We start from the raw sequence: 57,671 nt of genomic DNA, 5'->3' as shown, positions 1-57,671 counted from the left end.
CTTGTTCGCGAAGAGGCCAGTTAAGGCGCTACATAACTATCAGAAGAGCACTTTAGCCACATCCGCAAACCGCTTGGCAAAGTGCACTGTCATCCCTTCCTTGAGGTACTCCGGCAACTCCTCAAAACTGCCCCGATTCGGCTCCGGCAGGATCAGCTCATGGATCTTCTGGCGCCGCGCCGCGATCACTTTCTCGCGCACCCCGCCAATCGGCAGGACATGCCCGGTCAACGTCAGCTCACCGGTCATGGCCACGCCTTTTTTCGGCGGCTGGTTACGTGCCAGCGACAACAGCGCACTGGCCATGGTCACCCCCGCACTCGGGCCGTCTTTTGGCGTGGCGCCTTCCGGCACGTGCAGGTGCACGAAAGCTTCGTCAAAGAATTTCGGATCACCGCCAAACGACTTCAGGTTCGAGCTGATGTAGCTGTAGGCAATTTCGGCGGACTCCTTCATCACTTCACCCAACTGCCCGGTGAGCTTGAAGCCGCGATTGAGCGTATGGATACGTGTCGCCTCAATCGGCAGCGTCGCGCCGCCCATGCTGGTCCACGCCAGGCCGGTGATCACACCGGTGCCGGACAGCACCTGCTCATTGCGGAACACCGGTACACCCAGTGAGCTTTCCAGGTCTTTGTTGCCAATCTTGATCACCAGGTCCGGCTTATCCAGCAGCTTGACCACGGCCTTGCGCACCAGTTTGCCCAGCTGTTTTTCCAGCTGGCGCACACCGGCTTCGCGGGCATAGCCGTCGATCAATGCGCGCAACGCGCCGTCGCTGATGGTCAGGGTGTTTTTCGACACGCCGGCTTTTTCCAGCTGCTTGGGCCACAGGTGGCGCTTGGCAATCGCGACTTTTTCTTCGGTGATATAGCCCGACAGGCGAATCACTTCCATACGGTCCAGCAGCGGGCCGGGGATGGAGTCCAGGGTATTGGCGGTGCACACGAACAGCACTTTGGACAGGTCCAGGCGCAGGTCCAGGTAGTGGTCGAGGAATTCGACGTTTTGCTCGGGGTCGAGGGTTTCCAACAGTGCCGACGCCGGGTCGCCCTGGAAGCTCTGGCCCATCTTGTCGATCTCGTCGAGCATGATCACCGGGTTCATCACTTCCACATCTTTGAGCGCCTGCACCAGCTTGCCGGGCATGGCGCCGATGTAGGTGCGGCGATGGCCCTTGATCTCGGCCTCGTCGCGCATGCCGCCGACGCTGAAGCGGTAGAAGGGCCGTCCCAGCGACTCGGCGATGGATTTACCGACGCTGGTCTTGCCCACGCCCGGCGGACCGACCAGCAGCACGATGGAACCGGCGACTTCGCCTTTATAGGCACCCACCGCGAGGAATTCGAGGATGCGACTCTTGATGTCATCCAGGCCTGCGTGGTGCTTGTCCAGCACCTTGCGCGCATGTTTCAGGTCGAGTTTATCCTCGCCAAACACGCCCCACGGCACCGAGGTGGCCCAGTCCAGGTAGTTGCGCGTCACCGCGTATTCCGGCGAGCCGGTTTCGAGGATCGACAGTTTGTTCAGTTCTTCATCGATGCGTTTTTTCGCCTGGGCCGGCAGTACTTTGCTTTCCAGGCGTTGCTCGAATTGCTCGACATCCGCACTGCGGTCGTCCTTGGTCAAGCCCAGCTCCTGCTGGATGACCTTGAGCTGTTCCTTGAGGAAGAACTCGCGCTGATGCTCGCCGATCTTGCGGTTCACTTCAGCGGAGAGTTCTTTTTGCAGGCGCGCAACTTCGACTTCTTTGCGCAGCATCGGCAGCACTTTTTCCATGCGCTTGAGCATGGGCACGCAGTCCAGCACTTCCTGCAATTCGTTACCGGTGGCCGAGGTCAACGCGGCGGCGAAGTCGGTGAGCGGCGACGGGTCGTTGGGGCTGAAGCGGTTGAGGTAGTTCTTCAGCTCTTCGCTGTACAGCGGGTTGAGCGGTAGCAGTTCCTTGATCGCATTGATCAGCGCCATGCCGTAGGCCTTGACCTCGTCGGTCGGCTCCGAGGGCTGGTGCGGGTATTCGACTTCCACCAGGTACGGTGGGCGGTGGTGCTTGAGCCAGGTCTTGATGCGCACGCGGGTCAGGCCCTGGGCCACGAATTGCAGCTTGCCGTTTTCGCGGCTGGCGTGGTGCACCTTCACCAGCGTGCCGTACAGCGGCAGGCTGGAGGTATCGAAGTGGCGCGGGTCGTCCGGCGGGGTGTCCATGAAGAACAGGGCCAGGGAGTGGTGGTCGGATTTGCTCACCAGTTCCAGGGTCTCGGCCCACGGCTCTTCATTGACGATCACCGGCAGCACTTGCGCCGGGAAGAAGGGCCGGTTGTGGATCGGGATGATGTAGACCTTGTCCGGCAGGTTTTGCCCGGGTAGGGCCAGGCCGGTGTTGGAGGACGCTTCGTGCTCGGCGTTTTCGGGATCTGCGTAGTCGTTGAGGTCGTAATCAGGGAATTCTTGCTGGTCGCTCATGGGGCACCTGCATCAGGAAGTATGGTGCTTAGATGGGGCGGGGGGGCAGTGGTTTCAATGGCAGCGGCGAGATCGCAACATATTGCATGAAATTCTCGACAGCGCCGCCGCTCCCACCTCTATTCGCAACTGTGTGCGGTCAGCTGATTTTGTGCAGGTAGGCGGGCAGCGGTTGTTCTGGCAGGACTGAGAGCACTTTCAGCCGTTGCAACATGCGCTGGCGTGCTCGCTGAAGATGCTCACGCAGATTCAGCGCCGCCGCATCCACCGCGCCATGCAATAAGAGCTCAAGAATCAACCGATGTTCGGCCAACATCGCTGGATCGGCGCCGATCCCCAGCAACCGATAAAAAATCCGGCTGATGATCATCGGGCTCTGGCCCTGGCGGATCAGTGCAGCGATCTTGCGATTCTGCAGGCCGGCCAGGCAGTGCTGGTGCAAGTCTTCCTCGATCTGTTCGATGGCCTCAAGGCTGCAGTGAGGGCTGTCTTGGGCAGCCAGTACGCGTTGCAACATGGCTTCAAGCAGCTGGCGATCAAGGTGCGGTGCGCTCTGGCGCAAGGCTTCGGGTTCCAGGCAGGCGCGCAGTTCGTAGTCTTCGGTGACTTCCCGCGCCGTCAAAGGCCCCGCCAACCATTGGGAATAGGGTTCCTTTTCCACCAGGCCGCGATCGCGCAGGCGCATCAGTGCTTCACGCACCACTGCACGGCTGACGCCATAGTGGTCGGCGGCGGCTTGCTCATCCAGGCGGTAATGGCCGAAGGCAATGCAGGTGGACAGCGCCGCGCCGATTTCCTCGACGATACGTTCACCCAACGGCCGCGTATCCACCAGATCATCCTTACCATCAAGACCCAAATGTGTATGGCTCAAGGGCAGGCGTAGCGGCTCCATCGCCAGGCCTTCGGGGTTGATCAGGTAACCCCGGCCATTGAAGCGGCAGATCAGGCCTTCGGCGTGCAGCAGGTCCAAGGCCTTGCGCACCGGTACACGGCTGGTACCGAACAGTTCGGCCAACGGCGCTTCCAGCAAAACCAGGCCGTGGCGAGCGGTGCCGTTGACGATCGCGTCACGCAACACTTGGTGAATCATCGCGTAACGAGAGGCCGAAGCGGACACTGCTTTCATCGATTTCTCTAAAGGGGGGAGGACGGTGGCCGGGGATTCTCTCATAAGTTGCACCTGTCACTCTGGGCCACGTCGATGGCACTTTTTTGGGGCCCGAAAACTGGGAATGTTACCTTTCTGCACCAAAATGTACTTATTAATAAAAGATACATTATTTCGTTGGCGGCATTGCACATCCCTCAGTCACGGTTTTTTCCTGCCCATCAAAACCATCTATCCCGTTGCTCTCAGCGAAAAAACCTGACAGCGCAAAACCACCTCACAAGAGACTGGCACGAAAGCTGCCTTTGTAAAATGTACATTTTATTAATATGTACGTTTTTGAGGGTCATCTTGATGTCAGACGCCACTTCAATGGCCGAGGATTTTGCCTGCGGTCGCAGCGATCCGGTGCAAGCCCTCGAACAGGCACTCGAAAAAGCAAGCCAGGTGCCGTCGGTATTTATCAGCCTGACCACCGAGCGTGCCCGCCGTGAAGCCGAAGCCGCCGCTGCCCGTTGGCGCGCCGGCCAGCCCTTGAGCGTGTTCGATGGCGTGCCGTTGGCCTGGAAAGACCTGTTCGATGTGGCCGGCAGCACCACCACTGCTGGCGCCGCCTATCGCCGCAATGCGCCTGCCGCTTTGCTCGACGCGCCGACCGTGGGCCTGTTGTGTCGCGCCGGGATGGTCAGTGTGGGCAAGACCAACCTCAGCGAATTGGCCTACTCAGGCTTGGGTCTGAACCCGCATTTCGGCACGCCGCACAACCCCCATGGCACTGACCAACCACGCATCCCTGGCGGTTCGTCGTCCGGTTCTGCAGTGGCCGTTGCGGCCGGGATCGTTCCCATCGCCATGGGCACCGACACCGCCGGGTCGATCCGCATCCCGTCGGCGTTCAACGGCCTGGTCGGTTATCGCAGCAGCAGCCGACGCTACAGCCGCGATGGCGTATTTCCCCTTGCCCATACCCTCGACAGCCTCGGCCCGCTGACCCGCAGTGTGCGCGACGCCTTGGCCATCGACGATTTGCTGCATGGGCGCACCCAAACCCACCATGCCCGCAGCCTCAAGGGCCAACGCTTCGTATTGGCGCAACAGGATGTCGAGCCTGCTGTGCGCAACAACCTGCTGCGTGCAGTCGAGCAACTCAAGGCCCAAGGTGCGCTGATCGAAGAGCGCGAATGCCCGACCTTCCAGGCCACTCTGGACCTGATCAACCACCACGGCTGGCTCGGCTCGTTCGAGGCCTTCGCCTTGCACCAAGGGTTGCTCGACAGCCGCGACGCCGAACAACTCGACCCTCGCGTACGCCGCCGCCTCGAAGCCGCACGTTCGCTGCCAGCCAGCCAACTGATCCACCTGACCGACGCGCGCAGCCGCCTGCAACAGCAACTGATCGATGACCTCGACGGCGCCATTCTCATCACCCCAACCGTTGCCCACGTGGCGCCCGCATTGGCACCGCTGGAAGCCGACGACGACCTGTTCGTGAAAACCAACCTTGCCACCCTGCGCCTGACCATGCCCGGCAGTTTGCTCGACATGCCCGGCGTGACCCTGCCCAGCGGCTGCGATGCCCAGGGCCTGCCCACCGGGCTGCTGCTCAGCGCACCGGCGGGAGAAGACGCACGCCTGCTGCGCGCGGCGTTGTCCGTCGAAACCGTACTTAACGTTTAAGGAGATTCATCATGGCTAAAGACATTCTCTGTGCATTTGGCGTCGACGTTGACGCCGTCGCCGGTTGGCTCGGTTCCTATGGCGGTGAAGACTCGCCGGACGACATTTCCCGCGGCTTGTTTGCCGGTGAGATCGGTGCGCCGCGCCTGCTCAAATTGTTCGAACGTTACGGCCTGCGCACCACGTGGTTCATTCCCGGCCACTCGATGGAAACCTTCCCCGAGCAGATGAAGGCGGTGGCCGACGCCGGTCACGAAATCGGCGTGCACGGCTACAGCCACGAAAACCCCATCGCGATGACCGCGGAGCAGGAGGAAATCGTCCTCGATAAATCCATCGAGCTGATCACCCAAGTGACTGGCAAACGCCCGACGGGCTACGTTGCGCCATGGTGGGAATTCAGCAAAGTCACCAACGAACTGCTGCTGAAAAAAGGCATCAAGTACGACCACAGCCTGATGCACAACGACTTCCATCCCTACTACGTGCGCAAGGGCGACAGCTGGACCAAGATCGACTACAGCCAGCACCCCGACACCTGGATGAAACCCTTGGTACGCGGTGAAGAAACCGACCTGGTGGAGATCCCGGCCAACTGGTACCTGGACGACCTGCCGCCGATGATGTTCATCAAAAAGGCCCCCAACAGCCACGGCTTCGTCAACCCGCGTCACCTCGAAGAAATGTGGCGCGACCAGTTCGACTGGGTCTACCGCGAGCACGAACACGCCGTGTTCACCATGACCATCCATCCCGATGTCTCCGGCCGTCCGCAAGTGCTGTTGATGCTTGAGCGGCTGATCGAACACATCCAGAGCCATGCCGGCGTGCGCTTCGTCACCTTTGACGAAATCGCCGACGACTTTATCCGCCGCCAACCGCGTACCTGACACCCACCCTTGCTCACCCCCTGAGGCGCGATTATGTCCATCTATAACAAGCTTGACCTGACTGGCTGGAAACCCCGGCAACTGACGTCCAAGGAAGTACGTTTCGCCACCTGGATCGCGTTTTTCGCCTGGGTGTTCGCGGTGTATGACTTCATCCTGTTCGGCACTTTGCTGCCGGAGATTGGCCGGCATTTTGGCTGGGGTGAAGTGGAGCAAGCTGAAATCGCGACGTGGGTGGCGGTGGGCACGGCGGTGGTCGCCTTTGCCATCGGCCCCGTCGTCGATAAGTTGGGGCGGCGCAAAGGTATTATTTTCACCGTGGCGGGTTCCGCGCTCTGCTCGGCACTGACTGCAATCGGCGGCGCGTGGGGCAAGTCGCCGCTGATTCTGATCCGGTCGCTGGGCGGGCTGGGCTATGCCGAGGAAACCGTCAACGCGACTTATCTGAGCGAGCTGTATGGCGCCTCGCAAGACCCGCAGTTGACCAAACGTCGCGGCTTTATCTACAGCCTGGTGCAGGGCGGCTGGCCGGTCGGTGCGTTGATCGCCGCTGGGTTGACCGCGTTGCTGTTGCCGATCATTGGCTGGCAGGGCTGCTTCATCTTTGCCGCGATCCCAGCGGTGGTGATTGCGATCATGGCGCGCAAGCTCAAGGAGAGTCCGCAGTTCCAGATCCATGAACGCATCAGCCAGCTGCGTAAAAGCGGCGCGGTGACTGAAGCACAAAATGTCGCCGAGACCTACGGCGTGGACTATGACGAACACAGCAAGGCCGGTCTCAAAGCCGCCTTCCGTGGTCCGGCGCGGCGCGCCACCCTGGTGATCGGCGCTGCGCTGTTGCTTAACTGGGCAGCTATCCAAGTGTTCAGCGTGCTCGGGACATCGGTGATCGTCAGCGTGCACCACATCTCGTTCGAGAACTCGCTGATCATCCTTGTGCTGTCGAACCTGGTGGGCTATTGCGGCTACCTCAGCCACGGCTGGATGGGCGACAAGATCGGCCGTCGCAACGTGATCGGCCTGGGCTGGATGCTCGGCGGGCTGGCGTTCGCCGGGATGCTGTTTGGTCCGAGCAATATGCCGATGGTGGTCGGGCTTTACAGCCTGGGCCTGTTCTTCCTGATCGGGCCGTACTCGGCGGCGCTGTTCTTTATCAGCGAGAGTTTCCCTACCAGCATCCGCGCCACCGGCGGCGCGATCATCCATGCCATGGGCCCGATCGGGGCAGTGGTCGCAGGTTTTGGTGCGACCCAGGTGTTGTCCGCCGGCAGCGACTGGCAGACCGCCGCGCTGTGGTTTGGCGCATTGCCGTGCTTCCTGTCCGGCGTCCTGATGTTTGCCGCGCGCCATGTGCGCCCGGAAACCGTTCAGTAAGGAGTGAGTGATGAGCCGTAAAGTTGCCTTGATTACCGGTGCCGCCAGCGGCATCGGCCAAGCCCTCGCCGTGGCCTATGCCCGCCACGGTGTGGCGGTAGTGGGCGGGTACTACCCGGCTGATCCGCATGACCCGCAGACCACCCTAAGCCTGGTGCAACAAGCCGGCGGCGAGTGCCTCATGCTGCCGTTGGACGTGGGCGATACCGCCTCGGTCGACGCACTGGCCGCGCAAGCCATACAGCATTTCGGGCGGCTGGATTATGCGGTGGCCAATGCGGGCCTGTTGCGCCGCGCGCCGTTGCTCGAGATGACCGATGCGTTGTGGAACGAGATGCTCAATGTCGACCTCACAGGGGTGATGCGCACCTTCCGCGCGGCGACCCGGCATATGCACGAAGGCGGCGCGCTGGTCGCGATTTCGTCGATTGCCGGTGGCGTGTATGGCTGGCAGGAACACAGCCATTACGCGGCGGCCAAGGCCGGTGTGCCGGGGTTGTGCCGGTCCTTGGCGGTGGAATTGGCGCCGCTGGGCATTCGTTGTAATGCGGTGATTCCAGGGTTGATTGAAACGCCGCAGTCGCTGGACGCAAAGAACTCGCTGGGACCGGAAGGTTTGGCCAAGGCGGCGCGCGCGATTCCGCTGGGGCGGGTAGGGCGGGCGGATGAAGTGGCGTCGTTGGTGCAGTTTTTGACCAGTGAAGCGTCGAGCTACCTGACCGGGCAGAGCATCGTCATCGACGGCGGCCTGACCGTACGCTGGCCTGACTGAATGTGCTGGATCTAAATGTGGGAGCGAGCAAGCCCACATTGGATCTGTGTTTGCTTTAGGAGATTTGACATGCCCCAACTGACTAACCGCCGCGCCGTCATCACCGGTGCCGGCAGCGGCATCGGCGCCGCCATCGCCCGCGCTTACGCCGCCGAAGGCGCGCGCCTGGTGCTGGCCGACCGCAACGCCGCCAGCCTCGCCGAAACCGCGATCACCTGCCGCAACCTTGGCGCCGAGGTGTTCGAATGCCTGGCCGACGTCGGCACCGTCGGAGGCGCCCAGGCCAGTGTCGACCGTTGCGTCGAACAGTTCGGCGGTATCGATATCCTGGTCAACAATGCCGGCATGCTCACCCAGGCGCGCTGTGTCGACCTGACCATCGACATGTGGAACGACATGCTGCGCGTCGACCTCACCAGTGTGTTTATCGCCAGCCAGCGCGCCTTGCCGTACATGCTCGAGCAGCGTTGGGGCCGGATCATCAACGTCGCCTCGCAACTGGGCATCAAGGGCGGCGCCGAACTGACTCACTACGCCGCCGCCAAGGCTGGGGTGATCGGCTTTACCAAGTCCCTGGCGCTGGAAGTGGCCAAGGACAACGTGCTGGTCAACGCCATCGCACCGGGCCCGATTGAAACGCCGTTGGTGGGCGGTATCAGTGAGCAATGGAAACGCGCCAAGGCCAAGGAGTTGCCGCTGGGCCGTTTCGGCCTGGCCGATGAAGTGGCGCCGGTGGCGGTGCTGCTGGCCAGCGAGCCCGGCGGCAACTTGTTCGTTGGCCAGACACTGGGCCCGAACTCCGGCGATGTCATGCCATGAAAGAGGTGTAGCCATGTGCGGACTCTGCGGACTGCTTGGCGAAGACCTGCACTGGAGCGATCCCCTGGGCGATGAGTTACCCCGGCGCCGTGAACGCTTGCGCCGGATCGCGGCGATCAACCAGGTGCTGGCGGTGTTCCGGCTCAAGGTCGAAGACTTCCAGGGCGCGTCGTATCTGCTGCTCGGCGCCACTGGCAAGCAGGCGCTGGCCAGCGGTCTGGATCAACTGTGGCAAGCCGCCGAAAACATGCTCGGCCGGCCGCTGGATCCCCTCGATCCGCGTTTGTTGGACCACTTGGAGTCAGCCCCATGAGCATCGCCCTCAACGTCATCACCGGCTTTCTCGGCAGCGGTAAAACCACCTTGCTCAAGCGTCTGCTGCAGGGTGAAAGCCTGGGCGACACCGCGTTGCTGATCAACGAATTCGGTGATGTCGGCATCGACCATCTGCTGGTGGAAGAGGTGGCGCCGGACACGGTGCTGCTGCCCAGCGGCTGCGTGTGTTGCTCGATCCGTGGCGAGTTGAAAGACGCGCTGCTCGGCCTGCTGCAACGCCGCGAGCGTGGTGAAATCCCCGCCTTCAAACGGGTAATCCTCGAAACCACCGGCCTGGCCGACCCGGCGCCGATCCTGGCCACCTTGAACAACGACGTGCAACTGCGCGGGCGTTTTCATATTGGCTTGGTGATCACCCTGGTGGACGCCAGCCATGCTGTCCTGCAAGAACGCCTGCACCCGGAATGGCTGGCCCAGGTGGCGGCGGCGGATCGTTTGCTGCTGAGCAAGACTGATCTGGCGGGTGACTGCGCTGCGCTGCGCGCACATCTGCAAGCGCTCAATACCGGCACGCCGATTCTCAATACCCACGACATCCATAGCGGCGACCAACTGCTGCTGGGCGAAGGCCTGCGCAGTGCCGAGCCCGCCATGGAAGTCAGCCGCTGGCAGCTGCATCACACCACCACGGCCACCCACGGCGCCGCGCAAGTCTGCAGCCTGACCTTCGACCAGCCTCTTGATTGGGTGGGTTTCGGGGTATGGTTGTCGATGCTGTTAAGATGCCACGGCGAACGAATTCTCCGCGTCAAAGGGCTGCTCAACGTGAACGCCAGTAACGCCCCTATCGTCATTCATGGCGTGCAGCATTGCCTGCATGCGCCGGTGCATTTGCCTGCATGGCCGGGCAGCGACCGCCAATCACGCCTGGTGTTTATCCTGCGTGGCCTCGAGCCTGCGCTGCTAAAGCGTTCGTTTGAAGCGTTCTCGCGGCGGCTCGCTGCATGATCACACTCCGCGTTCTCGGCACGTCGGTCACCCTGCTTGAATGCCTGCGCGTACGCGCCGAAGAGGAGCTGGGCATTCGCCTTGTCTACCAAGTGCACGACGTCGAACAGGCGCAACGCATCGCGGTGATGCAACCCGACAGCTACGACCTGTATGACCAGTGGTTCCACAACGTCGACTTCGTGTGGCCGGCCCGGGCGATCCAGCCTATCGACACCCGACGCATCGCGCTGTGGCACGAGATCAATGACCTGCCCAAGCGCGGGCGCCTGTCGCCCGATGACCGCCTGGGCAGCGGCAGCGTGCCCAGCGAGCGGCTGTTCGTGCAGCACGACGGCAGCCTCGGCAGCACGGTCACCGAGCGCATCAGCATGTTGCCCCTGACCCACAACGCCGACAGTTTCGCCTACCGCCCAGAGCGCTTGCCCGAAGGTTTTTGCCACGGCAACGAAAGCTGGGGCTGGCTGCTCAACCCCGCGTGGCGTGCGCGCACCGCCTTGCAAAGCGACGCCGCCATCGGCGCCCTGGATGCCGCGCTGGCGGTGCAGGGCGCGGGGCTGGCGCAGTTCAAGGACATTGGCAATATGAGCATCGAAGAGATCGATGTACTCGCCGATATCCTCGTGCGTAAACAGAAGGAGGGGCATTTCGCGGCCTTCTGGTCGGACGACGAAGAGGCCGCGCAACTGATGCTCAGCCCGAGCATCGACATCCAGAGCCTGTGGTCGCCGACCCTGATGCGCCTGCATCGTGCCGGAGTGAAATACCGCCTGGCGGTGCCGCGCGAAGGTTATCGCGCCTGGTTTGGTGGTTTGTCATTGTCGCAGCATGCCAAGGGACCGGTGCTGGATGCCGCCTATGCGTATCTGAATTGGTGGTTGTCCGGTTGGCCGGGGGCGGTAATGGCGCGTCAGGGTTACTACATCGGTAACCCGGCGCGCGCGCGTGATCACTTGAGCAGTGCGGAATGGGATTATTGGTACGCTGGAAAGCCCGCACGCGAGCAATTGCTGGGCAGTGATGGGTTGCCGTTGATCGAGATCGGAGAAGTGCGCGATGGAGGGGCTTATGAGGCGCGCATGGGGCATATTGCGGTATGGAATTCGGTGATGGACGAACACAATTATCTCGTGCGCCGATGGGGCGATTTCATGCGGGCTCGGGCTGTTTGACCGGGCTCACCCGTTTGAAGCGGCCGGCCTAACGTCGATCTCCCGTATCAGGCATATATCACGCGCTCTGGATCGGTGCATACCCTGGTCAACCCTCTGTCGCCAATAAAATGCCACCAAAATCCTAGCTTTTATTGGGTGCACGTACCCCAAGTCCCAGCTAATCTCCTGAATCCTAATATTCAATAAAAATGGATATCTTTTTGACGCCAGGTTAGCTCTCGCAGGGAATGCACATGACAAAGGGACGCGGTGGCAGAGAGAGGCGAGCGCTGCCAGAGGGCACTGCAATGAGGTGGCGCCATACGTTCCAAACCCGCATCGCCGGAGTGCTGGCGCTGTTGCTGTTGGTCGTGGTCGCCGCTACTTACTTCGCCGTGAAGACCGCCACCAACCGCGCCGTGGAGAACCAGGCGCAAGTCCAACTGCAAACCGGCAGCCAGGTGTTTGAACGCCTGCTCGACCTGCGCGGGCATCGCCTGCAGTACGGGCTGGGCTGGCTGACCGTCGATATTCCCTTCAAAAAGGCCGTGGCCGAAGGCAAGGCGGCACCGATTCTCGCCGCGCTGCGTCGCCACGGCACGGGCATTCGCTCCAGCGAAGTGTTCGTACTGGGCCTGGATGGCAAGGTCATGGTCAGTACCTTGCCGATATTGACCCGCGGCGAGTTATTCCCCTATGACGACGCCCTGCGCCGTGCGCGGCGCACGGGGTTGCAGATGCTGATTGTGGCCATGGATGGGCGGCCGTATTTGCTGGTGCAGGATGAAGTGCTCGACCCGCTGCCCATCGCGCGCATCGTCATGGGCTTTCCCATGGACAAACTGTTCGCCAATGAATTGCGCGCCATGAGCAACCTGGAAGTGTCGTTCCTCAGCGTGCAGAACGGCGCGCCCGGCCCGTTGTTCAGCACTCAGCCGGATGTTCACCAAGCCGCCATCCTCAGCCTGTTACGTGACGAGCCCGTCGACCCCGAGCCAAGAATCCATGTGTTCTACGGCCTACGTGTGCTCAGCCAGGTGTTGCCGCTGGACAACACCGGCGATGGCGATGAAGTGCGGGTGCTGCTGCAAAGCCGGCTGGACCACGCGCTGGAATCCTTTGCGCCGCTGGATCGGCAGTTCCTTGGGATCGCCCTGGCGGTGCTGCTGGTGTCGTTGGCCGGTGCGTTGTTTATGGCACGCAGGGTGTCACGCCCGCTCAATGCCCTGGTGCAAGCGGCCGACCGGATTGGTGCCGGTGACTACCGCACGCCGGTGCGGGTGCGCAGCCATGATGAATTCGGCCTGTTGGCCCGGGCCTTCAACGCCATGCAAAGCGGCATCGCCGTGCGCGAGCGGCAATTGGCGCACAACGCACTGCACGACCCGCTGACCGGCCTGCCCAATCGCGCCTTGGCCATGGAGCGCCTGGGCAGTGCGATCAGTGCGGGGCGGCCAGTGGTGTTGCTGTACCTGGGGATCGAAAATTATCGGGTGATCAATGAAGATTTCGGCCCACAGGGCGTGGAAGAAATGCTGCGCGAGGCCAGCCGCTGCCTGTCCATGAGCCTGTTGGCCAGCGATACGGCGGCGCGCATCACCGGCAGTGAGTTCTTGCTGTTGCTGGAAAATACCGAAGTCGACCGCGCTGTAGCCCGCGCCGATCGTCTATACGCACTGCTCACCGAGCCCCATCGCATCGGCAATGACGAACTGCGCCACGAAGTGAGCATCGGCATCGCCGCCTACCCTGCCGACGGCCAGCAGGTGGACGAGTTGATCAGCCGCGCCGCGATCGCCCGGCATGACGCCGCGAGCCTGCCGGGGCATCTGCAGACCTACCAGCAGGACCGCGACCTGGCCCACCAACGCCAGATCACCCTGATCCGCGACTTGCGGCGTGCGGCCCTTGAGGGGGAATTATTCCTTTGCTACCAGCCCAAACTCGATCTCAAGCACGGCCATGTGCGCCAGGCCGAAGCCTTGTTGCGCTGGCAGCACCCGACGTTGGGCCAGGTGTCTCCCGCCGAGTTCATCCCCCTGGCCGAGCGCACTGGCAGTATTCGCAACCTGACCTTGTGGGTGATCGAGGAAGCCATCCGCCAGATCGCCGAGTGGGCACAACGCGGCATGCTGATCCAGCTGTCAGTGAATATCTCAGTGGACGACCTGGCCGATGATGACCTGGCGATTCGCGTTACCGCCCTGCTGATGCAGTACCGCGTGGCGGCCCAACAACTGATCTTCGAAATCACCGAAAGCGCGATCATGCACAACCCGCAACAGGCCCTCAGCGTGCTGGAGCAACTGCGCGGCTGCGGCATCAGCCTGTCGGTGGATGACTTTGGTACCGGCTATTCGTCCCTCGCGCAATTGCAGCGCCTGCCGGTGCAAGAGTTGAAGATTGACCAGTCATTTGTGCGCAACCTCAGCAGTACCAGCGGCGACGCGGTGATCGTGCGCTCCACTATCGAGATGAGTCACAACCTGGGGCTCAAAGTGGTGGCCGAAGGGGTCGAGTTCGAGCCTAGCCTGAAGCTGCTCAAACAGTGGAAGTGCGACACTGCCCAGGGCTATTTGATCAGTCGGCCGTTGAATGCGATGGCGTTTGAGAGGTGGATGCGTCGGGAGCGAGCGCCGCTCTAAAGACCGGTACTCCCACGTTTTGATCTTCGTCCTACATTAAAAAGGCGGCTACCTGTGAGGGTAGCCGCCTTTTTCTTACCGCCAGTTTCGCTTAATCCGGCAGTTTAAACGCCATCACATAATCACCCTGCTTGGTACCCAGGGAACCGTGACCGCCCGCCATGACCAGCACGTACTGCTTGCCGTCCTTGCCGGTGTAGGTCATCGGCGTGGTTTGCGCACCTGCTGGCAGGCGGCCTTCCCACAGTTGCTTGCCGTTTTTCACGTCATAGGCACGCAGGTACTGGTCGAGGGTGCCGCTGAGGAAGGACACGCCACCAGCGGTGGTGAATGTGCCGCCCAGGCTAGGCACGCCCAGGGTCAGTGGGATCGGAACCGGCGAGCTGTCACGCACGGTGCCGTTTTTGTGCATCCAGATGGTTTTGTGGGTGGTCAGGTCGACCGCCGCCACGTAACCCCAGGCTGGCGCCTGGCACGGCAGGCCCATTGGCGACAGCATGGCTTCGAGGATCACACCGTACGGCGCGCCTTTGTTCGGCTGCACGCCTTCGGTTTCACTGACGCGTGGGCCTTGCTTGGCGATGTCGGCCCTCGGGATCAGCTTCGATTTGAACGCCATGTAGCTTGGGTTCACGAAGGCGATCTGACGCACGGGGTCGACGGAAATGCCACCCCAGTCGAACACGCCGAAGTTACCCGGATAAACGATCGAACCTTGCAGCGATGGCGGGGTGAACGGGCCGTCGTAGCGCAGGGATTTGAAGTCGATGCGGCACAGCATCTGGTCGAACGGCGTCACGCCCCACATGTCACGCTCTTTGAGCGGCGGTGGCATGAAGTTCAGGTCCGACTTCGGTTGGGTAGGGGAGGTGCGGTCGCCCGCCACTGCGCCTTGCGGTACCGCCACTTCGTGGATCGGCACGACCGGTTGGCCGGTAGCGCGGTCCAGTACATAGATGCTGCCTTGTTTGGTCGACGCCATCACTGCCTGCTTCACGCCGGCTTCGGTCTTGATGTCGATCAGCGAAGGCTGGCCGCCCACGTCCATGTCCCACAGGTCGTGGTGAGTGAACTGGAAGGTCCACTTCACGTGGCCAGTGTCGATGTCCAGCGCAGTGAGGCCAGCAGCGTATTTTTCGGACTCGTCGGTACGGTCGCCGCCGTACTGGTCGGGCATCTGGTTGCCCATCGGCAGGTAGAGCATGCCGAGCTTTTCATCCACGGCGAACATGGACCACATGTTCGGCGAATTGCGGGTGTAGGTCTTGCCTTCGGCCAACGGGGTGGTGTCTTCCGGGTTGCCGCTGTCCCAGTTCCACACCAGCTTGCCGGTGTGCACATCGAACGCGCGGATCACGCCGCTCGGCTCGTCGATGGAAACGTTGTCGGTCACGTGACCGCCGATCACGACCAGGTTCTTGGTCACGGCCGGTGGCGACGTGGAGTAGTAACCGCCTGGGGCGAAGCTGCCGATATTGGCACGCAGGTCGACCTGACCTTTGTCACCGAAGTCTTCGCACATCTTGCCGGTGTCGGCGTTCAGGGCGATCAGACGGGTGTCGGCGGTCGGTACGAAAATGCGTTTCGGGCAGGCATTCGGCGCGGCAGCCGGGCTGGCGGTGCCGGTCGGGCTCTGCGACGAAGCGTAGACGGCATCATCGTGATACGACACGCCACGGCAGGTCATGTGCGCCCAACCCTTGAAGTTCTCAGCACCCTGGGTGGTGATCTTCGGGTCGAAGCGCCAGATTTCCTTGCCGGTGTCTGGGTCCAGGGCAATCACTTGGCTGTGCGGTGTGCACACGTAGAGCATGCCGTTGACTTTCAGCGGGGTGTTTTCTGCGGTGGTTTCACCCGGGTCGCCTGCGCCAGGGATGTCACCGGTGCGGAAGGTCCAGGCCGGCACCAGTTTGTGGGCGTTTTCCGGGGTGATCTGCGCCAGCGGCGAGTAGCGATCGCCAAAGGCCGAACGGCCGTAGGAGTTCCAGTCGCCATCGGCCTGGGCCGGTGCAGCGTTGGCCATGCCCGGTACCGCGTCGCGGTCCAGCTGGCCTTTGATTTCACCGGGGTTGGTGAATTGGCTGGCAATGGCGGCAGCACCGGCCAGCACCACGGCCACGCTCAGCGCGCCAGTGCCCAGCGGAGCAGGCTGGCCACGCAGCAACGGACGGCGAAACCACGGGAGCAGCATGATGAGACCCAGCGCGAACAGCAGCGCCAGGCGTGGCACCAATTGCCACCAGTCCAGGCCGACTTCCCACAGGGCCCACACGGTACTGGCGAACAGCACCAGTGCGTATAGACCCAGCGCGGCGCGGCGAGTAGCCAGCAGCAGAACGCCGGTCAGGGCGATGCCGATACCGGCCAGCAGGTAATACAGCGACCCGCCGAGCATCGTCAGCTTGATACCCCCGGCCAGCAAGGCCAGGCCCATGATCAGCAGCAAGACGCCTAGCAGCCTGGGCAGCAGGCGACTTGGGCTTGAGGCACCGTCAGTGCTCATAATTGTGTTTCTCCGTTGCATTGGAATTATGTATCCCGTGTTTCTTCACTGTAGATGACGATTCGACACGGGCTTGGTTCAGCGTTAATTCAGTTTTCTGGGAATAAGCACGGTTATCCACAGGCGGGCGATTTATTCCCACGCGCAGGTCCGTGTAAGACAGCGCTGTCTTGATGGGCGGTATGAATCGGCAAGATGGGTTCGACCGGGAGGTGAAACGTTTCAGATTATTGCGGGCAAGGATAAAGGGAGTGCGCGTCGAGAGAAAGCGCAAATCGCAAGATGCATTATTTCAAATTGGGTAACAGTGACTAAATGTCGCTGCAAAACCATTGGGCAGGGCGGGATATTTGTAGTGAGCGAGCTTGCCTCGCGCGGGGCAAGCCCGCTCATTACAAATAGTGTTTGTACTTATTAGAAGGTGGTGCGAACGCCGAACTGCACGCTTCTGCCCGGCGCGGGTGCGATATCCCGCAGGATCGAGCTGGCGTAGCGCACGGTTTGGTTTGTCAGGTTTTCACCGTTCACAAACGCCAGCCATTGGCTGCCACCGAGATTGAAGCGATAGCCCGCGCTCGCCCCCAAGGTCGTATAGCCATCGGTGCCATTCTCGTTATCCGGCACGCGGCCTTGTCCGGCGGCATGTTCAACATCGATGCGTGCCTGCCAGCGGTCCAGCTCCCACAATAAGCCGCTGTTCAAGCGCAGCGGCGCAATACGCGGCAAGGCTTCACCGGTATCCAGGTTGTTCGCGCGGGTGTAGTCGCCCGACAGTTCCAGGGCGAACTTACCGTAGGCACTTTCGCCAAGTTTCCAGTGATCCTGGGCTTCGAAGCCGGCAAACCGTGCGCGCACGCCGGCGTATTTGTACTCAGGAATACCGCCCGCGTCTTCTTCACCCTCATCGTTCAGTGTGCGACCGCTGCCCAGCAGGCCGATGTAGTTGGAGAAACGGCTGTAGAACACACCAAAGCTGCCTTTGTGGGTGCCATTGTCAAAGCGCAGGGCCAGGTCGCTGGACACGGCTTTTTCTTTCTTCAGGTCGGCATCGCCCAGCTCGTAGGTGCCGGTGGCGACGTGGGCACCGTTGGCGTACAGCTCGTAAAAGGTCGGCGCGCGTTCGGTATAGCCCAGGGTCGCGGCCAGGGACCAGATTGGCGTGAGGGTGTAGACCGCCCCGGAGGACAGGCTACCAGCGGTGAAATCATTGGATTTGTCTGCACCGGCGAAGCGCGCGTTGCCTTTGGCATCCGGGTCGACGCTGGTGTGTTCCAGGCGCCCGCCGAGGCTGAGTTTCAGGCGCTCGGTGGCCTGCATTTCTTCGAGGATAAACAGCGCGCCGGCGTTGGTGTCGGTCTGCGGCACGAAGGCTTCTTCACCGAGGGCCGAGAACTCGTTGCGGGTCACTTGTGCGCCAACCACGCCGTCGAACGGGCCGATGGGCTGGTGACGGGCTTCGACGCGCGCTTCATACCCCTTGTTCTTGAAGATCGTGCCGGTTTCGCCGCCTTCGATTTCACGGTGTTCGTAATCGGTGTAGCCCGCGTCAAGTTTTACCGAGGTAAACGGGCCTTGCAGGTTGCGGATCTCCGACGCGAACGCGTAGTGGTCCTGCTGCATGCGGATACGTACGTCCTGCTCGGCTGGGGAGCCATAGTTGGCGTCGTAGTTGCTGTAGGACAGCCCGGCATAACCGTCATCCCAGGTGTAGGAACCTCCCACCGCGCCGCCGTCCTGGCGGCCGTCGCTGTTGCCCAGGCGGCCGCTTTTGCCGGGTGCATCATCGGTTTCCGGGGCATGGCGGCTGCGCGCCTGGCCAGGGATTTTCAGGTCATTGAATTCCCGCGCATTGGCGTCCAGGTGCAAGGCAAAGGCGCCGTTACCGGCTTCCAGCCTGCCAGCGCTGCTGCGCGTGGTGTCGGCGCCGCCGTAGCGCAATTCACCGGCACCGTGGATGCCTTCGATGGCCTCGGTGGGGATACGGTTGTCGAACGTGTTGACCACGCCGCCGATGGCGCTGCCGCCGTACAACAACGCCGCCGGGCCGCGCACGATTTCAATGCGATCGACGTTAACCGGGTCCAGCGGCACCGCGTGGTCGTAGGACAGCGAAGAGGCATCCAGCGCACCCACACCATTGCGCAGGATGCGGATACGGTCGCCATCCTGGCCACGGATGATTGGCCGGCTCGCGCCCGGGCCGAAGTAAGAAGACGATACGCCCGGCTGTTTGTTCAGGGTTTCACCGAGGCTGCCTTTTTGTTGCAGGGTCAGCTCATCGCCCTCCAGCACGGTGGTCGGCGAAGCAAGCTGTTCGCTGCCCAGCGGGTTACCGGTAATGACTTGGGGTTGCAGCTCCAGGGCGTGGGCTTCGGAGCAGATCAACAGGGCGGCGGCGAGTGGGGTCAAGCGCCACAGAGAAGAGAGGGGCATCGGACATTCCTTGGAAAAACGACGAAAAGATTTGAGATTTATAGTTACAATATAACATCTCCTTTTCGTTGGAGGCCGGAACTTTTTATAACGAGCAGGTGGGGTGATAAGGTGTGCGCCTTCGTGAACACATTTTTCATAGGCCTGGCATGACCGCGACAAGTAACGACCCACTCCACGGCGTGACCCTGCAGCACGTCCTCACCACCCTGGTGGAACACTACGAATGGGAAGGCCTTGCCGAGCGTATTGATATCCGCTGCTTCAAGAGTGACCCGAGCATCAAGTCGAGCCTCACCTTCTTGCGCAAGACGCCTTGGGCGCGGGAGAAAGTCGAAGGGTTGTACGTGAAACTGATGCGCACCAAACGCCCGTTGGATTGAACCCATGAAGCGGTTCGTGGCAGCAGTGGCGCTGGCCGGTTGGGCGGGGCTGGCGATCCAGCAATACCTGATTTTCTATTCGCGCTGGGCGTCCGGCGCCAGCCTGATGGGCGGGTTGATCAACTTTTTCAGCTTCTTCACCGTGCTCACCAACACCCTGGCGGTGGTGGTGTTGAGCTATGCGTGGGTGAGTCGCGATTGCGCTGCGAAGCGGTTTTTCCTCGGGCCCAAGGTCAGCAGCGGCATCGCCGTGAGCATCGTGGTGGTGGGCCTGGCCTATAACCTGTTGCTGCGGCACTTGTGGCAGCCCGAAGGTTTCCAGTTTATCGCTGACGAGTTGCTGCACGACGTGATGCCGGTGCTGTTTTTTGTCTACTGGTGGCGGTATGTGCCCAAGGGCAGCTTGCACGTCAGGCACATTGCGGCGTGGGTGATTTACCCGCTGGTGTATTTTGGCTATGCGCTGCTGCGTGGAGATTTGCTCGGGCAGTATCAGTACCCGTTCATTGACGTGAGCACGTTGGGTTATCCACAGGTGTTTGCGAATGCCGGGGGGATTTTGGCGGGGTTTGTGTTGATTGCGTCGGCAGTGGTGGGCCTGGACAGGTTTCTAAAGCGACCACGGTAAAACTGTGGGCTTGCTCGCGAATGCTGTGTGTCAGTGGATGTATCTGTAACTGATCCAGCGTATTCGCGAGCAAGCCCGCGCACATTTTGACCGCGTCAGGTTTAATTGTCTTCACTGCCCTCGGCGCGCCAGTAGCCCACGGCCTTGAGGTATTCCTCATTGACCTTGTGCGTGTCCAGCAGCACTCGCCGTACTCGGCGCGACAGCTTGGTTTCGGTCGCCACGAAGCTGTACAGTGAACCGCTCGGCAGCGTCAGGTTCTGTACGGTGTCGAGCAGATCGTCCTGGCCACGCACCACCCATTTCACCTGCACATCGGCGGCACTTTGCAGTGCTTGCTGCTCCGCCGCATTGGCGATCTCAATCACGGCCAACACCTTGCGGCCCGCCGGCAGTTCTTCCAGGCGTCGCGCAATGGCAGGCAGGGCGGTTTCATCGCCGATCAACAAGTAGCTGTCGAAAATATCCGGCACGATCATCGAGCCCCGTGGCCCGCCGATGTACAGGTGTTGGCCGACCTGCACCTGCTCGGCCCAGGTGGAGGCAGGGCCATCGCCGTGCAGCACGAAGTCGATATCCAGCTCGCCAATACTCAGGTCGAAACGCCGTGGCGTGTAGTCGCGCATGGCCGGTTGCGGGCCATCACCCTTGATGCTGAAGCCCGGGCTTTCCAGCGCGGCCTGTTCAGCGGCGTTCTGCGGGAACAGCAGCTTGATGTGATCGTCGCTGCCCAGGCTCACAAATCCCGCCAGTTCAGGGCCGCCGAGGGTGACACGGCGCATGCGTGGGGTGATATCGACCACCCGCAATACGTCCAGGCGACGGCGTTTGATGTCGTGGGTAACGCGGTGGATGACTTGCGTATTCATTGGTCTTTCCCGTCGGCAATGGCTTGGGCGGTGCGATTGAGCAGCGCCGCGACACGAACGATTTCTTCCGGGCTCCAGCGCCCGTGGTGCGAATGCAAGGCATGACGCAGGTTGTGCACCGCCTCGTGGATTTCCGGCGGGCGGTCATGACCACGCAGTGAACGCTTGCTGACGTCGATGCGCATACGCACGCCGTCCAGGGCGACCGCTTGCTCGCTTAAGAAGAGACGACCGGCGTCGGTGATTGTGTAGCGCTTTTTTCCGCCATCGGCGTCGCCCTGGATCAAATCGCTTTCTTCCAGAAAGGTCAGGGTCGGGTAAATCACACCCGGGCTGGGTGTGTAGGCGCCGTCAAACAGGCTTTCAATCTGGCGAATAAGGTCATAACCGTGGCACGGCTGTTCGGCGATCAGTGCCGGCAGCAGCAATTTCAAGTCGCCGGGCGCAAATACCCGAGGGCCACGACCGCGGCCGGCGCGTGGGTCAAAACCGTCACGTTGGTGAGGATGGTCTCGCATGGTAGGAGCCTCTGTGTGTGTCTAGATATAACGTAAGATATATCTTGTGGTCGTGGCAAGGGCTCCAGACGGACGGTCAGCCACACCTGCGTCCCAGCGGTCTTCTGCTCACCGCTACTTGAAACATGTAATAGCAGAACGACTCGACTCAATAGAAAGTGGGTGGGGACGCGTAAAGGCTGTTGTTTTTTAGTTGTTGTAATACTAGTCTTACGGAACTGATCCGCAGTAAATTATTATCATTTTTCCGCGTGTAGTCTGTTTCTTACGGGTAATTTTAAAGTTTTGGCAAAATGCCATAATTTTCCCATGTGTCATGGTGTGACTCGGCTACGCAACTAAGCGAATCAGACGGCTTACTTAGCATTTATTGCTGTGGATACTTGCCTGGCGTTGAACAAGTCCCCGACTTGCAATGCAATTAGTTGGAAAGTTAAACGCTTCCAACGCCTCTAAGAACCCTTTTTTTAGATGACAGGTATTCAGCATGTTCAAGAAATTCGCCGTAGCGGCACCTCTCGTCGCCGTCGCCATGTCCGCCACCACGGCTTTTGCGGTCGACGATGCGCGTTCGTCCATCAACATCACGGCCAATATCCCTACCAAGCAGTTTCACGCTCAGCCGCGTGACCCTAACTTCGGTAAGGATGAAACCATGAACTACAACCCTGTCAGCGGTGAACTGAGTTCCCTGCGGGCAACTTTCGATGTCAAGAACACCGACGGTTCGGTTCACGCCTACATCGAAGGCGGCCCGACCGCGGCTGCGTTGTACAACGGCTCGGACAACATCGCGCTGACCAACACCTTCAACGGCGTCACCCTGACGGCCACCCCTCAGGAAGTGGTTGATGATCCTCAATCCACCCCAGGCACCCAAGCTGATCTGGTCGTCACTCCGGCCAAGCCGCTGGACACTCAGAACGGCCTCTACACCTCCAACTACACCGTGATCTTCGACGCCGTACCGCGTTGATGTGAGCCTGTGGTTCACCCCGTGAACGCGATGATTGCGGGGGTTTTAATAGACAGGCCGGCAGCTTCCTTCCCGAACGCCGGCCTGGTTTAACAGTCCCGACTGTCCGTACTGACGAGTATTCCGTCCATGTTTCCGATGACGCCACTGATGGGCGCGCTCGCGTTATTGCTGTGCGCCAATGCCCTGGCTGCACCGACAGTTCCCGGTACAACACCGGGTAGCTTGTTATCACAGTCCAAGGGACTGCCTGAAGAGTTTGAGCAACACTTTTTCGATGTGCCACTGGCGGTGCGCGTAGAACTCGATCAACAGTTTCTCGGCGAAGCCATGATTGTATTGGGTCGCGATGACCGTATTACCTTACTTGAGTTTACTGACCGGGGCGACAGTCAACTGTCTGCCGCTGTCAGTGCCACTTGGGAGCAACGCCTTAAAGACGGCATGCCCTTGGGCGGCTGCGAACAAAGTTGCCCGTCGCAATTGTTAGCGGTGCACTACAGTCTGGAAAACTCGCTGGTCTCGATCCTCACGGAAAACGTCGAGCGCAACGCGCAGATGAAGCAGTTTTACGATCAGCCGGAAGCCGGCAGCCTGGGCATGATTTTAAATAACCAATTCAACCTCACCGGTGGCCAGGACGAGTCAGTCGGCGGCCGCTATGGCCTTGAGGCCAGTTCCAGCATTGGCAACTGGAGCCAGGCGATGAACCTGCAGTTGTCCCGCGTCGGTGGGGTGGACACCACGCTCTACCACGCCATGCACGAGCTTTACACCCAGCGCGAACTGGAAGGCAATTTCGTCCGCCTGGGCTACTTCACCCCTGGCTCCAACGGGCTCACCCGGCAGATCCGTTCATTCGGCGCCAACCCCGACACCGCCGTGGGTGTGATGTACGGCAGCTCCGACAGCCTGCTCATCAACAACCCCAAGCCCAGCGTCTACCCGGTGTACGTCACCGCCAGCCGCCAGGCATCGGTGGAAATCTACCGCGCCGGCCTGTTGATCAACACCCAGCCCGTCGCTGCCGGCTTGCAGACCCTCGACACCCGGCCCTTGCCGGGTGGTATCTACGAGGTGGAGGTGCGCCTGATCGAAGACGGTTTCACCACCTCCACCACCCAGGAGTTGATCTACAAGCCCAACAACTGGCGCAACGCTGATGAACGCTGGCGCTACAACACTTTCATCGGCCAGGAAACCAAACTGCTGAGCAACTGGGACGAGCAGTCGAGTCGCTTCATGACCTATGGCGCCGGGATTAACTACCTCGCGCATCCTCGGGTGATTCTCGGCCTGTCCACGCGCAAGGTGCGGGAAAAAATGCAGTACGGCACGTCCATCGACTGGACGCTCGCCAACAGCCTCAGCCTGTATGCCAACGTCTACCAGACCCAGGACCACGGCACCGGCGTCGATCTGCAAACCCTCTACAGCTATGGCCAGGGCAGTGTGGTGTTCAGCCACAACCGCAGTTGGCTCGACACCACGCGCACCTACGAGCTGCTGCCGGACGGCACGCGCCTCCGACAGCGCAACGTGTTTATCGGCCAGACCAGCAACTCGTCGCTGTCCCTCAACCATCGCCTCAGCAACAAAAGTTCGATCAACTCGCGGCTGTCCTACAGCCAGGGCAACATCGAAGGCACGGGCGTGGACGTGGGCTGGACCCAGCGCGGTACGTTCCTGGGCAGCGATGCCAACTGGCGTTTGTCGCTGTTCGACCGGCCCGCCACCTCAGCCACCGGTGACAACCGCAACCGCGGCGTCGACCTCAGCGTCAGCGTGGCCTTGGGTTCGCCGGGCGAGCAGTGGTCCGCCAGCATCGGCTCGCGTACCGCGCGTGACGGTGGTCGCGACAATAACGGCTCGCTGACCTACACCAAGACCCTTGACGATCACCTGCTGCAAAGCGTGTCCGGCACCGCGATTGCCGACACCTATGGCGTGGGTTTGTCGGGGCGCGCCAGCTTCCAGAGCGACGAACTCTATGGCGACACCTACGTGCAGCGCTCGTCGTTCAACGGGCGCCTGTCAGGTGGCTTGAACCTCAGCAGCACGGTCGCGGTGGGCGGCAGCAAAGCCGTGCTCAGCAGCCAGCAGCAACGCGGTGGCGCAGGCATGATCGTCGACGTGGAAACCGACCTCGAAGACATCACCCTGCGCGCCGATGACTTGACCGGCGGCAGTTCACGCCTGCGGCCAGGGCGCAACTTTGTGCCGATCACCGCTTACAAGAGCAGCACCCTCGCGTTCGACTTTGACGGCAACCATCCACCGGCCGCCAATATCCAGCCGGCGCGTACCCAATACCACCTGAACAAGGGCGGCGTGGAGTACCGCAAGATCAGCGTGATGCGCACCGTCACGGTATTGGGGCGCCTGGTCGACGGGCAGGGCTCTCCCCTCAAGGGCCACCACGTGATCAACCACGCCAGCCGTGCGGTCAGCGAAGTGGACGGTTTCTTCTCGATGGAAATGAACGCCGGCGCGCCGACCCTGGAAGTGCGCTACGCCAACCAGTTGCGGTGCCAGTTCAGGCTCGACCCAAGCAAGGCGCGTCAGGAAAGCGATGTGCTGATGATCGGGGATTTGCGGTGCACGCCGGATACGTTGGCTGATATCGCCCTGACTGACCGAGCTGCGGGCTGATCACCTTTTTATGCAACGGCCTGAAACGGTCCTAGACAACCGTCTTCTCGCGATAAACCTGAGGTTGAGTAAATGAAACGTGTGTTGATGCTATACGCCTTATCGCTGTTTTCCCTTGAGGCCCTGGCCGGCCCGCAGATCAATGTGGGGGTGGTGTACGACTACCTCGACAGCGATAAAAGTACCTACATGAAACGGGTGTTCAACGGCGGCACCTCCACTGCCTTCGTCAAGGTCAACATCCTTGAGATGATCTATAACGACGACGGCAGCTACCGCGAAGTGCCGCTGCAAAACCAGCCGGGCGCCGCTGCGCGCGAAGGGCTGATGGCGAGCCCTGCACGCTTGATCGTGCCGGCCAACGGCACACAGGGCACGCGCTTGCTGTTCCTGGGCAACCGCGACAAGGAGCGCTATTTCCGCGTGCGCTTTGTGCCGGTGGTGCCGCAGTCTGACGATGACTTTGCCGTCACCGATGAAGAGCGCGACGAGTATCAGCAAAGCCTCGCGGCGGGTGTCAGGGTTTTGGCCGGCTACGGCACGGTGTTTTTCGTACGGCCCAAGGTCACCCGGTTCGACACGGCGATCCAGGACAACGCCACGCGATACACCCTGAGCAACAACGGCAACAGTGTGGTGGTGATCGACGAGTTCAAGGACTGCTCGGCCGAGTCCGCGCAAGAGTGCCGGCCGACCCTGCGTCACCACATCCGTGCCGGGCGTTCGTATGGCTTCGACAAGCAACCGGGTCGCGAATACCGCTTTAGCCTGATCGAAGGCGACGAGACCAGAAAAATCGAGGTCAAGGGGTAAACCTATGTACAAGCTCCTGGCCCTGGCCATGTTAGTCATCGTCCTTGGGATGACGGGGTCGCGGATTCACGCCGCCGTTGAGCGCGAGACGTTTGAAGTGTCTGTGACCATTCCGACGGCCGACTTTTATGTGCTGCCGGTCGACCCGCAACTGGTGCAGCGCGACCAGAAGCTGGTCTACAACCCGGTGAGTTCCCAGTTGGCCACCTTGCGCGCGCCGTTCGATGTGAAAAATATCGCTGGGGCCATTGGTGCGCGGCTGGACCAGGAGGCGTACCTGTCCAACGGCACCGAGCGCGTTGACCTGCGCGTGACCTTCAATGACGTGGAATTGGGGTTGGACCAGACCGAGGTGGTGTCCACCGCCCAAGCGCGGCCCGGCACACGCGTGAGCCTGGAAATCGCCGCCATCAAACCGGACGACGATTACCGGCCCGGCCATTACTACGGCACCGTGCACATGGTGTTCGATGCAATTGCGCCCTGATCGACTGGAGATTTATTGATGAATGTATTGAGTGGGCGCTGGATTGCGATGCTCGGATTTTTTTTGTGGACGGCGCATGCCCAGGCGCTCGTGCAGGAAATGACGGCTGAGTTTCGCCCTGACCCGTCTAATCCGATGATCAATCGGTTTAAAAATACCACGCCGGAAAGTGGCATTTGTCCTTGGCATATTCCAGAGCGTTGCAAGCAATTAGGTATCTTCAGTATTCGGACCACGGCGATTCAGTTCAACTCCAGTGGCCCAATCCTGGGCAATCACACAGACCCGCGCAAAGGCGCGATGTTCAAGGTGCCCACCGAATGGCGCGACCTGCAGGTGACCAATACGGTGACAGCAAAAACCGAATTGCTGCAGGTCAGAATTGCTGGCATTGGGGGTAAGTACGTGTTGCCCGTTGCTGACCGCTGGCTTTGGCTTTATGGCACTCTTGGATGGAAGATCGCCCGAAGTCCTTGCGTGTCCACAGACTACGCGATTGGCAACGATCGCTATTTGTTGTGGTCGTGGATCACACCCGTTGGCATCGGTGCCTGCGCGATGCCTGCGGCCAAGGACATTTCAACCCTGTTTTACGAAACGTTCGAGTATTCGTACGAATTGAAAACCCCCAACCCCTTGCAAATGGATGCCGGCCAATACATTGGTAGCACGACCTACACCATCGGGCCGGGTGCGGATTTTGACTTCGGCGACATCATGATCCCCACCGACAACGTGCTGACCTTCAACTTCACCCTGGATGTGGATCACCACCTCAAAGTCGAAGTCCCCCCTGGCGGCAACCGCATCCAGCTTGAACCCCAGGGCGGCTGGCAAGCCTGGCTGCAGAACGGCCGTAGGCCCAGCCGGCTGTTCCGCGACCAGACCGTCAACCTGTGGGCCAGCTCGCACTTCAAGATGACCCTGGAATGCCCGGAACCCATGGGCAACAGCTGCAGCCTGCGTAACGCTGCCGGTCATCAGGTACCGCTGGACGTCGCCGTCAGTTTGCCGCATGGCCTTGTCGACGCTGCCGGGCGCCCGGTCAACCGCTTGCCCCTGCGCCTGGACGGCAGCGGTACTGAACTGTTCCGGCCGATAAACTACATCAACCGCAAACCCAGTACTTTGCACTTTGAAGTCAAGGCCGACGCCGTGGCCGAAATGCTTGAACAGGCCGGGAGTACCTACAGCGGCGTAGTCACCGTGGTGTGGGATTCGCAGGCCTAGCGTTTCCCGTGGCGAGCGGGCCTGTTGTGTCACGCGGGCGCGCCCGCTCGCCACGGCGCTCAATAGTTAGTGCGCTTGCTGTGGCGTGCCCCGGCCGCTTTCGTAGTCGTTCAGGCGATGCAAGGCGTTGCGGGTCAGTTGGTGGGCAAGGTCGGTTTCACTGATTTGGTCATCCGTGAAGCCGCCTGCGAGCAGACGTTCGTACGTTTCGGTGGTCATTGGCTTGCCCGTGAGGACCACGTCGTGGGGCACGTTCAGCGCATCCGCCAACGTCAGCAGGTGTTGCTTGAGCGTGGGTTGCTCTTCAGGGGGCCGCGATTGGCCTTTGGCCCATTGATCTTGCGCGTCTCGCAGTTCGTCCAGTGGGCCGATCAACTCATAGCCGCGGTCCAGGCTAGCGGCGAATTGCTCGGCATGCCGGGCATGCAAATACTCAACCCAGAACGGCTGATCGAGCATGCCCGCCGCCAGTCCGTCCCCGGCCTCTTGAGCGATCACGTGGTTGTACGCCGTTTCAAGACTGGGTTCATCCACCTGCGCCGTCATGCGGTAGGTCATGTGCTCGGCGATCCAGGGCAAGTCGAGGCGTCGTTTGAGCCCGGTGTGGTAGGCCAGGTACACCTCCACCTCATCCACCGTTCCCGGCACACCGTCGATAACGTCAGTGGTAAAGCGCAACCCGTGTCCGCCTTCTTCGAGCGCAGTGATGCGCAAGCGGATAGCGGCTTGCGCCACTTTGTTCAGGCGATCCAGGCGTGTTTTACCCCTGGCCAGGTGGGACAGTTTCAAGTCCCGATCGAGGCCGAGCAGATCACGGTTGATCTCGACGAGCAGCACCTCGTAGCCCATGGCATTGAATACATGTGCGCCGGCATCGGCGCAGGTCAACGGGTTGCTGGCCATGAGAAACAGTCGCAAGCGCAGCGCCTCATCGCCTTGCATCGCCAACAGCATGCGCCAGACCTTTGAGGTCAGTTCGCGGCGACCCTGTGCAAACATCGCTTCATCGTTGGGGTCCTCGAAATACGCCGACGGTTCAAGACTCTTGATCACCTCAAAGAACCCCTGCGAGCCGTGTTCCTCTTCGAGTTCCTGCCACAGTTGCCGCAGCCAGGGGCTGTGTTCAGGCGTTTCGAGTTCAAGCCAATAAGCCGCGTCGCCTTTCGGCGGATAGAGGCGGAACGGGTCCAGCCCTGCCTCGATCCGGTAGCTCACCAGTCGTTTCTCGGCGTCAGTGGTCAGGTGGTTGCGATCCAGGCGCACCCGCGCCACCAGTTCGGCCTCGGGCTGCCAGGGCAGAAATGCCGGCACGTCGATAATTGCCGTGTGTTGTATATCGAGAAAAAAATGCGCCGGGCTCCGCCTTGGAAACAGCCCTTGCGGCCATTCGCTGATCGCCGTGTTGCGCAGGCACAGCCAGCGCAGGCCAGGCAGTTGCGAAAGGTTTGGCGCTACAGTCAGGTTGCGGTTGTCCGCCAGGGACAAGCGCCGCAGACGCCGCATGCCGCTGAGCTTGGCTAGACCGTGCGCCTCCCACTGAATCGGCGTGCGATCCAGGTTCAGGGTTGTCAGGCTGCGCATTCCGGTCAGCGCATCAGGCAAGCGCGTCAATCCATTGCCGGAAAGGTCCAGGTTGTGCAGCCGTGGAAACACGCTGAGAAAGTGCGTATCGCTGTCGGTCAGTTCGGCGTCGATCAAATCCAGATGCAAGATATGTTCAAAGCGGGTACGCAGGCGCAGGTCGCTCAGCAGCCCTGACAGCTCAACCCCATTGAGGATCAAGCCGAAACCGTCCGGGTCGGGGTCAATGTTCTGTTCCCAGGTGCGCAGCAGCGCCGTGGCCAATTCTTGCTTTCTGCGGCCCATGTGCGGGTGTTCCAGTGCCGGCGCGGCGTCCAGCCAATTATTCAGGTCTTCCTCCAGGCGGGTTTTTTCCAGCGCTCGCGCCTCGAAAAGATCGCGTTGCACCGGGTCATCGAGGCCCAGCAGATAAGTCTCGATCACGATCTGCGGCGCAAAAGGGTAGAGCGCCTTGACCCGACCCCTCAACGACGTGGGAAACAGTTCGCACATCCATTGACCCATCCGGTGCATCGGTTTTTGCGTCAGCACCAGCGCATCCCTGGGCGCGTTCGCGGGCTTACCGGCCGGTTCAAACAGGCTGCGCCGTTGCTGCGGCGTTTGAATGCGGTCCATCAGCCAGCGCTTGAGCGTCGTCCCCTCGTTAAGCTTCAGGGCGGCGCTTGTGTCGACGGGCAACGCCAGTAGCAGCGCGTCAAAAAAATCATTCGTTTGTTGCAGCGCGTGCTGACGCTCGTCGTACAACTGATAGCCGCCATCGTGCGCGACCAGCACCCGCGTGCGGCGTGCACCCTGCGGCCCGGCACTCGCGCGCAGAGTGCCCTGCAGGTGTTGCTGGCGCACTTCGATTCGACAATCACCCAGCGCATCGCTGTTGACGCGCAGGGTATTGAGGCTCATCTGTTCGGTATCGGCGCCGAACAGTTCGGGTTCGTGCAAGCCCTGAAAGGCATGGGCGGCGCGTGCCTGCCACTGCCATTCGCGGGCGAGATTTTTCAAGCGCAGAGGCAGGCGTTGTTCTTCGCGCAGGCGCCTCAACTCCGCCGGGCGGGCGTGGTCGAGCACACTTTGCAACAGGCTTTTGGGCAGGTCCGGCATGGCTTGACGCACCCGCAACGCGGTTTCATCGTGCAGATCTTCGCTGTTGCGATACAGGTAGTCGAACACCGCACCATGACGGCGCTCGAGGTTGTCGGCGAGGCGCTCACGCAGTGCCTGGATGCGCGCCGGGCGCTGCTCCGGCAACTCGCCGAGCAGCGCACTCAGTTGTGTGTCGTCGAGCACGTCTAGCAGGCGCTCCGGCAACGTGCCTTGGTTAAGGGCCTCCTGGCTGATGGCAAGTACCTCGCCGGCGTCCGGCTCACCGAAGCGTAAGCAAGCGCCGCTGAGGTCGGCGTTTTCATACACGTCGATCGCCACATCGGCCGGCCAACCCTGCAGCTCACGGGCCAGGTGCGGGCTCCAGTAAGTGTCCTGGTCCACCGGTTTGCCCTCACGCAAGCGCTGCACCATGTCGCGGGTGTCCTGGCTCAGACGCACGCGTTTGACGGTGTCGTCCAACAACGGTGCGCGCAGGTGCTCTGACTGCACGGCGCGCAATACGCCATGGTCGACACCGCTGATGCTGCGGATGTGCGCCTGTTGCTCGTCGCTGAACGGCCCCAGTTGGCGCCACAGTTGTTGGTCACTCCAGGCTTGCGGCTGGTCGAGGTACTGCAGGGGCGGCGCATAGGCGTCCGGGCGGCTGGCGTGCTGGACCCGGTAGGTGGCCTCAGGCGCATCCAGGGCGACGGCATAGTGTTGGCCATCCACCGGCAACAAGCTGCGGTCATTGTGCTGGAGTAGGCCGCGCTCATCCGGCGTCAAGTCGGCGGGCAGGTCCAGTCGCGGTTGCGCGTAGGGCTTTGGATCAGGGTTCCACAACTGCGTTTTGCCGTTGAAGCTGATCGGCTTGAGCTGGTTGACGAAGGCCGACTGTGCAAAGTGTCCGGCCACGCCGAAGGCACCCAGTTGCACCACCTGGCTGACCACGCCAATCAGATGGCCGGCGGCTTCGCGGGCCTGGCCCTCCGCGAGGTCCACCACACCTTCGACCACCTCATCGAGCAATTGATAGGCGGTATAGGCCAGTGTCAGCTCGCCCAGCAACGGCACGAACGGCGTGATCACCAGCAGCGCCGCATTGAATACTTCTTCGAGCAATTGACTGAAATTGTCCCACCAACTCCAGCGAGCACGGCTGTCGGCGTAGGCGGTAGCCACCGCCAGTTCGCGACCGTCGTTGAGTATTTTATTCAGCATCGATTGGTAGCGGTGCTGCCACAAATCGCCATTGATGAGGCTTGCCTCGAAACGCGGGTGCTGTTGCAGCGCACTGAAAAAGCGCCCGCGCTGCTGCTGATCGACGAACTGGCTGAAGAACACCGTGTAGCCCGTATCCTTCAGCTTCGCTTGCAAGTCATCCATCAGCGCGACGGTGCTGACGTACTGCTTTATCGGGGTTTTGGGCTCGTGGGGGATGTACATCACGATGGGGACGAGGGTCGTGGCTGCAAGCAGATCAGGCGCAATCAGCAGGATGCCGGTCAGTTGCGTGTCCTGTATGCGCAGTTGATAAAACTGCATCACGCCGCGCTCGCCGGCTACGGCGCGCTGCACCAGGTGAAAGGTCGCCGCGTCGAGCTCACCGGTATGCAGCGCCAGGTGCGCCGCCGCGTTCAAGGCGGCTTTCTGGCTGGCGATGACCTCAGCTTGCAAGGCGTCCTGGTCTGCCTGGGCAGGCGGCAGCAGGTAACGCTGCAGATGCCGCTGGTACTGCGCACCCAGGTCCAGCTCGCGGCACAGCGTCACGAACTGCGCGATGCTCATGCGGTCTTTCAGCGGCGTGATCATGAAGTGCCCGCGCGCATCAGGCCGGGTGATGTAGCTGGAATCGGTACTGAACACCTCGCTCCTGGCGAAGTTGTGCAGCGCGGCGTCCAGCAGGGACACGCTGCGGCTGGTCGTGCCCTTGAGCCAGGTGCCTTTTTCGCTGTGCAAGAACAGGTAGACGGCCTTGACGTTGAGGTGCAGCGCGTAGCGTTGCTTCAGTGCATCGCTGAGCAAGGGTTCGGCGAAGGCGTGCAGGTCGAGCACTGCGCCCAGACGTTTGTCGACGCTGTTCTGTGCACGCCAGGCGTGCGCGTTGGCACGTTTGAGCGGTGCTTGAGGCGTGTCGGCCAGCCGATGGAAGGTCGTCAGCGCCACCATCGACGCGCCTTGCAGACGCTGGGCGCGCGGCCAGGCGGTGCTGCGCAGCCAGTCGGGAAGGTTGAGTGTGATCACAGCGTCAGGTGTGACAGGCATGGCGGATGACCTCGAGTGCGATTTAAGGTCATCAGCCTAAGGACCCGGTGCGGGCCTTGGGGTTACATAGTTAGCGCGTTTCGCCTGGGCTTCACAGACGGGGGCATAGGGGCAGGCCGCCGGTACCGCGGTGAACAGGCCAGGGGTAATTGTTTAGTGCCCGCGCGCCGCCGCTCCCGCCTACGGTTTGCGCTCAATCCCTGACTGAGAACGCACCATGACTGTCGATGCTCCACTGTCGCTACGCCAGGCTCATATCGAGCAGGTCTTGACCCTGTTCAGCGATCCGCCCACGTTGCTCGTGGTGGCCCAGGATTGCGCCCAGGCCTGGCTGGACACCTATGCTGAGCAACACCGTGACGCTGCCGGGCTGATTTATCTGGGTTTTCCGGAGATCGAAACCGCCCCGACCACTTATCGCTACAAAAGCCTGCCGCAACTGTTGCTGGAGCGTCTGGCGGCGGCGCAACCGACGTTATTGGCCGCGGGTTACCACGTGGTCGCGCAGCGCACCCGTGAAACCTACACCGTCGCAGGTCCGAGCCTGGCGACCGTGGAGCGGCTGATCAATCAATGCGGCGCCCTGTTGCTCACCCGCTTCGCCCAGCGCTTGCAAGCCTGGTGGAATGAATCGCTGCCGGTGAACAGGACGCGCTGGGGGTATCTGTCCGACGAATTACTGGGGTTGCTCTACGATTCCCCGCGCCCGCCCGGCATGAGTGAGGCACGGTATGCCCAGGTGTTGCCCAAGTCGGGCCTGCATCGGCAGCGACCCAACCGTCACTGGAACGCTCTTGGCCCTGCGCTGCGGGTACAGACCCTGCACCTGCGGCGTGGCCGGAACGAGCCCGTGCAGATGCTGCCGTTGCTGGTGCTCAGCCCCGCAGGGCAGGGGCCTGTGGTGTTGTTCAGCCCGGCCAGCGGCGTGCAGGTGCTCGATAACCTGCAAGCGGTGCAGGCCTTGTTGCCGGCCTATGCCAGCCCGTTATTGCCGGGCGCTGCCGGGGATTGGTTCGCTGTCGAGGTCGTGAGCGATCCGTTCGATGAATTGGCGTCGAGTTACCTGCAGCGCCAATTGCGGGAAATCGCCAGCCTGGATCTCGCGGTGCCACGTGCCGTCGAGGATTATCAGGCACTGCTGAGGACCATTACCGATGTGCAGCGCTGGTTCATTCCGCGCTTGAGCCCCCGTCAGCAACAGCTGCGCGATCAGTTGCCGCTGTGGCTGCTGCACGTCGACGGACAAACCTGCAGCGCCTACGCGCGTCTGCTCCAGGCCCAGGTGCTGGCCCGGCAGGAAAACGGAACAGAGCATTTTCTGGATGATATTCCCGCACTCCCGGAATACGCCGAACAGCAGTTGCAGGCGTGTCTCAAGAACGACCCGAAAACCGCCACACTCGAACCCTCTGCGATCAGTGTGAGCTTTGACAAAGTCATCGCCGCCGCCGTGCCGGTGCCGGGCGGTTTCATTGCCGGGCAAGTGCAGTCAATTACCGTCACCTTGGCGCAGCTTGCCCTGGAAAACCTTGCCGGGTTTCCCTATACCGCGAAAAGCATCCGCCTCAAGGGGGAACCGGCGCCCGCGTGGTTGACTTATAACCTGCTCAAGACGTGTGTGACTAACGCCGATGTGGGCCAGACGTACCCTGCGCTGTTGAAGAAAAACCTGGTCGACGACCCGGTGCAAGCGACGCGCCGCCGGCGCTTATTCAGTCAGCAACTGCGCATCCAACTGCCCATGCAGGCGCTGGAGTGGCAGGTGAGCGGCCTGCACGGCCTGACCTTCCAGGGGTTTCGCCGGCTGCTGGCGGCGCTGCAAGACACGCGGGCGCAACGCCAGGTGGACGGGCAAGCCGTGGCGATGTGGCCACTGGCGTTCAAGGCAACACGCGACGCCGCGCCGGACGAGGTGGCGAATATGTTTATCATCGGCCCGGAGCAAGGCCAGCAAGGTGCGCATCTGTTGTACCGGCCCTTGTGCGTTCCGCTGCTGCTCGAATACCCCAGCCTCGATGCCCTGTTCGCGGCCGTACAGGCGCCTGGCGATTTGCAGGCCAGCGTCCTGAACTGGCTCGACCCGTCGCGCCAGGCGGTGTATGCCCACGGCGGTTTCCGCGAACCTCATGTGCGGCGTTTTTTGTCGGGCGATGAGTTCACTGCGTTCGAGGCGCCTGGGCCTGCGCAATTGAGCAAGCGGATCAATGTGGACGACCCCGCGCACCAAGTGTTCGCCGCCACTGCCCAGGCCATGGTTGCCCAAGCGGATCGGCAAAGCGTGTCGAACGCTGAACAGCGCTGGGCCAGCGTAAAGCAGGTTGGCTGGCTGTTGTTCGGTATTTTGCAACCGCTGCTCGGCGGCCCGGTGATGTTGGCGGGCTGGCTGGTGCAGGTGCTCGACAGTGCCCGGCAGGATATGCCTAGCCTGCAAAGCGATGATGACCAGACACGTAACGCCGCCGTCATGGACGTGCTTGCCAACCTGATGGCAATCCTCGCGCACCAGGCCTCGCCCCACGACGCGCGCCAGCATCTGCTGCTAGAACACCCGGTGTTCGCCCCTCTGGCCGCCCAGGAGCCGAGCCCGCTGCCGCCCACCTATCACGTTCCGCCAGTGGACTTCAGCGTACCGGCCGCTTGGGCCAATGCGCGTGACGTTCTGACGCCGCCGCTGCAGGCGCGCTTGCAAGGGTTTAGCCTGAACACCGTTGGCAAGCCCTGGCCCCAGGGCTTTACCGAGCAAAGCGGACCCTGGCAGGGGTTGTGGCATGACACCGCGCGCGCGCCCACGCAGTGGAAGGCGTTGGTGCGCGGCCAAGTGTTCGCCGTGCGCCTGCAACGGGGGCGGGCCCGTGTGATCAGCTCTGACGGAAGCCGGCTCGGGCCCTGGTTGAAACTCATCGGTGCCGGCCTGTGGGATATTGATCTGCAGTTGCGCCTCAGCGGGGGCGCGGACCAGGAGCCGAGCAAGCCTGTCGTGGACCGCAGTGTCCTGGAAGCTCAGTACCAGCATGCGATCAAGAATCGCACGCGCGCGCAACAGGCAGCGGAAGTTGCGTACGACCTGCTCAAAAAACCCAACAGCGGCGCCGACGAAAAAATGCTCAACGCAGTCCGCGACCGCTACATCAAGGAGCTCAACGGCAAGGTGGCGTATTTGCTGCAGGAACTGAGGTTGCTCAGGCGCCTGCGGGAACTGGCGCCACGCCCACGATACGAAGAAGAACTGAGTCAGATAGTGGAGTCGATTGTCCTCGCCGCACAATTGTCCGACGTCGTCAGCCGTGAACACATTCAGCGGGTCACGAATAAATTGCCCGCCGTGTTGAAGCAGTTGGAGGAGACGAGGCAAGCACAGTTTCATGACGAGCTGAGACAGATCATGCGTGAGCTGGCGACCCTGCATGGCGACGCGATTCACTGGCGCACGATAGAAGAGCGCTACCTTGAAGAAATGCGCCAGGTCCCGCGACTGGGACGTGACAAGGCACGCGTGTTAACCCTGCGTATGCCGCAACGCCCGTCGATCCTTGACCTGCAAACGTTGCAATTGACCACGCTCTGGAGTGCTGCCTTTGATGTGCGTGGTTCGCTGCTCAAGGATGATTTTATCGATGACATGAATGAAACGTTCGACCGCGCCCGTTTGGCCAGTCGCTCCCAGGTCGATTTGCAGCACTTGCAGTGCAGCCACGAACAACGCATCGAACTGCTCCAGAGCATTGATCGTGTCTACGCACAAACCGATGATCGCATCGAATTCTGGCGCGCCATGGAGCCGGATAAATTCGACCTGCCGTATCTGCAAAAACTGCAGGAACTGTTGGCATCCCTGCATCACCAGGTGCAACAGGATCTGGCGCAGTTGCTGCAACCTGCGCCGCGCCGCGTGATCAAACCCCGTCCTGAGGCGGCTGGCCAGTCAAGTGGGAAAATCATTCTTACGCGCAATCGCGACCTTTATGTGGCCCGGCTGAGCCCGGAACCCATGAGCGTCGAGACAGCCCAGTTGCATGACGCTGCGGGCGGTGTGATCGGTTCGTTCACCCAGGCCGACGATGGCGTTTGGGATCAGTTGAAAGCACCCCCCACCGTGCGTCCTGATCCAGAACTGGGGGCCTTGTTGAAAAAAGCGGACGTCCTGCTGCGCGATGAGGACAGGGCCATCGCCAATGTCGAGGCGATGATGGCTCGGGCCAACGATGCGGCGTCGCTTCAGGAACTGCTGGAGGCTCAGGGGCGTAGCCGTACGTTGGCGGCCGAGGCTATCAGGCACAAACTGAGCGGCCGGACCATCGTGCGACTCGAGAACGTCCAGCGCAGCAAAGCGCGGGATACCGAGGCGAAATTGCGCCTGGCCGCGGCGCGGCTGGACGCGGCCGGGCTGGACGCGCGCATCCGCGCCAGCCGCAATAACCTACGCAGCGTCAATGACGTGGCGTTTTTGCAACAGCAGGGTGAAGTGAAGATCATCCGGCAGGGACAACGGGTGCCGCTGCGTGGGCGCCGCAATGATTTTTTGCAAGTGTACGCGGTGAACGACATCCATACCGGCCGCGCGCTGTGTTTTGCGCATTTTCACTACGCCAGTCGTCACGGGCCTGACGATCACTACACCTTCGGTCACCTCAAAAGCCCCGAACAGAACCGCCTGGGTCGCCTGGCCCAGGCTGAGTTCGAAGCCCAGGCCTTTGCGCGCATGCGCCTCGGGCAGGGCGGCCGGGCGCAACAGACGCTGGAGATTTATCGCTCGCCTGTTGGATTGGCCATGTCACGTCGTCTGTTTTTCAGCCTCGACTGATCCCGTGGCAAGCGCGCTCGCCAACGGGCAGGCGCGGGCCTGAACGTTCTCTGACTGAATCGCATTGAGGCGATCCCGCGTGGGCTCAGCCCGGGCTTATGCACTGGCTGTGACTGCCCGGTTGCCGGAACTGCCAATCGCGGTGGCCAGTGAGGGTACCAAGTGATCGAACGGATAGCCGAGCGCCTGCCAGCGCTGATGGATGTCGAGAAAGGCCTCGATCTCCAGCATGGTGCGGATACGCGGTCCAAGTCGTAGAGCGGACGTTGAAGCAAGGCGGCCAGACGGCTGCGGGCGACGCTGATGCCCTTGTTGGTATTGATCGGCTGGACGGTGGGTTGTAATTGCCAGTCGCGGTAGGCCAACGGCGCGCTCAAGGCGGCCAGCAACAACGGCGCATCAATCAGAGCATTCTGCGCGAACATACGCAGTTTCCAACTGCGTGGCCAGGGTACTGCCGCCGGCGCTTTGCCCCGGCAGGTGCAGCCGCTTGGCCACCTGAGACCACGCAGCCCTGGCAAAGCGAGGCCAGTCCACGGCAGGGTTGGCCTGGGGGGGGGCGCGGGGTCGAGCAGGTCGCGGTTTTCGATAAACAGCAAACTGTTGACCACCAGCGGCGGGATCGCGGTGAAACGCTCGTAGAGTTGCTGCGGATACACGTATTGATACAGCGGCACGGCAATCGGTGATCGACAGCCCGGCCTGGCTCTTTTCAGCGTAGGGCTCGAACAGGCCTTTGTGGGCGTACTCCAACAGTTCGGCAGAGAACTGCGTCTGGGCCTCGATCACATAACCACGCTTGAGCAGCCGGCCGATAAAACTGTCCAGGTCGCTCTAGCCCAAGCGCCTATCAAACGGGCCGGCGCCCGGGTAGGCGATGGCGTCGCTGAGGCATTTTTCCGCTAAAGGCAGGTATAATGCCCCTACCAAATGGCATTTTTGCGGTTGGTTTCACTGAATTTTTCGTTTTTTATAGTGAATCACTCTAAGCCCCGCTTTTTATACTGCACGCCCGCCAAGCGTGCTCCACGGCGGACACTCCAATAACAAAATGAGGTTGTACCTTTATGCCTGTCGGCAACCCACTGCCCCACGGCGAGACCGCTCAAGGCGGTCCGCTCAAACGCGAACTTGGCGAGCGGCACATTCGCCTGATGGCCCTAGGCGCCTGCATTGGTGTCGGCCTGTTCCTCGGTTCGGCCAAGGCCATTGAAATGGCCGGCCCGGCAATCATGCTGTCGTACATCATCGGTGGCCTGGCGATCCTGGTGATCATGCGTGCGCTCGGTGAGATGGCGGTGCACAACCCCGTCGCCGGTTCGTTCAGCCGTTATGCCCAGGATTACCTCGGCCCGTTGGCGGGCTTTCTCACCGGCTGGAACTACTGGTTCCTGTGGCTGGTAACGTGCGTTGCAGAGATCACCGCCGTGGCTGTGTACATGGGCGTGTGGTTCCCAGACACGCCGCGCTGGATCTGGGCCCTGGCGGCACTGATCAGCATGGGTACGATCAACCTCATCGCAGTAAAAGCCTTCGGTGAATTCGAATTCTGGTTCGCGTTGATCAAGATCGTCACCATCATTGCGATGGTCATCGGCGGCGTCGGCATCATCGCGTTCGGCTTTGGCAACAACGGCGTGGCGCTGGGTATTTCCAACCTGTGGGCCCATGGCGGTTTCATGCCCAACGGCGTGCAAGGCGTGTTGATGTCGCTGCAGATGGTGATGTTTGCCTACCTGGGCGTCGAGATGATCGGCCTCACCGCCGGTGAAGCACGCAACCCGCAGAAGACGATTCCAAGCGCTATCGGCTCGGTGTTCTGGCGCATCCTGCTGTTCTACGTCGGTGCGTTGTTTGTGATTCTGTCGATCTACCCGTGGAATGAAATCGGCACTCAGGGCAGCCCGTTCGTGATGACGTTCGAGCGCTTGGGCATCAAGACCGCTGCGGGCATCATCAACTTCGTGGTGATCACGGCGGCGCTGTCGTCGTGCAACGGCGGTATTTTCAGTACGGGGCGCATGCTCTACAGCCTGGCGCAGAACGGGCAGGCACCGGCCACCTTTGGCACCACCTCGAGCAATGGCGTGCCGCGCAAGGCGCTGTTGTTGTCGATCTTTGCTTTGTTGCTGGGCGTGCTGCTCAACTACCTGGTGCCGGACCAAGTGTTCGTCTGGGTAACGTCCATCGCTACCTTTGGCGCGATCTGGACCTGGCTGATGATACTGCTGGCCCAGCTCAAATTCCGCAAAAGCCTGAGTCCCGCTGAGCAGGCCGGTCTCAAGTACCGCATGTGGTTTTACCCGGTCAGTTCCTACCTGGCGCTGGCGTTCCTGGTGCTGGTGGTGGGCCTGATGGCGTACTTCCCGGATACTCGCGTGGCGTTGTATGTGGGGCCGGCCTTCCTGGTGCTGCTCACGGTGCTGTTCTACGTGTTCAAGCTGCAACCGAACAACGCGACTGCGGCGCCGGTGCGTTCGGCCTGACGCCACAAATGGCCCGCTGCGTGCGGCGGGCCATCCAGTCTATCCCGCGTGCACGCTTGCCTTGAGCGACTGATCCAGACGCTTGTTGAACTCCAGCCACAGCGCTAGCAACCCCATCAGTGCAGCACCGGCCACAGCGGTCATCAATTGAATCGCCAAAGCATCCCCGGCCATGGCATTGATCATGTCCGCCAACGGCGCGAGCACGACGCCCAGGCAAAACACCTCCAGCGAATAACGCCCCATGCGACAGGTATGTTGCGCCAGCCAGTTTTCGGTCCAGCCACGGCCCGGCAGCAGCTTGGCGGTGACATAAGCCAGGGCAAGGAAGTGCAGCAGGCGCAGCGGTGATAAGTCGGTCTTGCTGATGGGGTAGATGAGGTCGCTGATCATCGACGGCATCAGCGCATCGTGGATCTGCGGCCAGCGCCAGGACAGCGTGAGCACGCCGGCCATCAACACATAAATCGTTGCCGCGACAAACATCGGCTGGCGGCGCAGTGGCCGGGTGTCCACCGGCCGTTCTTGTCGGCTGTAGAGCGCCGCCGCACCTCCCAGTATGAACAGCAGTTGCCAAGTGACGGGGTTGAAGTACCAGACACCATCGGCAATCGCCCGCAGGTTCCAGCCCATCCACGGCGCCAGCAAGTAGATCGTCGTAGACACGGCCACCACCGCCCAGGTGTTGCGCAGCATCAACGGCAACACCAGCGGCAGTCCTGCCAGCAGCACGATGTAGAGCGGCAACGGGTCCATCAGGTTGGGTTTGAAACGCAGCAGCAGCTCATCGGTCAGCGCTTGCTGCGGGTGGGTGACGAAGTGCGTCAGGCCCATCTCTTCGACAAGGTCGCGGGTTTCCACGTGGCTGTTGGCGAAGAACACGATGCCCATCAGCATCGCCAGCAGGAAGATATGCACCACATATAACACCCAGGCACGCCGCAGGATTTTCAGCGAGGCAATCCAATAGCCATCGCGTTGCAGGATCTTGCCGTAGGCCAATACCGCCGCGTAGCCGGCGAGAAATACAAACACCTCAGCCGCATCGCTGAAGCCGAAGTTGCGCAGCGTGATCTGGCCGAGCGGGTTGTGGGGGACGTGATCCCAGAAAATGAAGATCAACGCCAGGCCCCGAAAAAAATCGATGCGCGGGTCGCGTCCGTTCAACATGGCAGCGGGCTCTTGTACGAAATGTTTATTAAAGACAGGCAGGCGTGGGCGTTGGCGCACGCCACCCGTCGGGCGGGCGCAGGTTGGCGGTATTTGTAAGCAATTGCAAAGGTTGGGTATTACTGAATGTCTCGACGGCCTGCCCGGCACGGGCAGGCTCAAGAAGGAGGGTTATCAGGCGGCGACGACTTCCTGCGCCTCAAAACTGTCCGCCCGCGCCATCTGCCACATGCGGGAATAGAACGCCCCGTTCACCTCACCCGTGAGCAACTCCCCAGGCTTGAGAAACACATGCAACTGCGAAAACAGCTTGATCTCTGTCGCCGACATGCGCCGTACCAAGTGCTTGGCCGACAGCTGCGACGGATGATCCAGGCCGGCCGCGGCGAGCATTTCCGCCAGCGCCTTGAGCGTGTTGCGATGGAAGTTGAATACGCGCTGGGCTTTGTCCGGGACCACCAGCGCACGTTGACGCAACGGATCTTGGGTAGCAACGCCGGTCGGGCATTTGTTGGTGTGGCAGCTCTGCGATTGAATGCAACCGATCGCGAACATAAAGCCGCGCGCCGAGTTGGCCCAATCGGCGCCGATGGCCAGGACGCTGGCGATGTCGAACGCGCTGACGATCTTGCCGCTGGCGCCGAGTTTGATCTTGTCGCGCAGGTTCAGGCCCACCAGGGTGTTGTGCACAAACAGCAGGCCTTCACGCAGCGGCACGCCGATATGGTCGGTGAACTCCACCGGCGCGGCGCCGGTGCCGCCTTCCTTGCCATCCACTACGATAAAGTCCGGAAGGATGCCGGTTTCGAGCATGGCCTTGGCGATGCCCATGAATTCCCACGGGTGACCCAGGCAGAACTTGAAGCCTACCGGTTTGCCGCCGGACAGTTCGCGCAGTTGGGCGATGAACTGCATCAGTTCGATAGGGGTGGAAAACGCGCTGTGGCGCGACGGCGAGATGCAGTCTTCGCCCATCATGATGCCGCGGGTATCGGCAATTTCCTGGGTGACTTTGTGCTTGGGCAGGATCCCGCCATGGCCGGGTTTGGCGCCCTGGCTCATCTTGATTTCGATCATGCGCACTTGTGGATTCTGCGCCTGCACGGCGAAACGTTCCGGATCGAAACGGCCGTCACTGGTGCGGCAGCCGAAATAGCCGCTGCCCAATTCCCAGGTCAGGTCGCCGCCGTTCTCGCGGTGGTAGGAGCTGATGCTGCCTTCGCCGGTGTCATGGGCGAAGTTGCCCAGTTTGGCACCTTGGTTCAACGCGCGAATTGCGTTGGCGCTCAACGAGCCAAAGCTCATTGCCGAGATATTGAACACCGACGCCGAGTACGGTTGCGTGCACTGTGGGCCGCCAACCATCACGCGGAACGCGCTGGGGTCGCTGAGCGGCGCGGGGCGCATGGAGTGGCCGATGAATTCGAAACCTGACTGGTACACGTCGATCAAGGTGCCGAAGGGTTTGTCGGCAGATTCATTCTTGGCGCGCGAATACACCAATGAACGCTGGGCCCGGGAGAAGGGCAGGGCGTCGCTGTCGGACTCCAGCAGGTACTGGCGGATTTCCGGGCGGATGGCTTCTACCAGGTAACGGATATTGCCCAGGATCGGGTAGTTGCGGCGCACGGCGTGGGGGCTTTGCAGCAGGTCGAAAATCCCGATCAGGCTCAACACCCCGGTGACCACCGTGATCGGCCACAGCCATTCATGTTCGATAAAGGGGAGGCTGGCGAGGGTGAAAATGACGCACACGGCAAAGAAAGCGTAACGACTCAGTAGCGACAGGCTCATACGGGTTTCCTGGATTCGGACTCATCGGCTAGGCGTTTTGCGCCTGTAGAAAGATCGAGAACAGCTCTGACTGGGATTTGATCCCTAGCTTGCTGTACATGTGTTTCTTATGGACTTTCACGGTTTCAACAGAGATTTCCAGCTTACGAGCGATTTCTTTGCTGGAGCAACCGCTGAGCATCAAACGGCCCACATCCAGCTCGCGGGCGGTGAGTTGCGCGCCCCACTCATCATTCTGGACCGGCGGCTGCGGGGCGCTGACCTGGTGCAGTTCAAAGGGCAGGCGCTGGCGCAGCAGGCCCAGCACCCAGGGCTGGATCAACGACAGCAGGGCAATCTGCGCCGGGTCAAAGCGCTGCCTGGAGCCCAGTGACAGGCACAGGGTACGCCCATCCGGCTGCTGGCAATTAAATTGGATTTCATCAGCCACCACGTTCAGGCGGAAGTAGCGCTGGTAGTACTCGGTGAGTTCGAAGTGCTCCGGCGCCACTTCGGCCAGGCGCAACAGCCCGGTGCGCGAATGTTCACGGCTGGCGATGTAGAAGGGGTCGAGCAGGTACAGGCCGTTGAGGTAGTCCTGGAACAAATGATCCGGTGTGCCATCGGCGCCTGGGCATTCGGCGAATACCAGCGGGCGGTGTTCGCTGCTGAACAGCAATACCACCCAACTGTCGAACGGCACGTATTGGTCCAGCAGGCGGACAAGCTGGGTCCAGAAATTGGGCTGGTCCAGGGCGTCTATCATTTGCCCCACCGAACGGTGCCAGGCGATGTCTTGCAATGACATGGTCATTGTTCTACCCCTATCGGGTTACCCCCGCCGCGTGATTCCCTGGCCGGTTGCGCCTGCGCATACTGCGGCACGTACACAGAACAAGGAATACCCATGAAGGTCGAATTTGCCCAGTTGGCGGGCCGTGATAACGGTACAGCTTACAACCTTGAGCGGGCCTTGGCGGCGATCGCTGCAGCGGCTGCGGACACGCAACTGATCGTCTTCCCGGAAACCCACCTGATGGGCTTCCCCAGCGCCGAGACCGTCGCTGACATCGCTGAACCGCTGGACGGGCCTACCGTGCAGGCCGTGATCCAGGCCGCCCGCGCGCGCCATATCGCCGTGGTGATCGGCATGGCCGAAAGCGACGATGGCCAATTCTATAACACCACCTTGCTGATCACCCCCGAAGGCATCGCCCTGCGTTATCGCAAGACCCATCTGTGGGCCTCGGATCGCGGTGTATTCGCCCCAGGCGATCGCTACGCCACTTGCCTCTGGAACGGTGTGCGCGTCGGTCTGTTGATCTGCTACGACATTGAGTTCCCGGAAACCGCCCGAGCCAATGCGCAACTGGGCGCCGAATTGCTGATCGTCACCAACGGCAACATGGACCCGTACGGCCCCACGCACCGCACCGCGATCATGGCGCGCGCCCAGGAAAACCAGGCATTTGCGCTGATGGTCAACCGAGTGGAAGAGGGGGATGGCGGATTGTTGTTTGCCGGTGGCAGTGCGCTGGTGGACCCGTTTGGTACCTTGCTGTTTGAAGCCGGGCGCGACGAAGGGCAATTCACGGTCGAGCTGGATCTCGACCAATTGGCAGCGGCGCGCAAGGACTACCGCTACCTGGATGACCAGCGCTTGAAGTTGCCGGGTGAGGTGATCGAGCACACTGACGGCACGCGCGAACTGCTGATTCCTTAAGCCCGCTCACTACGATCGACATAAGAAAAACGACAACGGCTTCATCGACTTAAGTTCTGCCATAAATCTAATAATTTCGCGGAGAATCGCTCATGGCTCATTTGCAACGCACCCTGTCATTAGGGTCGGTGGTGCTGTTCGGCATCGCCTATATGACGCCGATCATTGTGCTCGGCACCTTCGGTATCTTGGCGCAATCCACTGCGGGTATGGTCCCTGCCGCTTATCTGGCAGCGCTTGTGGCGATGTTCTTCACCGCCATGAGTTACGGGCGCATGGCCTCGGCGTTTCCGGTCGCCGGTTCCGCCTACAGCTACGTGCGCAAAGCCATCAGCCCGAAACTGGGGTTTATCGCCGGCTGGGCAGTGCTGCTCGACTACCTGTTCCTGCCCATGGCGATCTGGCTGATCGGTGCGGCGTACCTCAACTCAGCGTTCCCAGCGCTGCCGCAGTGGATCTGGGTGTTGGCGTTTATCGGCATCACCAGCGCCATCAATATCGTCGGCCTCAAGCTGGCGAACGGCATCAATGCCTTGCTGATGCTGGTGCAGTTCCTGGTGTTGATTGCGTTTGTGGCGCTGTGCATCCACTACATCGGTGGTGATGCTAGCAAGCCTCTATGGACGACCGCTCCGTTCTTCAACGGCCAGATGCAACTTCCGCTGATCATGAGCGGCGCGGCCATCGCTTGCTATTCATTCCTGGGCTTTGACGCGGTCAGCACCCTCACCGAAGAAACCCGCGACCCGCGCCGCACCATCCCACGAGCGATCATGTTGATCACCCTGATTGGCGGGCTGATTTTCGTGGCGGTGTCCTACTTTGTGCAGATCGCGCACCCGTCTTTCGAATTCACCAATGTGGATTCGGCGGCGTATGAAATCGCGCGCAACATCGGTGGCGACTTGTTTGTGTCGATCTTCCTGATCGGCCTGATCGTTGGCCAGTTCGCCTCGGGGCTGTCGGCCCAGGCCAGTGGTTCGCGCTTGTTGTTTGCGATGGGCCGCGACGGCGTGTTGCCCAAGTCGTTCTTTGGCACCCTGCATGCGCGCTTTGGCACACCGGTCAACAGCATCCTGTTGTGCGCGGTGGTGGCGCTGCTGGCGTTGAAGCTGGACGTGACCACGTCCACATCGTTTATCAACTTCGGCGCCTTCCTGGCGTTCAGTCTGGTGAACCTGTCGGTGATCTTCCATTACTGGATCGGCGCCAAGCAACGGGGTGTGCGTGAGCTGATCCTGTTCCTGGTATTCCCGGCCATCGGCCTGCTGGCGGATTTATGGCTGATGGTCAGCCTCGATCACCTGGCGATTTACCTGGGCTTGGCGTGGTTGGCGATCGGGGTGGTTTACCTGGGCTTCCTCACCCGCGGTTTCTCTCGACAGCCACCGGAAATGGACTTCCAGGAAGCCGCATAGAAGCTGCAGGCCTATCCTTATTGCAATCGGTTCTCGTTTGGGTGCATGATTTATGTTACTGTATAACGCATCAAAAGCACCCAGACGCCCCGGAGGCCTTATGAAAGCTGGTATCCATCCCGACTACCGCACCGTGCTGTTCCACGACACCGCCGCCGACGTGTTCTTCCTGATCGGCTCCACCGCCGACAGCGACCGCACCCATACCCATAGCGACGGCAACCCTTACCCCTACATCCCGCTGGACGTATCCAGCGCCTCGCACCCGATCTACACCGGGCAACAGCGCAAGACCCAGGTCGAAGGCCGGATTGCCGGGTTCAACAAGCGTTTTGCTTCGTTTGGTTCGAGCCCGAAAAACGCTGAAGCGTGAGGCATGTTGGTTTCACCTCGAAGGCTGCTCTGGTTTCTGGAGCGGCTTTTTTTATGCGTTGATGTCGGAAAGCTATCACCTTTTACGAAACCTACTAAACTGTTTAGTAATGGCCAGGAAGGCAGACCCCAACCTAAGGATCGCACACCGACGATCCGAGGTGTCTCATGGGAGAGTCAGTTACGTTCACCGATACCGACCGCGCCGTGGTGCTGTTGATTGATGCCCATCCGGAGGTTCTCCACAGACTCACGCACCTGTTGCGTCTGGAACCTTTCGACCTGCACAGCGCCACTTGCGCTGCCGAGGCTTTGGCCATCCTGGCCAGCCAACCCATCGACCTGGTGATGAGCGCCGCGCGCCTGCCGGACATGGACGGTGCTTCGCTGCTGGCTCATGTCCACCAGCGCTATCCCCACACCGTGCGCATTCTGCTGACAGGCGAGACCGACCTGACGCTGATCGTCAAAGCCATCAATGAAGGCGAGATCTACCGCTACCTGAGCAAACCCTGGAAAGATGAGGAGTTACTGCTGGCGCTGCGCCAATCCCTGGCCCACCAGCATTCCGAGCTTGAACGCCTGCGCCTCGAACAACTGATCCAGCAGCAGAACGATGAACTCAAGCAGCTCAACGCCACCCTGGAAAAACGTGTGGCCTCGCGTACCAGCGAGCTGCAACAGACCGCCGACATGCTCGACCTGGCCTACGAAGAACTCAAGCACAGCTACGCCACCGGCACGGAGGTGTTCTCGCTGTTGGCCAACCTGCGCCTGCCCCGCGCCAAGCAGACCAATCGGCAAATCATCGAACTGGTACGCACCTGGTGTGTGGCCCATGGTGTGGACGAGGCCAGCAACCGTGACCTGACCATGGCCGCCGCGCTTTACAACATCGGCAAGCTGAGCTGGAGCGACAGCATGATGGCTTCACCCTCGGACCTGCTGCACGGCAGCGACCGTGAACGCTATCGCGCCTACGCCACCCAGAGTGAATCACTGCTGATGACCCTGGACCCGATGAAGGATGCCGCGCGGTTGATCCGCCATCACCAGGAACGCTGGGACGGCAGCGGTTTCCCTGACCACCTCAAGGGTGAAGCGATTCCCGCCGGCTCGCGTCTGCTGAAACTTGCGGTGGATTTTATTGAGCTGCAAAAAGGTCTGATCCTGGAGCGGCAGATGAACAGCGACGAGGCGCTGCTGTACATCCGCAAATACGCTGGGCGGCTGTATGACCCGGTGATGGTCGAAGATTTTGTAATGGTCTGCGCCATCTACCTCAAAGACGTGACCTTGGGCGACCCCAGCGTCAAAGTCCTTGGCACCCGCGAGTTGGAGGAGGGAATGGTACTGGCGCGCAACCTCAATGCTGACAACGGCATGCTGTTGCTTAACGCCGGCAAGGTGTTGAACCTGCCGTTGGTGGACAAGTTGATTGCGTTCGAGGCCATGGAAGGCGCGCGCTACAGCTTGTTTATCAAGGAGCAAACTGCGCCCCCCGGCTGAGCGCGTTAAAGGATGTGGGAGCTGGCTTCAGTCAAACCGCTATCGCAGGCAAGCCAGCGCTCACATTGATTGCGGTGTGCCCGGGCGCATGTGATCCTTACGGCCTTTACCGCCAAGGAAGACTTTTCATGACCTCCACGATCCGCATCGCCGCTGCCCTCCTGATCGGCGCTGACGGCCAGACCCTGCTGGTGCGCAAGCGCGGCACCCAGGCCTTCATGCAACCCGGCGGCAAAATCGACGCTGGCGAGCAACCCGCCGAGGCCTTGGCCCGCGAGCTGCACGAAGAACTCAACCTGCGTATCGAGCCCAGTGCCGCCGTCTACCTCGGCACGTTTTCCGCACCCGCGGTCAACGAGCCGGGGTTCACCGTGGAAGCCGAGTTGTTCCAGGTGCAGATCGACGTTGTGGTAACCCCCGCCGCCGAAATCGAAGAGGTACGCTGGATTGACCCGGCCGGCGATGGCGGCCTGCAGTTGGCGCCCTTGACGCGCGATTTGATCCTGCCATTTTACCGCTCGTCGCTGAACGCATGATGGTTCGCACGCTGGGGACGCATCACGCCGAGGCCTATCGTGCATTGATGCTTGAGGCCTATGGCGCCTATCCCCAGGCGTTCACCTCCAGCGTGGCGGAGCGTGCCGCGATGCCGTTGAGCGGGTGGGGAAAACGCTTGAGCAGTCCGCTGGACCGGCTGCTCGGTGCTTTCGAAGGCGATGAACTGGCCGGCATTGTCGGCCTGGCGTTTGAAGCGCGAGAGAAAGCGCGGCACAAGGTGACGCTGTTCGGCATGTATGTGAACGCGGCCCACCAGCAAAAAGGCCTGGGCCGTCAGTTGGTCGAGGCGGCATTGGAAGAAGCGCGCAAACAGCCGTGCCTCAAGGTGATTCAACTGACCGTCACCGCCGGTAATGACGCGGCGTTTGCCTTGTACCAGCGCTGCGGTTTTATCCAATACGGCCTTGAGCCATTGGCGGTGCGCGTCGGCATCGATTACTTCGACAAGATCCACATGTGGCGCGAACTGGAAGATCACTGATGTTCAATGTGGGGGGGCTTGCCTGCTCCCACACTGGATCGCAGTGTTCTTAAGTCAGCGAACCGCACTCACCCCATCCAACGTTGAAAACGACGTGTCCTTGGCTGTCAGCAAAAAATCGCGCATATACGGCGCGTCCAGCATGTCCGCGCGAATCCCCGCGTACAGCGTCGCAAACAAGCCTTTCTCGCCCAGGCGCTTGGCCTTCACGTAACCGCGCGAGCTGTATTCATGCAGCGCCCAATGCGGCATGCCGCACACGCCACGTCCGCTGGCGACCAGTTGCATCATCATCACTGTCAGTTCCGAGGTGCGCACTTGGGCGGGTTCCACGTCGGCCGGTTCCAGGAAGCGGGTGAAGATGTCCAGCCGGTCGCGTTCCACCGGGTAGGTGATCAGCGTTTCGGTCAGCAGGTCTTCCGGCACGATGTACGCCTTGTTCGCCAGCGCATGCTGGTTGGCCACTGCCAGCATGGCTTCGTAGGTGAACAGCGGCACATAGGTGATGCCCGGCAGTTCCAGCGGGTCGGAGGTCACCACCAGGTCGAGGTCGCCGCGCGCCAGGGCCGGTAGCGGCGCGAAGGCGAAACCGGACGCCAGGTCCAGCTCGACTTCCGGCCAGGCATCGCGGAACTGGTCGATGGTCGGCATCAGCCACTGGAAGCAGCTGTGGCATTCAATCGCCATGTGCAAACGCCCGGCAGTGCCGCCGGCCAAGCGCGCGATGTCCCGCTCGGCGCCGCGCAGCAAGGGCAGGGTGGCGTCGGCCAGTTGCAACAGGCGCAAGCCGGCGCTGGTGAAACGCAGCGGCTTGGTCTTGCGCACGAACAATTGCATGCCCAGGCGCTCTTCCAGCTCTTTGAACTGGTGGGACAGTGCCGACTGCGTCAGGTGCAGGCGTTCGGCGGCTTCGACCAAGCTGTCAGCCTCGCGCAGGGCGTGCAGGGTTTTCAGGTGACGGATTTCGAGCACCGGAGGCTCCATGAATAGAATTGATTTTTGATTTGAAGTGCTTGAATTCTATTCATGATTACGTGGCTCCACAACGCTGTCACCCCTCTACAGCGTCATATTTCCTTGAAATGCAGTATCGCAAACGGCTTACCGATGCTCCCGCGCCAGATCGGCGTGACCTGGTTGCTACCACTTCCTTGTGCCTGGATTTGCTGCCATTTCAGGCCCTGCCGGCGTTGGCTGGGAATCTTGAGGTGAGCTTTGACGAACGTGTCGAATTGCCTTGGCGTACTGCTTTCGTAGTGAAAGTGGCCGTACCACAGAACTTGCGGGGCCGCGCTACGCAGGTCGCGGACCTCGTATTCCTGCATAAAGTCCGGGCGACCGTCCTGGCGTTTGCCCAACGCTTCAATCGGACCTGTTTTGCGGATATCGACAATGGGATTGGCGTCCGTTCGTTGTGTCAGCAGGTAGTCGAGGTAGCCTTCGGTCGGGGTCTGGCTTTTACATATTTGCTCGATTCGTAACTGACGCCCCTGCTCAGTCAGCTCTGTGGCGGTGCGACGAAGTTCCGGGAGAATGCTGGCCTGAGGGTCAAGCGCCTCGATGTGACGTGCTTGCAGGTTCAAAGAGTCGGCTTCACTGGTCATCATGAACTCCAGATCGTTGGGGCTCATGCCCCGCCGAGCGTAGCCCTCAACGGTTGTCCGGTGGGCCGAGACACCCTCCAGGCGGTATCGGGCCGCTTGTAGCGTGGCCGGCAGGTCTCGCGCAGTCGGCTGCCAAGGCGTCGAGGGCAATGGGTTGGTCAAGTGAAACCTGCCATTGGGCGTTTGTTCCCAGATTTGCTCGTGACCACGTGGGCCGGTCATGGTGTACCGACGTGGCTGCCCGGCTGCCGACGGCGCGGTTTCGCCGATCAGCAATACATTGTCGACCGACTCGAACACCCTTCTGTTGCTGCCGCGCGGGGCGGGCGTCGATTGGTAGGTCAGTGCCTTTTCGGCCAAGCCCCGGATTTTTTCGATTTCCGTGTGCATCATTTCCACGTAAACATCATCGAAGTGCATCGGCGCGCTCGCTCGCCAACTGTTCAACTGCCGCCGATAGTTACCGTAGACCGCGATGCAGTAACGCAGGATTTGATTACGCTGGGCCGGGCCAGCTCCTGCTTCGAGCAGGTGCAGTTGCAAATAGAGTGCGCGGCTCAATGTATTCTCGGCATTGCGCAACGGGCCTTGCAGGTAGTGCCAGGAAACATCCTGTTCTGGGTGGCGACGAACAATCAGGTCCATCAATTCACCGGCTTTCATGTTCACCAGGTGGCGTTCGGAGAGTCCCCGGTTAATTGTTTCTGCAGCGTTGACCATGATTGTGCGGGAGGGGCCTTGCACCAGCGGCAGCCAGTGATTCATCTGTTCGATGGCAGTGTCCAGGCGCCTTAAGTACTCGTAGGTTTGCACGCGCAGGCGCCTGACCTGCGCGCGCTGGGCGGTCCGGGCGGCGAGTTGATCAAACGGCAGGCTGTTGAGGTGGGCGAGGGCGGCATTGGTTTCGTTACCCGTCTTGAAAAACAGTCCGAGACTAAACTTGACCTGGAACTGCGCGCAGTGAACAACGTCTTGCGCGGTATCGCCCCGTGCTTTTCTGAGCAGGCTGGCGCGGTTGCCCCGCACATGCGAACTGATGCGCACCAAGTTGGCGTCCATGACTTTCGCGAGTGCGATCAGTTCGTCCATGACCCGTTCAATATCGGAAATCACCGACAAGTCATTCGCGGCGTAACGTGGCAGCAGCACGTTGATCCGCTGTGCGAGCGCACCCATAGACTGCTCAGTGCTGGCGATACGGCCCATCAACCGCTGATGCTGGCGCCACGTGTGGTCAGTCCACCAGCGTGGCAGCCATTCGCGAATGGCGGCTGGCCACAAGGGGTCCATCTGGTCGGCCAGATGCCCGAGCAGGTTGCCGCCACCGGCCAGGCCACCGTCTACCAAAGTGCCATACAAGCCGCCATGGGTGTCCCACTGGCCACGCTCATTCAGGCCGATCGGCTGCTTGTAGGTTTTGCTGCGGGTGCCGCTCAAGCGCAGGGCGCGCAGGTGCTTGTCGTATTCCACCTGATAGGTAAGGCCCTGATGAAGGATAAAATCACCCTCAGCGTGGCGGTATACCTGGCGGTAAATGCCATTGGCCTGGGGCTGCAGATCGGCCAGTGACAGCGGTTTTTCATAGGCGTACCCCTCGAAGCGCAAGCGCGTAGCCGCAGGTTTTTGCCGTGGCAATGCGCTCCAGAACGGTTGCCGGTGCAGCGCTCGGGACGCCTGGCGAACGCGTGTGAGTTGGCGCGCGGCCCGGGCGCTGGCTTTAGGTGCGCCCATTGCTGGGGCTATGTCTAACAGCGCATACACCAGGGACTCGAATACCGCCACCAGTTCGGTGATCCCATGGAAGGGTTTGCCTTGGCGAAACGCGTCGACGGCGTTGTACAAACTGATAACCCCGTCGCCGAGGTTGACCGCAGTACCGATCACCGGCAGCACACCCAGCGCGATCTTGATCCCCTTGAACAAGGTGTCACTCTGCAACGCGTACTTTTGCAGCGTCAGGTCGGCATTCGAGCGCGAGTCATTGCGATGCGACTGGAGCAAGCGTCCCATGTAGGCATCCAACTGATGGGCGGCCAACGAGGTGGAGGTCGGCCAGGAGAGGCCCACGCCGATCATCGCGTCAAACCCCTGCTGATGGGCAAGCTGCAGCCGCGACAGATGCCCAGCGACCGCGCCCTCCAACGCACATCCGGCCACATAGCGGGCCATGCTGTCTTGCGCACACCGATCGAACAGCGCCTTGCGCGCCTGCTCTAGGTTGGCGTAGGGCCGCAGGCATTGACCATCCGGCACCTCAGGCAGGTAGAGCAGGGTCTGGCCACTGTTCTGCTCCTCGATAAACGTGATCCCGGACAAGGTGATCGTGCTGGCTCCGCCGGTGTCGCCAGTGCCGGCGCTCAGGTGCGCGGGCAGCAGGCGGATGCGCTTGCCCTCGACGTTCCACGCTTCGTTGCGGTCGGCGTCCGTGGCGATCTGCAACAGGCGCAGTGCCTGGGCGTCTATGAGGCCTTGCAAGTGCGCGCATTCGCCCTGCAGATGCAAGGTCAGGCGCCAGGGTTGCAGGAGGCATTCGCGACGGTATTGGGTGGCAAACAGGGACTCTTGGTCGTTGCCCTTGAACGTGTCGAGAATCAGGTTTTCGTACTTCTGCGCCAGGTTGAGGTCGCGTGCCAGCTTGAACAGGTACGCGTGGGTGAGGCCCGTCTTCAGGGTAGCGAGTTCAGTGGCATCGTCGGCGCGTACTGTGAGGGTCTTGAAGGCCATGCGCAGCCCGATGGCCTCGTCGATATTGCCCAGAGCCAGCGCCTCCAGTGTCATAGAACTGCGCTGGGCACTGGGCACGTTGACCACCTTCACCGGCGTACCCGGCGCCGCGCCACCGGTGGGCTCGCGACGTTGCTCGACCGAGTCCGGCAGCTCCAGTTGCACGCTGAAGCCTTGCTTGAGGGCGAAGTCCTTGCGCAGGCGCGCGTCGATCTGCCGCTTGAGATAGCCCTCGCGCTCAGGCAATGAGCGGGCGATCAATGCTTGAGCCTGCGCCAGGGCGTCAGGGAAAACCTCTATCAGGGTCTTGAGTCTTGAGTGCGCGCCGGGCGTTTGTTGCAGCCAGCTCGGCATCCTGGTAGCAAGGTGGCTGCTGTTGTTTTGCTCGATCAGTTGCATGAAGGCGGCGTCCCGCGCTTCGGCGGCGGGTACCAGCAGGGAGTCGAGGGTTCTCAGGCGCAGGTTTTCCAACGCGTTTTCCCGTTGCGACAGTAGGGGGTAGTTTGAGCGTATCGTCGCGGCCTCCGTGTCGAACGCCGTTTGCTGGCGACGCAGGCTGTCATTCAGAGGGTCTCCAGTGAGGGGGGTGTAGCTGACGGCCAGTGCCGTTTCGTCGGCTTGCAGGTGCAACAACGACTGTTCCAAATCCTGGCGTGAATTAAACCGTTGTAGCCCGCCGGCGGCGCCGGGCCAATAGAGCAGCACGCTGTGGCGTGCGTTGGCTGGGTCTGTCAACGCTTGCGCAGTGGTGATCAGAAAGGGCCCGATGAGTTCGGTGGTGCTGGCCGTCGTGCTGGAGGAGTCCAGTTGCCGGGTCAGCGACAGGTTCAAGGTGGCCGCAACCGGGCTAGTCGCCTCGCGGGCAACGGCGGGAGAGGTCAGCAGATTCTGCACCAGCGCGTGTTCGTCAGTGGTCAACTGGCCCAGGGTGTGCTGGATCAGCGCCTCGCTGAGCAGGCCACCGAGACGGGCGCTGTGCAATGCGGTGAAGTGAGTGTTGAGAGTGGGAACATCGAACACCCCCCTGGTCAACAAACCCCAGGCAGCAGTGGCAGCAGCGTCCTGATGCCCGTGTAAGGTGTCGAGTTGCTGTTTCAATGCCATCACCCTGGGGTGTTGCAAGTCCGCATTCTCGTCATTTCCCAGCCACTGCTCGATCGCCGCCAGTTGCTGCGTGATCATGCCTTGGCGTTCGCTGGCGGGGAGGTCAGCACTCAGCAGGCCGAATGTCGGCGTCGGTTGTGGCTCGTCGTGGATCAAGGTTGCCGGCAGCGCTGGAGCGGGTGCGAACAGCGCGTTGCTCTGGCGTTGCTGATCGCGTTCATCCGCCGTGATCAGCGCGCTGATACTGCCTTCGATCAGGTCGTACGCAGGCTCGCTGACCTGGGTGCTCTGATACTGGGCCTCGCCCAGTGAGGCCAGCCATTGGTTGATGCCCGTGTCCAGCGGCATGACGTGCACTTGGTAGTGGATCGAGGCCAGCGGATCGTTGACTTTGAACAGTGTTTGCTGATGGTCCAGCAACCAGCGCTCCAGATCGGTCCTGTTGCTGAACAATTGCCAGGCCGGGTCGTGGAACGGCAGGTACAACAACTGGTTGACCGGTGCGTCGCTGTCCAGCGTGACGACCCATGCGCCCGGCAACGCCAACTGCTCGCCGTTCGCGCGGGTGAGCCGCATTTGTTCGGTATACAAGTGCTGGCCGTCCAGCTCGACGGTGTGCGGATCGATCAGCACCTGCAGCACCTTGAATTGATCCGCGCGCTGTACGCGGCTGGCTTGGACAAATTGCGCGGACACCTCGAAGTGTGTCTTGTACAGCTGCGCCGCCCGTTCCCGCCGCGAGACGCCTGTGCCGGGCGCTCGGCTCATCCAGTAAGCGTTCCATCCCTCCAGCAAGGCTTGCTTGAGGTCCAGCACCCTGACCGACTCCAGCAGGCGCGTTGCCGACCAACTGGCGTAGCGATGTCCAGCGGGCAAGTTAACCACTTCACCGGCGCGCAGTGCGTCGGTCGACGCCTGGGGGTGGCCGAGAAAAAAACCGCAGGCTTCGGTCAGGTTGAAACGCGCTCTTGGCGCGGTGTCGGTGGGGAAGAAATGCAGGCTGACTCGATCGCTGTTCAGCTCCAGGCGTTGTTGCAGATACCAGCGAATTGAGGTCCGCACCGTCGGGGTTGCGGCCATCAGTGTAAGCATTTCCTCGCGACAGCGTTGCAGGCGCTGATGGGCCTGGCGCATCGCGTTCTCGTTGCTACCCAAGGCAGCGCTTGCCGAGTGCAGACGGGCAAATTCCGCGGGGGGATGCGCCGGGAGGATATCGAAGACGGACGTTTTGGACATGGTGACGGGGCTCCAAAGGGCCGGGATTACCGGCAAACCCGTATTGAGCGCTTCACTCCCCAGGCTTTGGGGTTACATAGGTAGGTCACCGACCGTTGGGCGGCCTTCATTAAACTGTCATGGAAGTGTGGCAGCGCGCTTGAACAAACTTCATCAGACTCGCGTTCTACTGGGGTTCTGCGTTTCGGTGTATTTCATGCGCGTGTTGTTTTTACTGGCCGCTTTACTGTTCGGCCTGCCGTCTTTTGCGGCTTCTCGATGTGACGTCAATGTCCCGACCCAAACGGTCGACCTGGCTCAGGTGAGCATCGCTTACCAGAGCATCGGTCGTGCCTCCGACCCTGCCTTGTTGCTGGTGATGGGCCTGGGCGGGCAGTTGATCCACTGGCCGGACGAAGTGGTGGTCGCCCTGTGCCAACAGGGGTTCCGGGTGATCCGCTACGACAACCGTGACGTCGGCCTGTCGACCTGGCGACAGGCCCCGGCGGGCGCCAACCTGACCTTTGAGGTACTGCGCTACAAGCTCGGCTTGCCGGTGGCGGCGCCGTATACGCTGACCGACATGGCCGACGACGCCCTGGGCTTGATGAACGCTTTGCAGGTCCAGCAATTCCATGTGCTGGGTGCGAGCATGGGCGGCATGATCGCCCAGCACCTGGCGGCCATGGCGCCGCAACGGGTCGAGAGCCTCACGTTGATCATGACCAGTTCTGGCGCCGAAGGCCTGCCAGCGCCGAATGCGGCGCTGGTGCAATTGTTATCACGGCGCAGTGCGCCCAATCGAGAAGTGGCGCTGGAGCAGCAGGCGGACCTGTTGGCGGCGCTGGGCAGCCCGAATGTGAAGGATGATCGCCAGGCGTTGCTGCATCAGGCGGCGCTGTCCTACGACAGAGCGTTCAACCCAGAAGGCGTGAAGCGCCAGATCATGGCGATCCTTGCCGAACCGAGCCGGGTGCCATTGCTCAACCAGTTGCGCGTGCCAACCCTGGTCGTGCATGGCACTGCCGACCCGCTGTTACCGGTGATGCACGGCGTGCACTTGGCGGCGCATATCCAGGGCAGCCAGTTGACGCTGATTCCTGGCTTGGCCCATCGTTTTCAAGAGGCGTTCAAGGCGCCATTGCTGGCGGCGGTGTTGCCGTACCTGCAAGCGCATCGTGAAGATGCCGCGCACTGGGCGCAGATTGACCCGGTCGCGCCTTCGAAGCTGCTGTGACATTGGTGTATCGTGCAACCTTTCCGGCACTGCTACTGCCACAAAGAACGCCAGCGAGGTTGCCTGCCATGAGTACTCCCCTGAAAATCGATTTCGTCAGCGACGTGTCCTGCCCCTGGTGCATCATCGGCCTGCGCGGGCTGACCGAAGCCCTCGACCAGCTTGGCGCCGAAGTACAGGCCGAGATCCATTTCCAGCCGTTCGAGCTGAACCCGAACATGCCCGCCGAGGGCCAGAACATCGTCGAGCACATCACCGAAAAATACGGCTCCACCGCCGAAGAGTCCCAGGCAAACCGTGCGCGAATCCGCGACATGGGGGCTGCGTTGGGCTTTGCTTTTCGCACGGATGGTCAGAGCCGTATCTACAACACCTTCGACGCCCACCGCCTGCTGCATTGGGCCGGGCTGGAAGGCTTGCAGTACAACCTCAAGGAAGCGCTGTTCAAGGCGTATTTCACTGACGGCCAGGACCCTTCCGATCATGCGACGCTGGCGATCATTGCAGAAAGCGTTGGCCTGGATATCAAACGTGCGGCCGAGATTCTCGCCTCCGATGAATACGCCGCCGATGTCCGCGAACAGGAACAGCTGTGGATCTCCCGTGGCGTGACCTCGGTGCCGACCATTGTGTTCAACGATCAGTACGCCGTCAGCGGTGGCCAGCCAGCCGAGGCATTTGTGGGCGCGATTCGGCAGATCATCAGCGAAGCCAAATCCTGAAACTGATCTAAAAAGTGGGAGCTGGCTTGCCTGCGATGACCATAGGTATCTACACAACTTTCCGCCCGATGCCCGAGCTCGGCTGAGCAGCGGTTGCTCTGGCTTTTGATCTGTTTTTGATTTTGATCTCAGGCGCCCCATCAACCACGCTGGCCGAACGCAGGCTT

At 61.2% G+C, this 57,671-nt stretch carries 39 protein-coding genes and 1 pseudogene; 26 read left to right on the top strand and 14 right to left on the bottom strand.

Annotated features, from left to right (window positions below):
* Positions 1–39: 39 nt before the first annotated feature.
* Together lon and AACY30_RS04890 are read right to left on the bottom strand one after the other, a co-directional pair.
* Entirely contained in the window at positions 40–2,463 is a 2,424-nt protein-coding gene (gene lon, locus AACY30_RS04895; protein WP_339435848.1) for an endopeptidase La, read from the bottom strand.
* A 139-nt stretch (positions 2,464–2,602) separates the two neighbouring features.
* Positions 2,603–3,592 (bottom strand): GntR family transcriptional regulator, encoded by a 990-nt coding sequence (locus AACY30_RS04890; RefSeq protein WP_339435849.1) that lies wholly within the window; start codon positions 3,590–3,592, stop codon positions 2,603–2,605.
* A 336-nt stretch (positions 3,593–3,928) separates the two neighbouring features.
* Here AACY30_RS04890 and AACY30_RS04885 point away from each other — a divergent pair, with 336 nt between their 5' ends.
* The 9 genes from AACY30_RS04885 to AACY30_RS04845 all read left to right on the top strand — a co-directional run bounded on the left by AACY30_RS04885 (position 3,929) and on the right by AACY30_RS04845 (position 14,189).
* The gene (locus AACY30_RS04885; protein WP_339437916.1) at positions 3,929–5,251 is read left to right on the top strand and encodes an amidase; all 1,323 of its coding nucleotides are present in this window, start codon (positions 3,929–3,931) and stop codon (positions 5,249–5,251) included.
* A gap of 11 nt (positions 5,252–5,262) precedes the next feature.
* Positions 5,263–6,141 (top strand): polysaccharide deacetylase family protein, encoded by an 879-nt coding sequence (locus AACY30_RS04880; protein ID WP_003234086.1) that lies wholly within the window; start codon positions 5,263–5,265, stop codon positions 6,139–6,141.
* 33 nt (positions 6,142–6,174) lie between these two features.
* Positions 6,175–7,515 carry an MFS transporter gene (locus AACY30_RS04875; protein WP_339468635.1) on the top strand — a complete coding sequence of 447 codons (1,341 nt, stop codon included), beginning with the start codon at positions 6,175–6,177 and terminating at the stop codon, positions 7,513–7,515.
* A 10-nt stretch (positions 7,516–7,525) separates the two neighbouring features.
* Positions 7,526–8,287 carry an SDR family NAD(P)-dependent oxidoreductase gene (locus tag AACY30_RS04870; protein ID WP_339427122.1) on the top strand — a complete coding sequence of 254 codons (762 nt, stop codon included), beginning with the start codon at positions 7,526–7,528 and terminating at the stop codon, positions 8,285–8,287.
* A gap of 69 nt (positions 8,288–8,356) precedes the next feature.
* The gene (locus AACY30_RS04865; protein WP_339437920.1) at positions 8,357–9,106 is read left to right on the top strand and encodes an SDR family NAD(P)-dependent oxidoreductase; all 750 of its coding nucleotides are present in this window, start codon (positions 8,357–8,359) and stop codon (positions 9,104–9,106) included.
* Positions 9,107–9,119: 13 nt separating this feature from the next.
* Positions 9,120–9,419, top strand: a complete 300-nt coding sequence (locus tag AACY30_RS04860; protein ID WP_339417776.1) for a hypothetical protein — start codon at positions 9,120–9,122, stop codon at positions 9,417–9,419.
* The gene (locus AACY30_RS04855) at positions 9,416–10,390 is read left to right on the top strand and encodes a CobW family GTP-binding protein (RefSeq protein WP_339468638.1); all 975 of its coding nucleotides are present in this window, start codon (positions 9,416–9,418) and stop codon (positions 10,388–10,390) included. The genes AACY30_RS04860 and AACY30_RS04855 overlap by 4 nt, the downstream gene beginning before the upstream one ends.
* Entirely contained in the window at positions 10,387–11,562 is a 1,176-nt protein-coding gene (locus AACY30_RS04850) for an ABC transporter substrate-binding protein (RefSeq protein ID WP_339417779.1), read from the top strand. Before AACY30_RS04855 ends, AACY30_RS04850 begins: the two co-directional genes overlap by 4 nt.
* Positions 11,563–11,852: 290 nt before the next feature.
* Positions 11,853–14,189 carry a putative bifunctional diguanylate cyclase/phosphodiesterase gene (locus tag AACY30_RS04845; protein ID WP_339468640.1) on the top strand — a complete coding sequence of 779 codons (2,337 nt, stop codon included), beginning with the start codon at positions 11,853–11,855 and terminating at the stop codon, positions 14,187–14,189.
* A gap of 91 nt (positions 14,190–14,280) precedes the next feature.
* On the opposite strand, the gene AACY30_RS04840 is transcribed toward AACY30_RS04845, so the two are convergent.
* Together AACY30_RS04840 and AACY30_RS04835 are read right to left on the bottom strand one after the other, a co-directional pair.
* Positions 14,281–16,692, bottom strand: coding sequence for a glucose/quinate/shikimate family membrane-bound PQQ-dependent dehydrogenase (locus AACY30_RS04840; RefSeq protein ID WP_339468642.1), 2,412 nt, complete (start codon positions 16,690–16,692; stop codon positions 14,281–14,283).
* A 414-nt stretch (positions 16,693–17,106) separates the two neighbouring features.
* Positions 17,107–19,125 (bottom strand): TonB-dependent receptor, encoded by a 2,019-nt coding sequence (locus tag AACY30_RS04835; RefSeq protein WP_339539929.1) that lies wholly within the window; start codon positions 19,123–19,125, stop codon positions 17,107–17,109.
* A gap of 149 nt (positions 19,126–19,274) precedes the next feature.
* On the opposite strand from AACY30_RS04835, the gene AACY30_RS04830 reads away from it, so the two are divergent.
* Entirely contained in the window at positions 19,275–19,508 is a 234-nt protein-coding gene (locus AACY30_RS04830) for a VF530 family protein (RefSeq protein ID WP_012722427.1), read from the top strand.
* Between the two features lie 4 nt (positions 19,509–19,512).
* Positions 19,513–20,136, top strand: coding sequence for a Pr6Pr family membrane protein (locus tag AACY30_RS04825; RefSeq protein ID WP_339468646.1), 624 nt, complete (start codon positions 19,513–19,515; stop codon positions 20,134–20,136).
* 101 nt (positions 20,137–20,237) lie between these two features.
* Here AACY30_RS04825 and AACY30_RS04820 read toward each other — a convergent pair whose 3' ends face one another.
* Both AACY30_RS04820 and AACY30_RS04815 read right to left on the bottom strand, forming a co-directional pair.
* Positions 20,238–21,005, bottom strand: coding sequence for a siderophore-interacting protein (locus tag AACY30_RS04820; RefSeq protein WP_339468648.1), 768 nt, complete (start codon positions 21,003–21,005; stop codon positions 20,238–20,240).
* Entirely contained in the window at positions 21,002–21,523 is a 522-nt protein-coding gene (locus AACY30_RS04815) for a PadR family transcriptional regulator (protein ID WP_049709805.1), read from the bottom strand. The genes AACY30_RS04820 and AACY30_RS04815 overlap by 4 nt, the downstream gene beginning before the upstream one ends.
* Positions 21,524–22,010: 487 nt before the next feature.
* On the opposite strand from AACY30_RS04815, the gene AACY30_RS04810 reads away from it, so the two are divergent.
* The 5 genes from AACY30_RS04810 to AACY30_RS04790 all read left to right on the top strand — a co-directional run bounded on the left by AACY30_RS04810 (position 22,011) and on the right by AACY30_RS04790 (position 27,681).
* On the top strand, positions 22,011–22,499 hold the full coding sequence (locus AACY30_RS04810) for a CS1 type fimbrial major subunit (protein ID WP_339435855.1): 489 nt from the start codon (positions 22,011–22,013) through the stop codon (positions 22,497–22,499).
* Between the two features lie 129 nt (positions 22,500–22,628).
* Positions 22,629–25,151 (top strand): CS1-pili formation C-terminal domain-containing protein, encoded by a 2,523-nt coding sequence (locus tag AACY30_RS04805; protein WP_339468650.1) that lies wholly within the window; start codon positions 22,629–22,631, stop codon positions 25,149–25,151.
* Positions 25,152–25,223: 72 nt separating this feature from the next.
* A complete protein-coding gene (locus AACY30_RS04800; RefSeq protein ID WP_339468652.1) occupies positions 25,224–25,964 on the top strand; it encodes a molecular chaperone in 741 nt (246 codons plus the stop codon).
* A 4-nt stretch (positions 25,965–25,968) separates the two neighbouring features.
* The gene (locus tag AACY30_RS04795; protein WP_339468653.1) at positions 25,969–26,451 is read left to right on the top strand and encodes a CS1 type fimbrial major subunit; all 483 of its coding nucleotides are present in this window, start codon (positions 25,969–25,971) and stop codon (positions 26,449–26,451) included.
* A gap of 18 nt (positions 26,452–26,469) precedes the next feature.
* The gene (locus tag AACY30_RS04790) at positions 26,470–27,681 is read left to right on the top strand and encodes a hypothetical protein (RefSeq protein ID WP_339468654.1); all 1,212 of its coding nucleotides are present in this window, start codon (positions 26,470–26,472) and stop codon (positions 27,679–27,681) included.
* A gap of 66 nt (positions 27,682–27,747) precedes the next feature.
* Here AACY30_RS04790 and AACY30_RS04785 read toward each other — a convergent pair whose 3' ends face one another.
* Entirely contained in the window at positions 27,748–32,607 is a 4,860-nt protein-coding gene (locus tag AACY30_RS04785) for an NEL-type E3 ubiquitin ligase domain-containing protein (protein ID WP_339468655.1), read from the bottom strand.
* A gap of 217 nt (positions 32,608–32,824) precedes the next feature.
* Between AACY30_RS04785 and AACY30_RS04780 the strand changes: the two genes are divergently transcribed.
* Positions 32,825–37,408, top strand: coding sequence for a hypothetical protein (locus tag AACY30_RS04780; protein WP_339539927.1), 4,584 nt, complete (start codon positions 32,825–32,827; stop codon positions 37,406–37,408).
* A 96-nt stretch (positions 37,409–37,504) separates the two neighbouring features.
* Here the strand turns inward: AACY30_RS04780 and AACY30_RS04775 are convergent, their stop codons facing one another.
* Together AACY30_RS04775 and AACY30_RS04770 are read right to left on the bottom strand one after the other, a co-directional pair.
* Positions 37,505–37,639, bottom strand: coding sequence for a hypothetical protein (locus AACY30_RS04775; protein WP_339468678.1), 135 nt, complete (start codon positions 37,637–37,639; stop codon positions 37,505–37,507).
* An 8-nt stretch (positions 37,640–37,647) separates the two neighbouring features.
* Positions 37,648–38,296 (bottom strand): annotated as a pseudogene (locus AACY30_RS04770) (transglycosylase domain-containing protein); the annotation flags it as partial.
* A 179-nt stretch (positions 38,297–38,475) separates the two neighbouring features.
* Between AACY30_RS04770 and AACY30_RS04765 the strand changes: the two are divergent.
* Positions 38,476–39,894 carry an amino acid permease gene (locus AACY30_RS04765; protein WP_339468658.1) on the top strand — a complete coding sequence of 473 codons (1,419 nt, stop codon included), beginning with the start codon at positions 38,476–38,478 and terminating at the stop codon, positions 39,892–39,894.
* A gap of 39 nt (positions 39,895–39,933) precedes the next feature.
* Here AACY30_RS04765 and AACY30_RS04760 read toward each other — a convergent pair whose 3' ends face one another.
* From AACY30_RS04760 to AACY30_RS04750, 3 genes are all read right to left on the bottom strand, one after another.
* Positions 39,934–41,064: an OpgC family protein gene (locus AACY30_RS04760; RefSeq protein ID WP_339539925.1), complete on the bottom strand. Its 1,131-nt coding sequence runs from the start codon at positions 41,062–41,064 to the stop codon at positions 39,934–39,936.
* A gap of 174 nt (positions 41,065–41,238) precedes the next feature.
* Positions 41,239–42,858 (bottom strand): FMN-binding glutamate synthase family protein, encoded by a 1,620-nt coding sequence (locus tag AACY30_RS04755; RefSeq protein WP_339468660.1) that lies wholly within the window; start codon positions 42,856–42,858, stop codon positions 41,239–41,241.
* A gap of 28 nt (positions 42,859–42,886) precedes the next feature.
* Complete coding sequence (locus tag AACY30_RS04750) at positions 42,887–43,651, bottom strand: helix-turn-helix transcriptional regulator (RefSeq protein WP_339539923.1); 765 nt, start codon at positions 43,649–43,651, stop codon at positions 42,887–42,889.
* 93 nt (positions 43,652–43,744) lie between these two features.
* Here AACY30_RS04750 and AACY30_RS04745 point away from each other — a divergent pair, with 93 nt between their 5' ends.
* From AACY30_RS04745 to AACY30_RS04720, 6 genes are all read left to right on the top strand, one after another.
* On the top strand, positions 43,745–44,560 hold the full coding sequence (locus tag AACY30_RS04745; protein WP_339417806.1) for a carbon-nitrogen hydrolase family protein: 816 nt from the start codon (positions 43,745–43,747) through the stop codon (positions 44,558–44,560).
* Between the two features lie 92 nt (positions 44,561–44,652).
* Positions 44,653–45,978, top strand: coding sequence for an APC family permease (locus AACY30_RS04740; RefSeq protein ID WP_339468661.1), 1,326 nt, complete (start codon positions 44,653–44,655; stop codon positions 45,976–45,978).
* Between the two features lie 100 nt (positions 45,979–46,078).
* Positions 46,079–46,351 carry a type B 50S ribosomal protein L31 gene (locus AACY30_RS04735; protein ID WP_339539921.1) on the top strand — a complete coding sequence of 91 codons (273 nt, stop codon included), beginning with the start codon at positions 46,079–46,081 and terminating at the stop codon, positions 46,349–46,351.
* A gap of 167 nt (positions 46,352–46,518) precedes the next feature.
* Positions 46,519–47,859, top strand: a complete 1,341-nt coding sequence (locus tag AACY30_RS04730; RefSeq protein WP_339468663.1) for an HD domain-containing phosphohydrolase — start codon at positions 46,519–46,521, stop codon at positions 47,857–47,859.
* Positions 47,860–47,987: 128 nt separating this feature from the next.
* Complete coding sequence (locus tag AACY30_RS04725) at positions 47,988–48,395, top strand: NUDIX hydrolase (RefSeq protein ID WP_339468664.1); 408 nt, start codon at positions 47,988–47,990, stop codon at positions 48,393–48,395.
* Positions 48,392–48,898, top strand: coding sequence for a GNAT family N-acetyltransferase (locus AACY30_RS04720; protein ID WP_339539919.1), 507 nt, complete (start codon positions 48,392–48,394; stop codon positions 48,896–48,898). The genes AACY30_RS04725 and AACY30_RS04720 overlap by 4 nt, the downstream gene beginning before the upstream one ends.
* Before the next feature lie 54 nt (positions 48,899–48,952).
* On the opposite strand, the gene metR is transcribed toward AACY30_RS04720, so the two are convergent.
* The gene (gene metR / locus AACY30_RS04715; protein WP_049709781.1) at positions 48,953–49,870 is read right to left on the bottom strand and encodes a transcriptional regulator MetR; all 918 of its coding nucleotides are present in this window, start codon (positions 49,868–49,870) and stop codon (positions 48,953–48,955) included.
* Between the two features lie 95 nt (positions 49,871–49,965).
* Entirely contained in the window at positions 49,966–55,566 is a 5,601-nt protein-coding gene (locus tag AACY30_RS04710; RefSeq protein WP_339539917.1) for a dermonecrotic toxin domain-containing protein, read from the bottom strand.
* Positions 55,567–55,762: 196 nt separating this feature from the next.
* Here AACY30_RS04710 and AACY30_RS04705 point away from each other — a divergent pair, with 196 nt between their 5' ends.
* Entirely contained in the window at positions 55,763–56,782 is a 1,020-nt protein-coding gene (locus AACY30_RS04705) for an alpha/beta fold hydrolase (protein ID WP_339540051.1), read from the top strand.
* Between the two features lie 68 nt (positions 56,783–56,850).
* On the top strand, positions 56,851–57,504 hold the full coding sequence (locus tag AACY30_RS04700; protein ID WP_339417816.1) for a DsbA family oxidoreductase: 654 nt from the start codon (positions 56,851–56,853) through the stop codon (positions 57,502–57,504).
* The last annotated feature ends 167 nt before the right edge of the window (positions 57,505–57,671 follow it).

The organism is Pseudomonas sp. RA_5y_Pfl1_P24 (assembly GCF_963970945.1).
Lineage (GTDB): Bacteria > Pseudomonadota > Gammaproteobacteria > Pseudomonadales > Pseudomonadaceae > Aquipseudomonas > Aquipseudomonas tritici.
The sequence above is the reverse complement of the archived record's forward strand: the minus strand, read 5'-3'. Positions and strand labels throughout refer to the sequence as shown.

Coding starts and splice junctions, on each gene's coding strand:
- lon (WP_339435848.1), bottom strand. CDS start 2,463: ATGAGCGACCAGCAAGAATTCCCTGATTACGACCTCAACGACTACGCA.
- AACY30_RS04890 (WP_339435849.1), bottom strand. CDS start 3,592: ATGAAAGCAGTGTCCGCTTCGGCCTCTCGTTACGCGATGATTCACCAA.
- AACY30_RS04885 (WP_339437916.1), top strand. CDS start 3,929: ATGTCAGACGCCACTTCAATGGCCGAGGATTTTGCCTGCGGTCGCAGC.
- AACY30_RS04880 (WP_003234086.1), top strand. CDS start 5,263: ATGGCTAAAGACATTCTCTGTGCATTTGGCGTCGACGTTGACGCCGTC.
- AACY30_RS04875 (WP_339468635.1), top strand. CDS start 6,175: ATGTCCATCTATAACAAGCTTGACCTGACTGGCTGGAAACCCCGGCAA.
- AACY30_RS04870 (WP_339427122.1), top strand. CDS start 7,526: ATGAGCCGTAAAGTTGCCTTGATTACCGGTGCCGCCAGCGGCATCGGC.
- AACY30_RS04865 (WP_339437920.1), top strand. CDS start 8,357: ATGCCCCAACTGACTAACCGCCGCGCCGTCATCACCGGTGCCGGCAGC.
- AACY30_RS04860 (WP_339417776.1), top strand. CDS start 9,120: ATGTGCGGACTCTGCGGACTGCTTGGCGAAGACCTGCACTGGAGCGAT.
- AACY30_RS04855 (WP_339468638.1), top strand. CDS start 9,416: ATGAGCATCGCCCTCAACGTCATCACCGGCTTTCTCGGCAGCGGTAAA.
- AACY30_RS04850 (WP_339417779.1), top strand. CDS start 10,387: ATGATCACACTCCGCGTTCTCGGCACGTCGGTCACCCTGCTTGAATGC.
- AACY30_RS04845 (WP_339468640.1), top strand. CDS start 11,853: ATGAGGTGGCGCCATACGTTCCAAACCCGCATCGCCGGAGTGCTGGCG.
- AACY30_RS04840 (WP_339468642.1), bottom strand. CDS start 16,692: ATGAGCACTGACGGTGCCTCAAGCCCAAGTCGCCTGCTGCCCAGGCTG.
- AACY30_RS04835 (WP_339539929.1), bottom strand. CDS start 19,125: ATGCCCCTCTCTTCTCTGTGGCGCTTGACCCCACTCGCCGCCGCCCTG.
- AACY30_RS04830 (WP_012722427.1), top strand. CDS start 19,275: ATGACCGCGACAAGTAACGACCCACTCCACGGCGTGACCCTGCAGCAC.
- AACY30_RS04825 (WP_339468646.1), top strand. CDS start 19,513: ATGAAGCGGTTCGTGGCAGCAGTGGCGCTGGCCGGTTGGGCGGGGCTG.
- AACY30_RS04820 (WP_339468648.1), bottom strand. CDS start 21,005: ATGAATACGCAAGTCATCCACCGCGTTACCCACGACATCAAACGCCGT.
- AACY30_RS04815 (WP_049709805.1), bottom strand. CDS start 21,523: ATGCGAGACCATCCTCACCAACGTGACGGTTTTGACCCACGCGCCGGC.
- AACY30_RS04810 (WP_339435855.1), top strand. CDS start 22,011: ATGTTCAAGAAATTCGCCGTAGCGGCACCTCTCGTCGCCGTCGCCATG.
- AACY30_RS04805 (WP_339468650.1), top strand. CDS start 22,629: ATGTTTCCGATGACGCCACTGATGGGCGCGCTCGCGTTATTGCTGTGC.
- AACY30_RS04800 (WP_339468652.1), top strand. CDS start 25,224: ATGAAACGTGTGTTGATGCTATACGCCTTATCGCTGTTTTCCCTTGAG.
- AACY30_RS04795 (WP_339468653.1), top strand. CDS start 25,969: ATGTACAAGCTCCTGGCCCTGGCCATGTTAGTCATCGTCCTTGGGATG.
- AACY30_RS04790 (WP_339468654.1), top strand. CDS start 26,470: ATGAATGTATTGAGTGGGCGCTGGATTGCGATGCTCGGATTTTTTTTG.
- AACY30_RS04785 (WP_339468655.1), bottom strand. CDS start 32,607: ATGCCTGTCACACCTGACGCTGTGATCACACTCAACCTTCCCGACTGG.
- AACY30_RS04780 (WP_339539927.1), top strand. CDS start 32,825: ATGACTGTCGATGCTCCACTGTCGCTACGCCAGGCTCATATCGAGCAG.
- AACY30_RS04775 (WP_339468678.1), bottom strand. CDS start 37,639: ATGCTGGAGATCGAGGCCTTTCTCGACATCCATCAGCGCTGGCAGGCG.
- AACY30_RS04765 (WP_339468658.1), top strand. CDS start 38,476: ATGCCTGTCGGCAACCCACTGCCCCACGGCGAGACCGCTCAAGGCGGT.
- AACY30_RS04760 (WP_339539925.1), bottom strand. CDS start 41,064: ATGTTGAACGGACGCGACCCGCGCATCGATTTTTTTCGGGGCCTGGCG.
- AACY30_RS04755 (WP_339468660.1), bottom strand. CDS start 42,858: ATGAGCCTGTCGCTACTGAGTCGTTACGCTTTCTTTGCCGTGTGCGTC.
- AACY30_RS04750 (WP_339539923.1), bottom strand. CDS start 43,651: ATGACCATGTCATTGCAAGACATCGCCTGGCACCGTTCGGTGGGGCAA.
- AACY30_RS04745 (WP_339417806.1), top strand. CDS start 43,745: ATGAAGGTCGAATTTGCCCAGTTGGCGGGCCGTGATAACGGTACAGCT.
- AACY30_RS04740 (WP_339468661.1), top strand. CDS start 44,653: ATGGCTCATTTGCAACGCACCCTGTCATTAGGGTCGGTGGTGCTGTTC.
- AACY30_RS04735 (WP_339539921.1), top strand. CDS start 46,079: ATGAAAGCTGGTATCCATCCCGACTACCGCACCGTGCTGTTCCACGAC.
- AACY30_RS04730 (WP_339468663.1), top strand. CDS start 46,519: ATGGGAGAGTCAGTTACGTTCACCGATACCGACCGCGCCGTGGTGCTG.
- AACY30_RS04725 (WP_339468664.1), top strand. CDS start 47,988: ATGACCTCCACGATCCGCATCGCCGCTGCCCTCCTGATCGGCGCTGAC.
- AACY30_RS04720 (WP_339539919.1), top strand. CDS start 48,392: ATGATGGTTCGCACGCTGGGGACGCATCACGCCGAGGCCTATCGTGCA.
- AACY30_RS04710 (WP_339539917.1), bottom strand. CDS start 55,566: ATGTCCAAAACGTCCGTCTTCGATATCCTCCCGGCGCATCCCCCCGCG.
- AACY30_RS04705 (WP_339540051.1), top strand. CDS start 55,763: ATGCGCGTGTTGTTTTTACTGGCCGCTTTACTGTTCGGCCTGCCGTCT.
- AACY30_RS04700 (WP_339417816.1), top strand. CDS start 56,851: ATGAGTACTCCCCTGAAAATCGATTTCGTCAGCGACGTGTCCTGCCCC.